Origin of the sequence: Escherichia marmotae, assembly GCF_002900365.1 — a bacterium.
Lineage (GTDB): Bacteria > Pseudomonadota > Gammaproteobacteria > Enterobacterales > Enterobacteriaceae > Escherichia > Escherichia marmotae.
In genome coordinates this window covers 2,410,759-2,468,429 of the sequence record NZ_CP025979.1, presented here as the reverse complement: position 1 = coordinate 2,468,429, position 57,671 = coordinate 2,410,759, and the positions used below count along the sequence as shown (strand labels likewise).

Sequence of the window (57,671 nt, the reverse complement as noted above, 5' to 3'; positions counted from 1 at the left end):
CTGATCGAGCTGCTCATCGGAGATTTTTACTCCCATTTTCTGCCCCATCTGCAGGAGGATTTGATCCATGATCAAACGCTCCATGATTTGGTGGCGCAGTGTCGCGTCATCAGGAAGTTGCTGCCTTGCCTGGGCGGCATTCATTTTTACCGACTGCATTAATCCATCAACGTCGCTTTCCAGCACGACGCCGTTATTGACGACGGCTGCGACTTTATCGACTACCTGGGGGGCAGCGAAACTGGTATTCGCGATCATCGCGATACCGAGAAGCAGCGTTTTCCAGTTCTTCATACTTTTTCCATTTCAATTAACCGCACTGCGGATTACGTGGTAAATCAACAAATCACAAAGAGTTTTGATACGGCAGAATGTTCGAACGTAGCATCTCTTGCGTACCCAGACCGTAGTTGGAACTCAGGCCGCGCAGTTCGATGTTAAAGCCGATTGCGTTGTCATATACCGCATGTTGTTTATCGTTATCCCAACCGTTCAGCTTCCGCTCGTAACCGACGCGAATCGCATAGCAGCAGGAGCTGTATTGCACACCTAACATTGAGTCGGCCTGCTTGTTCGCATTGGTATCGTAGTAGTAGGCTCCAACGATTGACCAACGATCGGCAATCGGCCAACTGGCGACGGCACCTACCTGCGAAATACCGTTCTTATACTGTTCGGCAGTGGAATAGTATTTAGGCAATGTAGCCTGAATATATTCCGGGCTGGCGTAACGGTAGTTGAACTGCACCAGACGGTCTTCATCCCGACGGTATTCAATGCTGGAGCTACTGGTTGCTACGTTATCCAGACGAGTATCGTACTGAATCCCGCCACGCAGCCCCCAACGCTCGGAGATGCGCCAGTAAGTATCGCCTGCCCATACCAGTGAGCCAGTTTTGTCGTCATTCTCCCATTTTATGTTGTCATCGCCGGTGCGAGACTCCGTGAAATAGTAGATTTGACCAACGGAAATATTAAAACGTTCAACGGCTGCGTCATCATATACGCGAGTTGTGACACCGGTCGTTACCTGGTTAGCAGAAGCAATACGGTCAAGACCACCGTAAGTCCGATCCCGGAACAGGCCCGAGTAGTCGGATTGCAACAAAGCAGAATCGTAGTTGTAGATATCGCTCTGATCGCGATACGGCACGTACAGGTATTGCGCACGCGGTTCCAGCGTTTGGGTGTAACCCGGTGCCAGCATTTCCATATCGCGCTCAAAGACCATTTTTCCGTCAACTTTAAATTGCGGCATTACACGGTTAACAGAGTCTGCCAACTTATTATTTTGTGGATTGCTGTTATACCAGTCGAGATTGGTCTGCTGATAATGCGTCGCCATCAGTTTGACTTCGGTATTCAGGCTTCCCCAGTTATTCGACAACGGGAGATTGATAGTCGGTTCCAGGTGCAGACGCGTAGCTTCTGGCATATTGCTATTGGTATTCACAAAATGCACTGCCTGGCCATAGATGCGGGTATCAAACGGACCGAGATCGTTATGGTAGTAGTTGACGTCTAACTGCGGTTCAGCGGCGTAGCTGTTACCACTGTTATTGTCAAAGACCTGGAACTGTTTGGTCGAAAGAGTGGCGTCAAAATTCTGCACTGCATAGCCAACGCTGAATTTTTGCGTTGCGTAACCATCAGTACTGGAACCGTACTTGTTATCGAAGTCATTGAAATAGGTAGGGTCGCTAACTTTGGTGTAGTCGATGTTAAAGCGCCACACCTGATCCATGACCCCGGAGTGTTGCCAGTAGAACAACCAACGACGTGAATTGCTATCTTCTGGATGTTCATCTTCATAGACTTTATCCGAAGGTAGATAGTCCAGCTCCATCAAGCCAGCACCCGCCTGGGTGAGATAACGGAATTCGTTTTCCCACATAATGTTGCCACGACGATGCATATAATGCGGCGTGATGGTGGCATCCATATTTGGCGCGATGTTCCAGTAATATGGCAGGTAGAACTCAAAGTAGTTGGTAGATGTGTACTTGGCGTTCGGGATCAAGAAACCTGAACGGCGTTTGTCACCCACCGGTAACTGCAGATACGGGCTATAAAAGATCGGAACCGGACCCACTTTAAAGCGGGCGTTCCAGATCTCTGCGACTTGTTCTTCGCGGTCATGAATAATTTCGCTACCTACCACGCTCCATGTATCAGAACCAGGCAGACAGGAGGTAAAGCTACCGTTATCCAGAATGGTGTAGCGGTTTTCGCCACGCTGTTTCATCAGGTCCGCTTTACCGCGCCCCTGGCGACCCACCATCTGGTAATCACCTTCCCAGACGTTGGTATCTTTGGTGTTCAGATTCGTCCAACCTTTCGGCCCCTTGAGGATCACCTGGTTATCGTCGTAATGGACGTTACTGAGCGCATCAACGGTACGTACAGGTTCCGGTTGTCCTGGTGCCTCTTTTTGATGGAGCTGCACTTCGTCGGCCTGCAGACGGCTGTTACCCTGCATGATATCCACGCTGCCAGTAAACACAGCGTCATCGGGGTAATTCCCCTTTGCATGGTCAGCATTAATCGTCACGGGTAAGTCGTTAGTATCGCCCTGTACCAGAGGACGGTCATAGCTTGGCACGCCCAACATACACTGTGAGGCGAGGTCGGCTGCCAGTCCCTGTTGACTATAAAGGGCGGTGGCAATCATGGTGGCCAGGAGAGTGGGGATACGTTTTTTCATACGTTGATTTTATTGTTCCATCATCGGTAACGTTGCGCGTGACAAACGGTCAGAGACTAACGTACTCGTCATCTCTACGCTAGTGTTAATCCTGTCCGAATAGCGTCAGTGGTGTTAGGCACGGCATTGAATGACAGGTATGATAATGCAAATTATAGGCGATGTCCCACAATTGACCGCAGCCGGAAAACGGTAAAAGCACCTTTATATTGTGGGAGATAGCCCTGATATCCGTCTGTCGATTTGGGGAATATATGCAGTATTGGGGAAAAATCATTGGCGTGGCCGTGGCCTTACTGATGGGCGGCGGCTTTTGGGGCGTTATATTAGGTCTGTTAATCGGCCATATGTTTGATAAAGCCCGTGGCCGCAAAATGGCGTGGTTCGCCAACCAGCGTGAGCGTCAGGCGCTGTTTTTTGCCACCACGTTTGAAGTGATGGGGCATTTAACCAAATCCAAAGGACGTGTTACTGAGGCTGATATTCATGTCGCCACATTGCTCATGGATCGGATGAATTTACACGGCGCTTCCCGTACAGCGGCGCAAAATGCGTTCCGGGTCGGAAAATCAGACAATTACCCACTGCGCGAAAAGATGCGACAGTTTCGCAGTGTCTGCTTTGGTCGTTTTGACTTAATTCGTATGTTTCTGGAGATCCAGATTCAGGCGGCGTTTGCCGATGGTTCGCTGCATCCAAATGAACGCGCAGTGCTGTATGTGATTGCCGAAGAGTTAGGGATCTCCCGCGCCCAGTTTGACCAGTTCTTGCGTATGATGCAGGGCGGTGCGCAGTTTGGTGGCGGTTATCAGCAACAGTCTGGCGGTGGCAACTGGCAGCAGGCGCAACGAGGCCCGACGCTGGAAGATGCCTGTAATGTGCTGGGTGTGAAGCCGACGGATGAGGCGACCACCATTAAACGTGCCTACCGTAAGCTAATGAGCGAACATCATCCGGATAAGCTGGTGGCGAAAGGTCTACCGCCGGAGATGATGGAGATGGCGAAACAGAAAGCACAGGAAATTCAGCAAGCGTATGAGCTGATTAAGCAGCAGAAAGGATTTAAATAAGTTTCAAATTGTAGGCCTGATAAGACGCGGCCCGCGTCGCATCAGGCAATCGGCGCAAAATTGCCGGATGCGGCGTGAACGCCTTCTCCGGCCTACCGAACTTCGCCAGCGTGACGATTAAAAATCCGCTGGCGCTTTAAACGTCATACTATTGCCATATGCCGGATGGGTAATCGTCAACATCTCTGCATGTAACAATAACCGCGGTGCCATCGCTCTCGCTTCTGGTGAAGCATAAAAACGATCGCCAAGAATCGGATGACCCAGCGCCAGCATATGCACACGTAGCTGATGAGAACGTCCGGTAATCGGCTTTAACACCACTCTTGCGGTGTTATCCGCCGCATACTCCACCACTTCATATTCCGTCTGCGCAGGCTTACCCGTTTCGTAACAGACTTTCTGTTTCGGGCGGTTTGGCCAGTCGCAAATCAGTGGCAGATCGACCAGACCTTCGGCGGGGGATGGATGCCCCCAGACGCGAGCCACATACTGCTTTTTCGGCTCGCGCTCGCGGAACTGACGTTTTAATTCTCGCTCCGCGGCTTTAGTCAGCGCCACTACAATCACGCCGCTGGTGGCCATATCCAGGCGATGTACCGATTCCGCCTGCGGATAATCACGCTGAATGCGCGTCATCACGCTGTCTTTGTGCTCCTCCAGACGCCCCGGCACAGACAACAACCCACTCGGCTTGTTGACCACCATAATGTGAGTATCCTGATACAGGACAACCAGCCAGGGTTCCTGCGGCGGATTGTAGTTTTCCATCCCCATCTTCGGCTCCGTTACTGATGCGTTACAACGATCAAACGCAGGGCATCCAGACGCCAGCCTGCCTGATCCAGACTTTCCATAACCTGCTGACGGTTGCTCTCAATGGCAGCCAGTTCGTCGTCACGAATGTTCGGGTTAACCGCGCGCAGTGCTTCCAGACGCGACAGTTCCGCAGACAGTTTTTCGTCGGCTTCGTTACGTGCCGCATCAATCAATGCACGGGCAGACTTCTCAATCTGCGCTTCGCCCAGTTGCAGAATGGCGTGAACCTCTTGCTGCACAGCGTTAACCAGCTTGCTACCGGTGTGGCGATTCACTGCGTTAAGCTGACGGTTGAAGGTTTCAAACTCTACCTGCGCCGCCAGGTTGTTGCCGTTTTTATCCAGCAGCATACGCACTGGTGTCGGCGGCAGGAAGCGGTTGAGTTGCAACTGCTTCGGTGCCTGTGCTTCAACCACGTAAATCAGCTCCAGCAACAGCGTGCCTACAGGCAGCGCTTTGTTTTTTAGCAGCGAAATCGTGCTACTGCCGGTATCGCCAGAAAGGATCAGATCCAGACCGTTGCGGATCAGCGGATGCTCCCAGGTAATAAACTGTGCATCTTCACGCGCCAGCGCTACTTCACGGTCGAAGGTGATGGTAATACCGTCTTCCGACAAACCCGGGAAGTCCGGCACCAGCATATGATCGGAAGGCGTCAGTACGATCAGGTTGTCGCCACGATCGTCCTGGTTGATACCAATAATATCGAACAGGTTCATGGCGAAGGCGATCAGGTTGGTATCGTCATCCTGTTCTTCAATGCTTTCAGCCAGCGCCTGGGCTTTTTCGCCGCCGTTGGAATGGATCTCCAGCAGACGGTCACGGCCCTGCTCCAGTTGCGCTTTCAGGGCTTCATGTTGCTCGCGGCAATTTTTGATCAACTCATCAAAGCCTTCGGTTTGATCCGGTGAAGCCAGGTAGTTAATCAGATCGTTGTACACACTATCGTAGATAGCGCGTCCGGTCGGGCAGGTGTGCTCGAATGCATCCAGACCTTCGTGATACCAGCGCACCAGTACCGACTGGGCTGTTTTCTCCAGATAAGGTACGTGGATCTGAATATCGTGCGCCTGACCGATACGATCCAGACGACCAATACGCTGTTCCAGCAGATCCGGGTTGAACGGCAGATCGAACATCACCATGTGGCTGGCGAACTGGAAGTTACGCCCTTCAGAACCGATTTCTGAGCACAGCAGTACCTGCGCGCCGGTGTCTTCTTCTGCAAACCAGGCGGCAGCGCGGTCACGTTCGATAATCGACATGCCTTCGTGGAACACGGCTGCGCGGATACCTTCACGCTCGCGCAGTACCTGCTCCAGTTGCAGCGCGGTGGCAGCTTTGGCGCAGATCACCAGCACTTTCTGCGAGCGGTGGCTGGTCAGGTAGCCCATCAACCACTCAACGCGCGGATCGAAGTTCCACCAGGTGGCGTTATCGCCTTCAAATTCCTGATAAATACGTTCCGGGTAGAGCATATCGCGAGCGCGATCTTCCGCACTCTTACGTGCGCCCATAATGCCGGACACTTTAATTGCCGTCTGATACTGCGTCGGCAGCGGCAGCTTAATGGTGTGCAGTTCGCGTTTCGGGAAGCCTTTTACGCCATTACGCGTGTTACGGAACAGCACGCGGCTGGTGCCGTGGCGATCCATCAGCATGGAAACCAGCTCCTGACGGGCGCTCTGGGCATCTTCACTATCGCTGTTTGCAGCCTGCAATAGCGGTTCGATGTCCTGCTCGCCAATCATTTCACCTAACATGTTCAGCTCGTCGTTGCTCAGTTTGTTACCAGCCAGCAGCATGGCAACGGCATCGGCCACCGGACGATAATTTTTTTGCTCTTCAACGAATTGCGCGAAATCGTGGAAACGGTTCGGGTCCAGCAGACGCAGGCGGGCAAAGTGGCTTTCCATCCCCAGTTGTTCCGGGGTTGCGGTCAGCAGCAGAACGCCAGGCACATGCTCTGCCAGTTGTTCAATGGCCTGATATTCACGGCTCGGCGCATCTTCGCTCCACACCAGGTGGTGCGCTTCATCGACAACCAGAAGATCCCATTCGGCTTCGCACAGATGTTCCAGACGCTGTTTGCTGCGGCGGGCAAAATCTAGCGAGCAAATCACCAGTTGTTCGGTATCGAACGGGTTGTAGGCGTCGTGCTGGGCTTCGGCGTAACGCTCGTCATCAAACAGCGCAAAACGCAGGTTGAAGCGGCGCAGCATTTCTACCAGCCACTGATGTTGCAAGGTTTTCGGCACGATAATCAGCACACGCTCGGCAGCGCCAGACAGTAGTTGCTGATGCAGGATCATCCCAGCTTCAATGGTTTTCCCTAAACCGACTTCGTCAGCCAGCAGGACACGCGGCGCATGGCGGCGGCCGACATCATGCGCGATGTTGAGCTGATGCGGGATCAGGCTGGTACGCTGACCGCGCAGGCCACTGTACGGCATACGGAACTGTTCGCTGGAATACTTACGCGCGCGATAACGCAACGCAAAGCGGTCCATACGGTCAATCTGCCCGGCAAACAGACGATCCTGCGGTTTGCTGAACACCAGCTTGCTATCAAGGAAAACTTCACGCAGAGCCACGCCGGACTCTTCGGTATCCAGGCGAGTACCGATATAGGTCAGCAAGCCATTTTCTTCTTTTACTTCTTCGACTTGCATCTGCCAGCCGTCATGGCTGGTAATGGTATCACCAGGGTTGAACATCACGCGGGTCACGGGAGAATCACTGCGTGCATACAGACGGTTTTCACCAGTAGATGGGAAAAGTAAAGTGACAGTTCGCGCATCCACCGCGACAACGGTTCCAAGTCCTAATTCGCTTTCTGTATCGCTGATCCAGCGTTGACCAAGTGTAAAAGGCATATGTGTTTGGCTCTATATCTTTAATTGCAGGCAATAACTACCCGCTACCAGGCTAATGCGGTAGTGGTGTTATTCAGGTCCAGGAATGGAAAGGGCGCTATGGTACTGGATGGCGGCGCTTTCGTCACGCATCAAAATGGCATCTGACGAACTCTTTTTTTGCTCAAAATAGCCCAAGTTGCCCAGTCATAAGTGTAGCAAAATTATCCTCAATAAAGGGGAGTATTCCTTCCGCCACAGGTTGAAGCTGGCGGGTCAGATAGTGTTCGTAATCCAGCGGCGAACGTTGATAGTCCAGCGGCTCCGGGCCGTTGGTGGTCCATACGTACTTAATGGTGCCGCGGTTCTGGTATTGCAAGGGGCGGCCGCGCTTTTGGTTTTCTTCATCGGCAAGGCGAGCAGCGCGTACGTGAGGCGGCACATTTCGTTGATATTCGCTTAGCGGGCGGCGGAGCCGTTTACGGTAAACCAGTCGGGCATCCAGTTCGCCCGCCATCAGTTTGTCGATAGTTTCGCGCACGTATTCCTGATACGGTTCATTGCGAAAGACACGCAAATACAGCTCCTGCTGAAACTGCTGAGCCAGCGGTGTCCAGTCGGTACGCACGGTTTCCAGTCCTTTAAACACCATCCGTTGCTTGTCGCCTTCCTGAATCAGCCCGGCATAACGCTTTTTACTGCCGGTATCAGCTCCGCGAATGGTAGGCATCAGAAAACGGCAGAAATGAGTTTCATACTCCAGTTCCAGTGCGCTGGTCAGCCGTTGTTTTTGCAGCGTTTCCGCCCACCAGGCGTTAACGTGCTGTACCAGTGCGCGACCGATTTTCGCCGCCTCTTCTTCGCAATGTGCGCCTTTCAGCCAGACAAATGTTGAGTCGGTGTCACCGTAGATCACGTCATAACCCTGTGCTTCAATTAACGCTTTGGTTTGTCGCATGATCTGATGGCCGCGCATGGTGATCGACGACGCCAGGCGCGGATCGAAGAATCGACAGGCGGTGGTGCCGAGCACGCCATAAAAGGCATTCATAATGATCTTCAGCGCCTGCGACAGCGGCTTATTGCCCTGGCGTTTGGCTTCATCACGCCCGTGCCAGATGTTAGTCACAATCTCCGGCAGGCAATGTTTCTCCCGCGAAAACCACGCATCGAGAAAACCTTCTGTGCTGTGCTCTGGATCAGGCTGCGCCATGCCTTCCACCAACCCGACGGGATCAATCAGAAAGGTGCGGATGATCGACGGGTACAGGCTTTTGTAGTCCAGCACCAACACCGAATCATAAAGTCCGGGTCGTGAATCCATCACATAGCCGCCAGGGCTGGCGTGAGGCGGCACTTCACCGAGATTGGGGGCGACATATCCGGCGCGATGCATACGCGGAAAATAGAGATGACCAAACGCAGCCACCGAACCGCCGTGCCTGTCAACCGGCAGGCCGTTCACCGTCGCTCGTTCGAGTAAAAATGGCATGATCTCGGTTTTATGGAAGATCTGTGTGACCAGTTCGCAATCTTTCAGGTTATAAGTCGCCAGTGCAGGCTTATCTTCGGTGAAACGGCGGTCAATTTCGTCCATGCGATCCCACGGGTTATCGATAGATTTGCCTTCGCCTAACAATTCCTGGGCAACGGTTTCCAGCGAAAACGAAGAGAAATTCCAGAACGCAGATTTCAGCGCTTCAATACCATCGATAATCAGCCGACCTTTGGCCTGGGCGAAAAAGACACCGTTTTTAAAGCCGTGCTCGCGCCACTCCAGCTCACTGTTATCGCGCCCCAGAGGCAGGGGAATGCGATAACGCTCGGCATGTTTTTGCAGCATCCGTAGATCGAACTGCACTACGTTCCAGCCGATGATCACATCCGGATCGTGAGTTGCAAACCAGGCGTTGAGTTTTTCCAGTAGTTGCGGACGGCTGGCAACATACTCCAGATCGAAATTGAGCGCGGAGGCGTCGCCATTCTCTGGCCCCAGCATATAAACGATGCGCTGCCCGCAACCTTCCAGGCCGATACAGTACAGCTCACCGTGGCGGGTGGTTTCAATATCAATAGAAACCCACTTGAGCGGCGGACGATAGTCGGGATTAGGTTTCAGACGGGCGTTGACGATAGCGCCATCACGGAAATCACCGTCGACCCACACCGGAGCGGTGATAAAACGCTCCATCAGATAACGTTCTGGCGGACGCACATCGGCCTCGTAAACGGTGACGCCAGCTTCACGCAGGCGCTTTTCGTAATTCATCAACTGGCGATGGGCGCGACAGTAAAGGCCATGCACTGGCTGGCGGTGAAAATCCTTTAACGCCAGCGGCGTCAGACGAAATCCTTGCTCACTTTGCAAAATGAGCTGGGCGCGGGGAACCTGATCGGTGGGAATAAACGCCACGGATTCTTGCGGCGCAAGCGTAACGTGCAACGGCCCGTTGTCCGTCGCTAACCAAAAGGAAACTTCGGTTCCTTGCGGGGTATCCCGCCAGTGTCGGGTTAAGATAAAACCTGCCTGCGCCACGCTGAAAATCCATCAAAAAACCAGGCTTGAGTATAGCCTGGTTTCGGTCGATTGGCTGTGGTTTTATACAGTCATCACTGCCCGTAATACGCCTTCGCACCATGTTTACGCAGGTAGTGCTTGTCCAGCAGCGTTTGCTGCATATCCGGTAACCGTGGCGCTAACTGGCGGCAGAAAATCCCCATATAAGCGACTTCTTCCAGCACGATGGCGTTGTGTACCGCATCTTCGGCGTTTTTACCCCACGCAAACGGGCCGTGAGAATGCACCAGCACGCCAGGCATTTGCGCCGCATCGATACCCTGTTTTTCGAAGGTTTCGACGATGACATTACCGGTTTCCCACTCATATTCGCCGTTGATTTCCGCATCGGTCATTTTGCGGGTGCAGGGAATGGTGCCGTAGAAATAGTCGGCGTGGGTAGTGCCAGTTGCCGGGATTGACTGGCCTGCCTGTGCCCAGATCGTGGCATGGCGGGAGTGGGTGTGCACAATGCCGCCGATGGACGGGAATGCCTGATAGAGCAGCCGGTGAGTTGGCGTGTCGGAGGAGGGCTTTTTCGTTCCTTCAACCACTTCACCGGTTTCGATGCTGACCACGACCATATCGTCGGCGGTCATGATGCTGTAATCGACGCCGGAAGGTTTGATCACAAAGACGCCGCGCTCGCGATCAACGGCGCTGACGTTGCCCCAGGTCAGTGTGACCAGGTTGTGTTTTGGGAGCGCCAGGTTGGCTTCTAATACCTGACGTTTGAGATCTTCTAACATGTTGACTCCTTCGTGCCGGATGCGCTTTGCTTATCCGGCCTACAAAATCAGCCTTCGGCTCGCAATCGCAGGCCTGATAAGACGCGCCAGCGTTGCATCAGGTGCTGAATGCCGGATGCGCTTTGCTTATCCGGCCTACAAAATCAGCCTTCGGCTCGCAATCGCAGGCCTGATAAGACGCGCCAGCGTTGCATCAGGTGCTGAATGCCGGATGCGCTTTGCTTATCCGGCCTACAAAATCAGCCTTCGGCTCGCAATCGCAGGCCTGATAAGACGCGCCAGCGTTGCATCAGGTGCTGAATGCCGGATGTGCTTTGCTTATCCGGGCCTACAAAATCAGCCTTCGGCTCGTAATTGTAGGCCTGATAAGACGCGCCAGCGTTGCATCAGGCGTTGCTTACCTGATGTCGCTAATTAGCGACGAAATCCGTAATACACTTCGTTCCAGCGCAGCGCGTCTTTAAACGCAGGCAGGCGGGTGTCGTTATCAATCACCGTGATTTCAATGTCGTGCATCTCGGCAAACTGGCGCATATCGTTCAGGTTCAGCGCATGACTGAAGACGGTATGGTGTGCGCCACCAGCGAGGATCCACGCTTCGGAAGCGGTTGGCAGATCCGGTTGCGCTTTCCACAGTGCATTCGCCACCGGCAGTTTCGGCAGGGAGTGCGGCGTTTTCACCGTATCGATGCAATTAACCAGCAGACGATAACGATCACCGAGATCAATCAGGCTGGCGACGATGGCCGGGCCAGTTTGAGTGTTGAAGATCAGGCGGGCAGGATCATCTTTACCGCCAATACCAAGGTGCTGAACGTCGAGGATCGGTTTCTCTTCCGCCGCGATCGACGGACAGACTTCCAGCATGTGGGAGCCGAGCACCAGGTCATTACCTTTCTCGAAATGATAGGTATAGTCCTCCATAAAGGAGGTGCCGCCCTGCAGACCGGTTGACATCACCTTCATGATGCGAAGCAGGGCGGCAGTTTTCCAGTCGCCTTCGCCCGCAAAGCCATAGCCCTGTTGCATCAGACGTTGTACGGCGAGACCAGGGAGTTGTTTCAGACCGTGCAGATCTTCAAAGGTGGTAGTGAACGCGTGGAAGCCACCTTGTTCCAGGAAACGCTTCATTCCCAGCTCAATCCGTGCCGCTTCCAGCACGTTCTGCCGTTTTTCACCGTGGATCTGTGTGGCAGGCGTCATGGTGTAGCTGCTTTCGTACTCATCAACCAGCGCGTTGACATCGCCATCGCTGATCGAGTTAACCACCTGCACCTGGTCGCCAACCGCCCAGGTATTAACGGAGAAACCGAACTTGATCTGCGCGGCAACTTTATCGCCGTCAGTGACCGCCACTTCACGCATATTGTCGCCAAAGCGGCAGACTTTCAGATGACGGGTATCCTGTTTAGACACTGCCTGGCGCATCCAGGAGCCGATACGTTCATGAGCTTGTTTATCCTGCCAGTGACCGGTGACCACGGCATGTTGCTGGCGCATACGAGCGCCGATGAAGCCGAACTCGCGGCCGCCGTGTGCGGTCTGGTTCAGGTTCATAAAGTCCATATCGATGCTGTCCCACGGTAATGCAGCGTTAAACTGGGTGTGGAATTGCAGCAGTGGTTTGTTGAGGATGGTCAATCCGTTGATCCACATTTTGGCCGGGGAGAAAGTGTGCAGCCACACCACCAGACCCGCGCAACGCTCGTCATAATTGGCGTCACGGCAAATCGCGGTGATTTCATCCGGCGTGGTGCCCAGTGGTTTCAGCACCAGTTTACAGGGCAGTTTCGCTTCCGTATTCAGCGCCTTAACGACGTGCTCGGCATGTTGGGTGACTTGACGCAGGGTTTCCGGGCCATACAGATGCTGGCTGCCAATGACAAACCACACTTCATAATTATCAAAAATCGTCATTATCGTGTCCTTATAGAGTCGGAACGGCCTGGGCAGCCTGTGCCGGGGCAGAAGTTGGAAGGTAGTGTTGTTCGGCGCTCATCGCCCACTGCTGATAGCGGCGATAAAGCTGTTCAAAGTGTTGTGCCTGTTCGCTGCGCGGTTGCAGCGTTTTCTCGACCGCGCTGGCCATTTTTTGTTGTGCTGATGGGATATCTGAGTGCACTTTTGCGGCAACGGCGGCGAAAATCGCTGCGCCGAGCGCGCAGCACTGGTCAGAAGCGACAATTTGTAGCGGGCGATTCAGCACGTCGCAGCAGGCCTGCATAATGACCTGGTTTTTGCGGGCGATGCCGCCCAGCGCCATCACGTTATTGACGGCGATCCCCTGCCCGGTGAAGCACTCCATAATTGCGCGCGCGCCAAAGGCGGTAGCGGCAATCAAACCGCCAAACAGCAGAGGAGCATCGGTAGCGAGATTCAGATCGGTAATCACCCCTTTCAGGCGTTGGTTAGCGTTTGGCGTGCGGCGACCGTTAAACCAGTCGAGTACCATCGGCAGGTGATCCAGAGACGGATTTTTGGCCCACGCCTCGGTCAGCGCAGGTAACAGTTGTTTCTGGCTGGCGTTGATTTGTTCTTTCAGTTCCGGATGCCGGGCGGCAAGTTGTTCCAGCGGCCAGCCGAGTACGCGACCAAACCAGGCGTAGATATCACCAAATGCTGACTGACCGGCCTCCAGGCCGATAAACCCAGGCACTACACTGCCATCAACCTGACCGCAAATACCTTTCACTGCGCGCTCGCCAACGCTGTGTTTGTCGGCAATGAGAATGTCGCAGGTAGAAGTACCGATCACTTTTACCAGTGCGTTAGGCTGTGCGCCCGCGCCGACCGCGCCCATATGGCAGTCAAACGCGCCACCAGAAATCACTACGCTTTCAGGCAGACCGAGACGCTGCGCCCATTCCGGGCATAAAGTGCCAACTGGAATATCGGCAGTCCAGGTGTCAGTAAACAGCGGGGAGGGCAAATGTCGATTGAGGAGCGGGTCCAACTCATCAAAGAAACTGGCTGGTGGAAGACCGCCCCAGCTTTCATGCCACAGTGATTTGTGTCCGGCGCTGCAACGCCCGCGACGGATATCTTGCGGGCGAGTGGTGCCAGAGAGCAGGGCTGGCACCCAGTCACATAGCTCAATCCACGACGCGGCTGATTGCGCCACGGCGCTGTCCTGGCGGGTAACGTGGAGTATTTTCGCCCAGAACCATTCGCTGGAATAAATACCGCCAATATAGCGAGAATAGTCAACTTTGCCGGGTGCGTGACACAAGCGGGTGATCTCTTCCGCTTCTTCAACCGCTGTGTGGTCTTTCCACAAGACGAACATCGCGTTCGGGTTTTCAGCAAACTCCGGGCGTAGCGCCAGCACGTTGCCGTCGGCGTCGATTGGTGCAGGCGTGGAGCCAGTGCTATCCACACCAATGCCGACCACATCCGCGCGTTGTTCGGCGTTAAGCTCTGCAAGCACAGTTTTTAGCGCCGCTTCCATTGACTCAATGTAGTCACGTGGATGATGACGGAACTGGTTATTTGGGGCATCACAAAATTGCCCTTCCTGCCAACGGGGATACCACTCTACGCTGGTGGCGATCTCTTCACCGGTGGCGCAGTCCACCGCCAAAGCTCGCACAGAATCACTGCCAAAATCGAGGCCAATTGCAATCGCCATCGTTTCACTCCATCCAAAAAAACGGGTATGGAGAAACAGTAGAGAGTTGCGATAAAAACAGTCAGGCAGTATTCGCTAATCTTATGGATAAAAATGCTATGGCATAGCAAAGTGTGACGCCGTGCAAATAATCAATGTGGACTTTTCTGCCGTCATTATAGACACTTTTGTTACGCGTTTTTGTCATGGCTTTCGGCCCCCTTTGTTACAAAATGCTTTTCACAAGCGGGGTTGCCGGTTGGATTAGCGAGAAGAGCCAGTAAAAGACGCAGTGACGGTCATGTCTGATGCAATATGGACAATTGGTTTCTTCTCTGAACGGCGGGAGTATGAAAAGTATGGCTGAAGCGCAAAATGATCCCTTGCTGCCGGGTTACTCGTTTAACGCCCATTTGGTGGCGGGTTTAACACCGATTGAGGCCAACGGTTATCTCGATTTTTTTATCGACCGACCGCTGGGAATGAAAGGCTATATTCTCAATCTCACCATTCGTGGACAGGGTGTGGTGAAAAATCAGGGACGAGAATTTGTTTGCCGACCGGGGGATATTTTGTTGTTCCCGCCGGGAGAAATTCATCACTACGGTCGTCATCCGGAGGCTCGTGAATGGTATCACCAGTGGGTTTACTTTCGTCCTCGCGCCTACTGGCACGAATGGCTTAACTGGCCGTCGATATTTGCCAATACCGGTTTCTTTCGCCCGGACGAAGCGCACCAGCCGCATTTCAGCGAGTTGTTTGGGCAAATTATTAACGCCGGACAAGGAGAAGGGCGCTATTCGGAACTGCTGGCGATAAATCTTCTTGAGCAATTGTTACTGCGGCGGATGGAAGCGATCAATGAGTCGATGCATCCGCCAATGGATAATCGGGTACGCGAGGCTTGTCAGTACATCAGCGACCACCTGGCAGACAGCAATTTTGATATCGCCAGCGTTGCACAGCATGTCTGCCTGTCGCCGTCGCGTTTGTCGCATTTGTTCCGTCAGCAGTTAGGGATTAGCGTCTTAAGCTGGCGTGAGGATCAACGCATTAGCCAGGCGAAGCTGCTATTGAGTACAACCCGGATGCCTATCGCGACGGTCGGGCGCAATGTTGGCTTTGATGATCAACTCTATTTCTCGCGGGTATTTAAAAAATGTACTGGGGCCAGCCCAAGCGAGTTCCGTGCTGGTTGTGAAGAAAAAGTGAATGATGTAGCTGTCAGGTTGTCATAACTGGTAACGAATCAGAGAATTGACGGCTTGACGGAGTAGCATTGGGTTTGCAGAATCCCTGCTTCGTCCATTTGACAGGTAAATTATGCAAGCATTGCTGGAACACTTTATTACCCAATCCACCGTTTATTCGCTGATGGCGGTGGTATTGGTGGCTTTTCTGGAGTCGCTGGCGCTGGTCGGTTTGATTTTGCCCGGTACGGTACTGATGGCGGGGCTGGGAGCGCTGATTGGCAGCGGCGAGTTAAGTTTCTGGCACGCCTGGCTGGCGGGGATTGTTGGCTGCCTGATGGGGGACTGGATCTCTTTCTGGCTGGGCTGGCGTTTTAAAAAGCCGCTCCATCGTTGGTCGTTTCTGAAGAAAAACAAAGCGTTGCTCGATAAAACCGAACATGCGTTGCATCAACACAGCATGTTTACCATTCTGGTCGGTCGTTTTGTCGGCCCGACGCGTCCGCTGGTGCCAATGGTGGCAGGGATGTTGGATCTGCCCGTAGCAAAATTTATTACGCCAAATATTATCGGCTGCCTGCTGTGGCCACCGTTTTACTTCCTACCGGGGATTCTGGCGGGGGCGGCGATTGATATTCCTGCCGGGATGCAGAGCGGTGAATTTAAGTGGTTATTGCTGGCAACGGCGGTGTTTTTGTGGGTTGGCGGCTGGTTGTGCTGGCGGTTATGGCGCAGTGGCAAAGTAACCGATCGCTTAAGCCATTATTTGTCGCGTGGTCATCTGCTGTGGCTGACGCCGCTAATTTCTGGCGTTGGGGTAGTGGCGCTGGTGGTGTTGATTCGCCATCCGTTGATGCCGGTGTATATCGATATTTTGCGTAAAGTGGTTGGGGTTTAGGGGCATAGTCTTGTACGGGGCGCCTGATGCGACGCTTGCCGCGTCTTATCAGGCTCACAATACGCCCCCCGTAGGTCGGATAAGGCGTTCACGCCGCATCCGACAGTGCATATTAGCCTTTAATTCCCAACAGCGCCGAAGCACTCGCCTTACCGCTCAATAACTCATTTGTCTTCCCCTGCCAGGCGATGCGCCCGTCGGCAACCACCACCGAGCGCGTGGCGATCCGCGCGGCATCTTCTACGCTATGTGACACCATCAATAGCGTCATTTTTTGCTGCTGGCAGCTCGTGCTCACCAGCGTCAACATCTCCTGACGCAGCGCCGGATCGAGTGCGGAGAACGGTTCATCAAGCAATAAAATGGGCTGTTCACGTACCAGACAGCGCGCTAACGCCACGCGCTGCCGCTGGCCGCCGGAAAGCTCACCCGGTAACCGCGCCATTAAATTATCAATCCCCATCTGACGGGCGATTGCGTGCATTTTCTCCTGCTGTATTGCGTTCAACTTCAATCCCGGATTCAATCCCAGCCCGATGTTCTGCGCTACCGTCAGGTGGCTGAACAGGTTGTTCTCCTGAAACAGCATTGATACCGGACGGCGTGACGGCGGTGTCGTCGTGTGATCAATACCGTCGATAGTCAGCGAACCGCTGGCTGGCGTCAGAAAACCGGCGATCAAATTCAGCAGGGTACTTTTACCTGCGCCGCTTGGCCCGAGGATCGCCACTTGCTCGCCGCGTTCCACCGTTAAGCTAAAACGCATTGGCAAATGGTGATAAAGCCAGGTGATATCAGTCAGTCTTAACATTTCGCCCCGGTAGTTTTTCAATCATGGTAAACAGCAGAAAACAGAGCAGCAGCAGAATTAATGCGGTGACCGCGCCGTCCTGGCTGCGGTAAGAGCCAATTTGCTGGTAGAGATAAAACGGCAGGGTGCGGAAATCATCGTTACCGAACAATGCCACCACACCAAAATCACCAATCGACAGCACGCAGGCAAAAGCCAGTGCCTGCGCCAGCGGACGTTTCAGGGCGCGCAGCTCGACCACTTTTAAACGCGACCAGCCTTCAATGCCCAACGACTGACACAACATGCTGTAGCGGGTGGTGATATCGCGCATCGGGTTTTCCAGCACTTTCAGCGCGTAAGGGATCGCCATTAGCGCATTGGTGAAAATCACAATGCCGTCAGCAGATTGTGGCAGGCCAGTAGTGTTGTTGAGCAATAAAAAGAAGCCCGTTGCCAGCACAATGCCGGGCATGGCGAGGATCAGCATTCCGCTCATCTCCAGTGTCTGACCAGCCAGCATTTTCTGCCGCGCCCGCAGTTCGCGACTGCTCCACAGCAGCATCATGGTCAGCACTACGCACAATACGCCTGCCGCCAGCGCGATGCGCAATGAGGTCCACAGTGCCTGCCACAGTACCGGTTGTGCCAGCACTTCTGGCAACTGGTAATTCACGCCATCAACGATCACCGCCAGTAACGGTGGCAGCAACAACAGCAGCGCCAGCACGATCAGCACCGTATCGCAAATGCGGCTGTGCAGACGATCATCCGGGTCGCGCCAACCGTGCAGCAGCGTAGTGCCGGGGGCGATGGCCTTACTTAATCGTTGGCTCAACAACACCAGTCCCAGACAGCACACCATCTGGATCAGCGCCAGCATTGCTGCGCGGGCGGGATCGTAGTCGTAACTCAGCGCCTGATAGATTGCCAGTTCGATAGTCGTCGCCTGTGGCCCGCCGCCCAGCGCCAGCACGGTGGCGAAGCTGGCGAAACAGAGCATAAAGATAAGCGCAGCAACCGGCGGGATTTGTCGCCGTAACCACGGCCATTCGACGAAGCGGAAAAAATGCCAGCCGCGCATCCCAAGCTGGGCGGCAAGTTGACGTTGTTCACCGGGGATGTTTTCCAGTGCCTGGAGTAATAAGCGGCTCGCCATCGGCAGATTAAAAAATACGTGCGCCAGCAAAATGCCTTGCAGGCCGTAGGGCGAAAAAGTCCACTCCAGCCCAAGCAATTGCCAGAGCGATGCCAGCCAGCCCTGGCGACCATAAACGCTAAGAATGCCGAAAACAGCGACCAGCACAGGCAGGATTAAGGTCATGGCGCACAGACGCAACAGCGCCTGCCGCCCCGGAAAGCGCCTGCGGTAGAGGGCGCGGGCGAGGAATATTGCGGGCACGACAGAGAGCAGCGCAGAGAGAAACGCCTGCCAGAAGGAGAAGCGCACCACATGCCACAAGTAGCTGTCCTGCCATATTGTTGCCCAGTCCCCCTGCGGCGCGTTCCACCACAGCGCGAGAAACGCCGCCAGTGCAACCGCCACCACCAGCGTGGCGGCGCTTACACCTGGAATTAACCAGCCAGGAATTAACGGCTGACGGCGCGTTGCCATTCGCTAATCCATGCCTGACGTTGTGCCGCCACTTCGGCTGGCGTGAATTCCAGCGTGGTGGCCGGTTTGGTCAGTTGTTCAAAACCGGCAGGTAGTGCGACGTTTGCTACCGGATACATCCAGTTGCCGGTTGGGATCGCATTCTGGAAAGCCGGAGAAACCATAAACTGGAGGAATTTTTGTGCCAGCTCCGGCTGCTTGCTGGCAGCGGTGCGGGCGGCGACTTCCACTTGCAGATAGTGACCTTCGCTAAAGTTGGCGGCGGCGTAGTTATCTTTCTTCTCTTCGAGAATGTGATAAGCCGGAGAAGTGGTGTAGCTCAATACCAGATCGCTTTCGCCTTTTAAAAACAGGCCATAGGCTTCGCTCCAGCCTTTGGTGACGGTGACGGTTTTCTTCGCCAGTTTCTGCCAGGCTTGCGGGGTGTCATCGCCATAGACTTTTTGCATCCACAGCAGCAGACCCAGACCTGGCGTACTGGTGCGTGGATCTTCATAAATCACCCGCCAGTTTTGATCGCTCTCAACCAGTTCTTTCAGGCTTTGCGGCGGATTTTTCAGTTTGTTCTTGTCATAGACGAAGGCGAAGTAGCCGTAATCAAATGGTACGAAAGTGTCATTATTCCAGCCGCCGGGTACATTGATCGCATCCGCTGACACGCCGCTTTTGGTAAACAGCCCGGTTTTGCTGGCGGCATCTAACAGATTGTTATCCAGACCCAGCACCACATCGGCTTTGCTGTTTTTACCTTCCATCCGCAGACGGTTGAGCAGCGAGACGCCATCTTCCAGCGCCACCAGTTTCAGTTCGCAATGACAGTCGGCTTCAAAGGCTTTTTTGACTACCGGACCTGGCCCCCAGTCGGCAGCGAAGGAGTCGTAGGTATAGACGGTCAGAACAGGTTTCGCAAAAACGGGCGCTGTGCACAGCAACAGCAAAGGAAGACATTTTTTTAACACTTTGCACCTCAAAGAAGAGTGGCAAAGGACTTGAGAAGGAGCCTCAAATCCCTTCGCCGGCGTTATCCGGATCAGGTTCGACGGGTATTTTCTCAGCGCACGCATTTGCGTGGCACCCCGTTGAGAACGGCGTTAGTGTAGTGAGTTTGTTATCAACCAGCAATCATGGATCCGGCGGTGCAAACCACGCTGATTTAAAATCGAACCATCCAAGGGTATTCATGCGCAGGCCGCGCATACTGCGTTGCCCCTGAATGATCAGCCAGTGATGGATCAATGGCACCATCGCTTTGCTGGTCACTAACTGCTGGCACCAGTTCGCCAGATTCATCTCGCCATTGCGCCAGCGCGCGGCATCGGCTTGCCAGTCGATCGGAATACAGTGTTGTAGCAGCGGCACTTCGCACAAATGCGCGAACAGCGAAAAATCCAGCGGCAGCGTAAAGTTGGCGCTGTTAAGCCAGATATCGCTTTCGATCTCTCCCGCATGCCACTGATCGTAGCTGATCTCGTTGATGTTAAGCGTTACCTGATGACTCGCCAGAATTTGCTGCATGATCCTGGCAATTACCCGATGTTCAATATGATCCTGATAAAAGGTCAGGGTAAGGCTTTCCAGCCCGGCGGGTTTTTCGCAATGCGTGGGGCGGGCATGGTGCCAACGGGGGAGCAGTCCGTAGGCCGGGAACCAGAGTTGCTGGTACTGTTCTTCCGCGAAGTAGACCAGATTGCTCGGAGAAAGAACGTAGCTTACCCAGTCTCTGACTTGCTGATTCGCCCCGCGATGGGTGCGGCTGTCGAACAGTAAATAGTAGCAACCTTCTTCCAGGCGGCTTTCAATCTCTTTTTCCTCACCCTGCGGCCCTTTCAGCATTAGCCCTCCGGCTGGCTCGTCGGCAATTTCCGGCAGAACCCAGACGTTAACTTCATCGATGAGTGCCCGATAACCGAAGAAGTCATCGAATGCCTGAATTTTCAACTGATTGGCGCTGTTACGCATTACCGCATACGGACCGGTGCCGATCGGATGACTGGCAAAGTTGCTGATGGTTTCCCATTCCCGCGGCAGGATCATCGCCGGAACTTGCCCCAGTAGTAACGGCAACCAACGATCGGGCTGCGTAAGATGGATATCCAGCGTCCAGGGCGTTGGCGAAACAATTTCAGCAATGTGGGAATAGAGCGGCTGCGTATTGAGCCGTTTCAAAGAGGCGATGACATCGTCCATTTCCAGCTCACGGCCATGATGAAATTGGATACCGGGACGTAAAAAGAAACGCCAGTGAAGTGGGGAAATTTGTTGCCAGTGGTGGGCAATGTCCGCCTCCAGTTCCCCATTTTCCTCATTTATGCGGGTTAACGCGCTGAAGATTTGCCGGGCGATATGCGTTTCGGAACGGCGTAATGCGCTGCCAGGTAGCAGATTACGCAACGGACGATAGTAGAGCACGCGCAGAATGTGCCGCCCCTGGCGGAAGCTACGCCCCAGATGGGAAACCAACATTTGCCGCACAGCGGTTTTATCACCGACGAGTTGCACCAGTTGATCGATACGATCCTGTTCCAGCAGATCCTCCGCCCGCTGTTGCTGAAGCGCAAGTCCGGTGTAGAGGAAGGTCAAACGCGAGCGTTTACCGCGGCCAACCTCCGCCTCCCACGTCAGCCAGCCACGATCCTGCATGGTGTTTAGCAGGGTGCGCATATGACGGCGGGAACAGCTCAATAACTCTGCCAGTTCGTTGAGCGTCGTGTTCTGCGATTTACCCTCGCAGCATTGCCACAGCCGGATGAACTGTTGTTGCAGACGACCTGAAGGCATAAAAGGGGAACTCCTGCGCAAAAGTCAGCAATTTTATTATCCCTATATTAAGTCAATAATTCTTAACGATGAAGCAAGGAGGTATCCCATTCGTCAGTTTTATCGGCACTATTTTGCAATGACAGCAATGATGTGCTGACTGAGTTGGTTAAGCGTTCCACAACGATTAGCCATGCTTGAATAACTGATGCAGTGGGAGGGGAGTCATTCTGACTACTGATCTGCAGACATCATGTGTGACTGAGTATTGGTGTTAATCGCCACGCCAGCAGTGAATACCTGCTGGCTTTTTTCTTTTTGGCGATTGAGTGCCGGATGCGGCGTGAATGCCTTATCCGACTCATAAAACTAGCGCATAAACGCCGGTTGCTTCTCTTCATAATCAGCAATGGCATCGCCGTGCTGCAACGTCAGACCGATGCTATCGAGACCGTTCATCATGCAGTGGCGGCGGAAGGCATCGATGGTAAAACGATAAGTTTTATTCCCCGCTTTCACCTCTTGCGCTTCCAGATCCACGTCGAAGTGAATTCCCGGATTAGCCTGCACCAGTGTAAACAGCTCGTCCACTTCGGCATCGCTTAATTTCACCGGCAGCAACTGGTTGTTAAAGCTGTTGCCGTAGAAGATGTCCGCGAAACTGGGCGCAATCACCACCTTAAATCCGTAATCGGTCAGCGCCCAGGGAGCGTGCTCACGCGAGGAGCCACAGCCGAAGTTTTCCCGCGCCAGTAAAATGGAAGCGCCCTGATATTGTGGGAAATTCAGCACGAAGTCCGGGTTTGGCTGTTGGCCTTTTTCATCCAGAAAACGCCAGTCGTTAAACAGATGCGCGCCAAAACCAGTGCGCGTCACTTTCTGCAAAAACTGTTTCGGGATAATGGCATCAGTGTCGACATTGGCGGCATCCAATGGAACAACCAGGCCTGTGTGTTTGATAAATTTCTCTGCCATGGTGTGCTCCTTATTTAATGTTGCGAATGTCAGCGAAATGACCGGTGACGGCAGCGGCGGCCGCCATTGCCGGGCTAACCAGATGCGTGCGCCCGCCGCGCCCCTGGCGGCCTTCAAAGTTACGGTTGCTGGTGGAGGCACAACGCTCGCCCGGATTCAGGCGATCGTTGTTCATCGCCAGACACATTGAGCAGCCAGGCAAGCGCCATTCAAAACCCGCTTCAATAAAAATTTTGTCCAGCCCTTCTGCTTCTGCCTGCGCTTTTACCGGGCCGGAGCCGGGAACGACCAGTGCCTGAACGCCTGGCGCAACTTTCCGCCCTTTGGCGATTTCCGCCGCTGCACGTAAATCTTCAATACGTGAGTTGGTGCAGGAACCGATAAATACTTTATCGATAGCGACTTCGGTCAGCGGAATACCCGGTTTCAGCCCCATATAGGCCAACGCTTTTTCTGCTGACGCGCGCTCAACCGGATCGGCAAACGAAGCGGGATCGGGAATATTGTCGTTCACGGAGATCACCTGGCCTGGGTTGGTGCCCCAGGTGACTTGCGGCGCAATCTCTTCTGCTTGCAGAGTAACAACGGTATCGAAAGTTGCACCTTCGTCGGTTTGCAGTGTTTTCCAGTAGGCGACGGCGTCGTCGAAATCTTTGCCTTTCGGCGCATGAAGACGGCCTTTGACATAGTTAAAGGTGGTTTCGTCCGGCGCAACCAGACCGGCTTTTGCGCCCATTTCGATTGCCATATTGCACAGGGTCATGCGACCTTCCATGCTTAAATCACGGATTGCTTCACCGCAAAACTCCACCACATGCCCGGTGCCGCCTGCACTGCCGGTTTTACCGATAATTGCCAGCACGATATCTTTCGCAGTAATTCCTGGTGCGGCTTTACCCTGGACTTCAATTTTCATGGTCTTCGCACGACCCTGCTTCAGGGTTTGCGTTGCCAGCACGTGTTCAACTTCGGAAGTACCGATGCCAAACGCCAGTGCGCCAAACGCGCCGTGGGTGGCGGTATGCGAGTCGCCGCAAACAATGGTCATTCCCGGTAAGGTGACGCCTTGTTCTGGCCCCATCACGTGGACAATTCCCTGATACGGGTGATTCAGGTCATACAGCTCGACGCCAAAATCTTTGCAGTTTTTGATCAGCTCCTGCATCTGGATGCGCGCCATTTCTCCGCAGGCATTAATGTCTTTGGTCTGGGTCGAGACGTTGTGGTCCATAGTGGCGAAAGTTTTACCTGGCTGACGTACCGGGCGTCCGTGGGTGCGCAGACCATCAAACGCCTGCGGTGACGTCACTTCATGCACCAGATGGCGGTCGATATATAACAGCGGGGTTTCGTTTTCAGCTTCGTAAACTACATGAGCGTCGAACAATTTTTCGTATAACGTCTTAGCCATAATTACACCCCTTCTGCCACATAGCGGGCAATGATATCGCCCATTTCATCGGTACTTACGGCGGCAGCGCCACGGGCCAAATCTCCGGTGCGAATGCCTTCTTCTAATGCGCGGTTAATGGCGCGTTCAATAGCGGAAGCCGCATCATCGGCATCCAGGCTGTAGCGCAACAGCAGCGCCAGCGACAGAATTTGCGCAATTGGGTTAGCGATGTTTTTGCCTGCGATATCCGGCGCAGAGCCGCCTGCCGGTTCATACAGACCAAAACCTTGTTCGTTCAGGCTGGCGGAAGGTAACATCCCCATCGAACCGGTAATCATCGCGCATTCGTCAGAAAGAATGTCACCAAACAGGTTGGAGCACAGCAGCACGTCAAATTGCGACGGATCTTTAATCAACTGCATGGTGGCGTTGTCGATGTACATATGTGCCAGTTCAACATCCGGATATTCAATGGCGATCTCGTTAACGATCTCCCGCCATAAAATAGAGGATTGCAGCACGTTGGCTTTGTCGATTGACGTGACTTTGCGGCGACGTTTGCGGGCAGATTCAAACGCGATGCGGGCAATGCGCTCGATCTCAAAACGGTGATATACCTCGGTATCAAACGCTTTTTCATACTGACAGCTACCTTCACGGCCTTTCGGTTGACCGAAATAGATGCCGCCGGTTAACTCACGCACGCACAGGATGTCGAAGCCGTTAGCAGCAATATCAGCACGCAGCGGACAGAATGCTTCCAGCCCCTGATACAGTTTTGCCGGGCGCAGATTGCTGAATAATTTGAAATGTTTACGCAGAGGTAACAGCGCGCCGCGTTCTGGTTGTTGGTCTGGCGGCAAATGCTCCCACTTCGGGCCACCTACCGAGCCAAACAGTACGGCATCGGCTTGTTCACAGCCTTCAACCGTCGCTGGCGGCAACGGCTGCCCGTGGTTATCAATGGCTGCGCCGCCGACATCATAATGGCTGGTGGTGATACGCATCGCAAAGCGGTTACGCACGGCATCCAGTACTTTCAGGGCCTGGGTCATGACTTCCGGTCCGATCCCATCCCCAGGTAAAACAGCAATATGGTAATTCTTCGACATCACACGGTTTCCTTGTTGTTTTCGTTGTGTTGAGCTTTGCGTTGTAACTCTTTTTCGACTTCTGCGGCGCGCCAGATATTGTTCAGCACGTGCACCATTGCTTTGGCGGAGGACTCGACAATATCGGTGGCCAGGCCGACGCCGTGGAAGCGGCGACCGTTGTAGTTAGCGACGATATCCACCTGACCCAGCGCATCTTTACCGTGGCCTTTGGCGGTCAGGCTGTATTTCACCAGTTCGACGTTGTAGTCAGTGATACGGTTAATCGCCTGGTAGACGGCATCGACCGGGCCATTACCGTTGGCGGCTTCCGCTTTGACTTCCCCGCCACAGGCCAGTTTGACGGCGGCAGTGGCGATATCGTTAGACCCCGACTGCACACTGAAGTAATCCAGACGGAAGTGTTCCGGTTCTTCTTGCTGTTTATCAATAAAGGCCAGAGCCTCCAGGTCGTAATCAAATACCTGGCCTTTTTTATCTGCCAGTTTCAGGAAAGCGTCGTACAGATTGTCTAAATTATATTCACTTTCTTTATATCCCATCTCATCCATGCGGTGTTTTACTGCCGCACGACCAGAACGAGAGGTCAGATTTAACTGGATTTGGTTCAGACCAATAGATTCTGGTGTCATGATTTCGTAGTTTTCGCGATTTTTCAGCACGCCATCCTGATGAATACCGGAGGAGTGTGCGAACGCGCCGCTGCCAACAATGGCTTTGTTTGCCGGGATCGGCATATTGCAAATCTGGCTAACTAACTGACTGGTGCGCCATATCTCCTGGTGATTAATGGCGGTGTGGACGTTGAGAATATCCTTACGCACTTTGATCGCCATGATCACTTCTTCCAGCGAACAGTTACCCGCACGTTCACCGATCCCGTTCATCGCACCTTCTACCTGCCGTGCTCCGGCATGTACCGCCGCCAGCGAGTTGCCGACCGCCAGGCCTAAATCATCGTGAGTGTGTACGGAAATAATGGCTTTATCGATGTTTGGTACGCGTTCATACAGACCTCTGATGATTCCGGCGAACTCAAATGGCATGGTATAGCCCACGGTGTCCGGGATGTTGATGGTAGTGGCACCGGCGTTAATTGCTGCTTCGACCACTCGCGCCAGATCGGCAATCGGTGTGCGTCCGGCGTCTTCGCAAGAAAATTCAACATCATCGGTGTAATTGCGTGCACGTTTCACCATATAGATGGCGCGTTCGATCACCTCATCCAGCGTGCTGCGCAGCTTGGTGGCAATGTGCATTGGGGAGGTGGCAATAAAGGTATGAATACGGAAGGCTTCGGCAACTTTCAGGGATTCTGCCGCCACGTCGATATCTTTTTCCACGCAACGGGCTAACGCACAAACGCGGCTATTTTTGACCTGGCGAGCAATGGTTTGCACCGATTCGAAATCGCCCGGCGAAGAGACGGGGAAACCGACTTCCATCACGTCAACCCCCATTCGCTCAAGGCCCAGCGCAATTTGCAGTTTTTCTTTCGCACTCAAGCTTGCCTGTAACGCCTGTTCACCGTCGCGCAATGTGGTATCGAAAATAATGACTTGCTGGCTCATAGTTTGGATCCTTGTCTCTTTTAGGGCGCTTCGCTTCGGGCATAAAAAAACCCGCGCAATGCGCGGGTTTTTTGTCTGACTGCGTGCTGGCTTAATGCTGGATGCCGCTCACTCGTCTACCGCGCAAAGAAGATGCGTTTAGTAGTAGTAGACCGTTAAAGCGAACGATGTGAGTCATTAAATCAGCTCCGGATGAATGCGATATGCTTTTAGAGTTACTGGATACAAAAACGGATGTCAACCCTGATGCAACAAAAACGGTTCACCAGCGAGAGTTCTGTATGCGTCAAATTAGCTAATTGTGCTGCAAGAGTAAAAACAGTCGATATTAATTTCTGTTTAACCGCTCATACTTTTCATTGGTAGACATACTTCAGAATAATTTATTGCATTTAATCAACGAGGTAAGAAAGAGTAAAACTTGCTTGCTACCGCAACTATCCTGATGATTTGTATTGAATTATATGCTGTACGAATGTTTTTATATTGATTTAGTGAATATTATTGAACGATTAATGTTAAGGATTAATATATTAAACGCATAAATTAAGCATTAAATTAGCACAATTAATCCATTTTTTAGATGATTGATTATTCGTGGTGGTTATGATTAGAATGTTTTCGCAACAAAAACATTATGGATTATTAAGCTGTGATGAATGACTCTTCGCACGGCAATGGATTCTGTTTTTATCAGAACCCTTATCTTTATGTTTTCCTAATTTTACTCATTTTCCTTCTTCTTATTTTATATGCATGGTAAATAATATTTTTCAGGATTATTTCTCTGCATTCCAATAAGGGAAAGGGAGTTAAGTGTGACAGTGGAGTTAAGTATGTCAGAGGTAAAAACAGATCATCCAGAGATTGCGGAGATTGTGGATTTAAGCAAGCCACAGTTGCGTATGGTCGATTTAAACTTATTAACCGTTTTCGATGCTGTGATGCAGGAGCAGAATATTACTCGTGCCGCGCATGTTCTGGGAATGTCGCAACCTGCGGTCAGTAATGCTGTTGCACGCCTGAAGGTGATGTTTAATGACGAGTTGTTTGTTCGTTATGGTCGTGGCATCCAACCGACTGCCCGCGCATTTCAGCTTTTTGGCTCTGTGCGTCAGGCGCTGCAATTAGTACAAAACGAGTTACCGGGTTCAGGGTTTGAGCCTTCCAGCAGCGAGCGCGTATTCCATCTCTGTGTTTGCAGCCCGTTAGATAGCATTCTGACCTCGCAGATTTATAATCACATTGAGCAAATTGCGCCAAATATTCATGTGATATTCAAGTCTTCATTAAATCAGAACACCGAACATCAACTCCGTTATCAGGAAACGGAGTTCGTTATTAGTTATGAAGACTTCCATCGTCCTGAATTTACCAGCGTTCCATTATTTAAAGATGAAATGGTACTGGTAGCTAGTAAGAAGCATCCGACGATTAACGGCCCATTACTGAAACATGATGTTTATAACGAACAACATGCGGCAGTTTCGCTCGACCGTTTCGCGTCGTTTAGTCAACCGTGGTACGACACAGTAGATAAACAAGCCAGTATCGCTTATCAGGGAATGGCAATGATGAGCGTCCTTAGCGTGGTGTCGCAAACGCATCTTGTCGCTATTGCGCCTCGTTGGCTGGCTGAGGAGTTTGCTGAATCCTTAGAATTGCAGATATTACCGCTGCCATTAAAACAAAATAGCAGAACCTGTTACCTCTCCTGGCATGAGGCAGCCGGGCGTGATAAAGGTCATCAATGGATGGAAGAGCAATTAGTCTCTATTTGTAAACGTTAAGCAGAGGCAGAGTAAATCAGGTGTGCATCTCTGGTTTATTCTGCATTTTTTATTCAATGTAGAATTTTATTCTGAATGCATGTTCACCCTGATATTAGAAATAATAAAAAAATAGAGAAATTGCTGTAACGAGGCAGATTTAGCCGATTTATTATCAATTCTGTCCGCCATTCTGGAGTATTTTATCGTTTATTTTCTCCTTTCCTCCTGTTTATTCTTATTTATTCACGCTTGTGACTCTGCCTGTCAATTGCTTAAGCCAGATCGGACGGTTAATGTGTTTTACACATTTTTTCCGCCAAACAGTGAGGCAAGCCATGGAGATGTTGTCTGGAGCCGAGATGGTCGTCCGATCGCTTATCGATCAGGGCGTTAAACAAGTATTCGGTTACCCCGGAGGCGCAGTCCTTGATATTTACGATGCATTGCATACCGTGGGCGGTATTGATCACGTATTAGTTCGTCATGAACAGGCGGCAGTGCATATGGCCGATGGTCTGGCGCGCGCGACCGGAGAAGTGGGCGTTGTGCTGGTGACATCGGGCCCTGGGGCCACCAACGCAATTACTGGTATCGCCACTGCCTATATGGACTCCATTCCGCTGGTTATCCTTTCCGGGCAGGTAGCAACCTCGCTGATAGGTTACGATGCCTTTCAGGAGTGTGACATGGTGGGAATTTCCCGGCCGGTGGTTAAACACAGTTTTCTGGTTAAGCAAACGGAAGATATACCGCAGGTGCTGAAAAAGGCATTCTGGCTGGCGGCAAGCGGTCGTCCTGGGCCTGTGGTGGTTGATTTACCGAAAGACATTCTTAATCCGGCGAACAAATTACCGTACGTCTGGCCGGAGTCGGTCAGTATGCGCTCTTATAACCCAACAACGCTGGGCCATAAGGGGCAGATTAAACGCGCGCTGCAAACGCTGGTGGCGGCGAAAAAACCGGTAATTTACGTTGGCGGTGGCGCAGTGACTGCGGGTTGCCATCAACAACTCAAACAGATTATTGAGCAACTTAATCTTCCTGTCGTCTCGTCATTAATGGGATTAGGTGTGTTTCCGGCAACGCATCGTCAGGCCTTGGGAATGCTGGGAATGCACGGCACTTACGAAGCTAATATGACGATGCATAATGCCGATGTCATTTTTGCGGTTGGTGTACGCTTTGATGATCGCACCACTAACAATCTGGCAAAGTACTGCCCAAATGCGACAGTGTTACATATTGATATCGATCCTACCTCGATCTCAAAAACCGTGACCGCCGACATCCCGATCGTTGGCGATGCGCGTCTGGTGTTGGAGCAAATGCTGGAATTGTTACCGCAAGAAACCTCTTCGCAACCTCTGGATGAGATCCGCGACTGGTGGCAGCAAATTGAACAGTGGCGCGCTCGCCAGTGCCTGAAATATGATACCCACAGTGAAAGCATTAAACCGCAGGCGGTGATCGAGACGCTCTGGCGACTGACGAAGGGGGACGCTTATGTGACGTCCGATGTCGGGCAACACCAGATGTTCGCCGCGCTTTATTATCCTTTCGATAAACCGCGTCGCTGGATCAACTCCGGCGGCCTCGGCACTATGGGCTTTGGTTTACCTGCGGCGCTGGGCGTCAAAATGGCACTGCCGGGAGAAACCGTGGTCTGCGTCACTGGCGATGGCAGTATTCAGATGAACATTCAGGAACTGTCTACAGCCTTGCAATATGAACTGCCGGTGCTGGTGGTGAATCTCAATAACCGCTACCTGGGGATGGTGAAGCAATGGCAGGACATGATCTATTCCGGCCGTCATTCACAATCTTATATGCAGTCGCTACCAGATTTCGTCCGTCTGGCAGAAGCCTATGGCCATGTGGGTATCCAAATTTCACGTCCGGATGAGCTGGAAAGCAAACTGAGCGAGGCACTTGAGCAGGTCGGTAATAACCGTCTGGTGTTTGTTGATGTCACCGTTGATGGCAGTGAGCATGTCTACCCGATGCATATTCGCGGGGGTGGAATGGATGAAATGTGGTTAAGCAAAACGGAGAGAACCTGATTATGCGCCGGATATTATCAGTATTACTCGAAAATGAATCAGGCGCGTTATCCCGTGTGATCGGCCTTTTTTCCCAGCGTGGCTATAACATTGAAAGTCTGACCGTTGCGCCAACCGACGATCCGACATTATCGCGCATGACTATCCAGACCGTGGGCGATGAAAAAGTGCTTGAGCAGATCGAAAAGCAATTACACAAGCTGGTCGATGTCTTGCGCGTGAGCGAACTGGGGCAGGGCGCGCACGTTGAGCGGGAAATTATGCTGGTGAAAATTCAGGCCAGCGGCTACGGACGTGACGAAGTGAAACGCAATACGGAAATATTCCGTGGGCAAATTATCGATGTCACACCGTCGCTTTATACCGTTCAACTGGCGGGAACCAGCGATAAACTCGATGCATTTTTAGCATCGATTCGCGATGTGGCGAAAATTGTTGAAGTTGCCCGCTCCGGCGTTGTCGGACTTTCACGCGGCGATAAAATAATGCGTTAAGAATGATCTCAATACGCAATTTACAGCCCAGTATGTCACGTTGGGCTTTTTTTGCGAATTCAGTAGGAACCTGGAATAAAAGCAGTTGCCGCAGTTAATTTTCTGCGCTTAGATGTTAATGAATTTAATCCATACCAGTACAATGGTTATGGTTTTTACATTTTACGCAAGGGGCAATTGTGAAACTGGATGAAATCGCTCGGCTGGCGGGAGTATCGCGGACCACTGCAAGCTATGTTATTAACGGCAAAGCGAAGCAATACCGTGTGAGCGACAAAACCGTTGAAAAAGTCATGGCTGTGGTGCGTGAGCACAATTACCACCCGAATGCCGTGGCGGCTGGGCTTCGTGCTGGACGCACACGTTCTATTGGTCTTGTGATCCCCGATCTGGAGAACACAAGTTACACCCGTATTGCTAACTATCTTGAACGCCAGGCGCGGCAACGTGGTTATCAGCTATTAATTGCCTGTTCTGAAGATCAGCCAGACAACGAAATGCGTTGTATTGAGCATCTTTTACAGCGTCAGGTCGATGCCATCATTGTTTCGACGTCGCTGCCGCCAGAGCATCCTTTCTATCAACGCTGGGCTAACGACCCGTTCCCGATTGTCGCGCTGGATCGTGCGCTTGATCGTGAACACTTTACCAGCGTCGTTGGCGCTGACCAGGATGATGCTGAAATGTTGGCGGAAGAGTTACGTAAGTTTCCGGCCGAGACAGTGCTTTATCTTGGTGCACTGCCGGAGCTTTCTGTCAGCTTCCTGCGTGAACAGGGTTTCCGCACGGCCTGGAAAGATGATCCGCGCGAAGTGCATTTTCTTTATGCCAACAGCTATGAGCGGGAAGCCGCTGCCCAGCTATTCGAAAAATGGCTGGAAACGCATCCGATGCCGCAGGCGCTGTTTACTACCTCTTTTGCATTGTTGCAGGGGGTTATGGATGTTACGTTGCGCCGCGATGGCAAACTTCCTTCCGATCTGGCGATTGCGACCTTTGGCGATAACGAATTGCTCGACTTCTTACAATGCCCAGTGCTGGCGGTGGCTCAGCGTCATCGTGATGTCGCAGAACGCGTGCTGGAGATTGTCCTGGCGAGCCTGGATGAGCCGCGTAAGCCAAAACCGGGCTTAACGCGCATCAAACGAAATCTCTATCGCCGTGGCATCCTCAGCCGTAGCTAAGCGTTAAACAGAAAATGATGCGTCAGCGGATTGTCGCTGGCGCATTGAGTACGTAATTGGACATCAATATCCTTTATGTAAATAAGACTATTCCTGACAATTATCCATAAGACCTTCGAAATATCTCCCCAATTAACTTCATTCTTTGTGCCTAATGATAATTAAGGCGTAACGCCAGGTTGCGATTGCATTATTTTGTTACATGCAAATCGTCAATTGCCGATTAAACAAACACTTTTCTAAACTTTTACACAAAGCCACTGGCGTCAGGCGCGGTGCACGCGCAACAGGGACTGTTATCCGGGGGCGATATGTCCTAAAATGCCGCTCGCGTCGCAAACTGACACTTTATATTTTCATTAAGGAAAATGGAGTCGTTTTTAAAACGGTAATGATGAGTGGGAATTTTTCTTACAACTATTCATGACGTTAATTTGCTTCGTTCGTTGGGCGATTTTTAAACAATGCAGATATTAGTCGTAAACATTGGGTTTTTTGCTTCGGTAAAGAATGTTCCTGGCTTGACAAGCTTTTCCTCCGCTCCGTAAACTCCTTTTAGTGGGAATTTGTGGGATAAAGTGGTAATTGGGGGAAGACTGGCATGTTCCGGGGAGCAACGTTAGTCAATCTCGACAGTAAAGGGCGCTTATCGGTGCCCACCCGTTATCGGGAAGAGCTGCTCGGGAACGCTGCCGGTCAAATGGTATGTACCATTGACATTCATCACCCATGCCTGCTGCTTTACCCCCTTCCTGAATGGGAAATTATCGAGCAAAAATTATCGCGTCTGTCGAGCATGAACCCGGTTGAGCGCCGTGTGCAGCGCCTTCTGTTAGGCCATGCCAGTGAATGTCAGATGGATGGCGCAGGTCGATTATTAATCGCGCCAGTACTGCGGCAACATGCCGGGCTGACAAAAGAAGTGATGTTGGTTGGACAGTTCAACAAGTTTGAACTGTGGGATGAAACAACCTGGCATCAACAGGTCAGGGAAGATATCGACGCTGAACAGTCTGTTACCGAAAGCTTGTCGGAACGACTGCAGGACTTGTCTCTATAAAATGATGGAAAACTATAAACACACCACGGTGCTGCTGGACGAAGCCGTAAACGGCCTCAATATCCGTCCTGATGGCATTTACATTGATGGGACTTTCGGTCGCGGTGGTCACTCACGTCTGATCCTTTCGCAACTTGGCGAAGAGGGGCGTTTGTTGGCAATCGATCGCGATCCGCAGGCTATCGCCGTCGCAAAGACTATTGATGATCCGCGCTTCTCCATCATACATGGACCTTTCTCCGCGCTGGGCGAATACGTCGCTGAGCGTGATCTTATCGGCAAGATTGACGGAATTCTTCTCGATCTTGGTGTCTCTTCACCGCAACTCGATGATGCAGAACGCGGTTTTTCCTTTATGCGCGACGGTCCGCTGGACATGCGTATGGATCCGACACGCGGCCAGTCTGCCGCCGAGTGGCTACAAAGCGCAGAAGAAGCTGATATTGCCTGGGTATTAAAAACTTATGGCGAAGAGCGTTTTGCCAAACGCATTGCGCGCGCCATTGTTGAGCGTAACCGCGAACAGCCGATGACCCGTACCAAAGAACTGGCGGAAGTCGTTGCTGCGGCAACCCCGGTGAAGGACAAATTCAAACATCCCGCGACCCGTACCTTCCAGGCGGTGCGCATTTGGGTGAACAGTGAACTGGAGGAGATAGAGCAGGCGCTAAAAAGCTCGCTCAGCGTGCTGGCCCCGGGTGGGCGGCTTTCGATCATCAGTTTTCATTCGCTGGAAGATCGTATAGTGAAACGCTTTATGCGTGAAAACAGTCGCGGTCCGCAGGTTCCGGCAGGGTTACCGATGACCGAAGAGCAGCTCAAAAAACTGGGTGGCCGTCAGTTGCGAGCACTAGGCAAGTTGATGCCGGGCGAAGAAGAGGTGGCTGAGAACCCTCGTGCCCGAAGTTCAGTTCTGCGTATTGCAGAGAGGACGAACGCATGATCAGCAGAGTGACAGAAGCTCTAAGCAAAGTTAAAGGATCGATGGGAAGCCACGAGCGCCATGCCTTGCCTGGCGTTATCGGTGACGATCTTTTGCGGTTCGGGAAGCTGCCACTCTGTCTGTTCATTTGCATTATCTTGACGGCGGTGACCGTGGTGACCACGGCGCACCATACCCGTTTGCTGACCGCTCAGCGCGAACAACTGGTGCTGGAGCGAGACGCTTTAGACATTGAATGGCGCAACCTGATTCTTGAAGAGAATGCGCTCGGTGACCATAGCCGGGTGGAAAGGATCGCCACAGAGAAGCTGCAGATGCAGCATGTTGATCCATCACAAGAAAATATTGTAGTGCAAAAATAAGGATAAACGCGACGCATGAAAGCAGCGGCGAAAACGCAGAAACCAAAACGTCAGGACGAACATGCCAACTTTATCAGTTGGCGTTTTGCGTTGTTATGCGGCTGTATTTTGCTGGCACTGGCTTTTCTGCTGGGACGCGTAGCGTGGTTACAGGTTATCTCCCCGGACATGTTGGTGAAAGAGGGCGATATGCGCTCTCTTCGCGTTCAGCAAGTCTCCACCTCCCGCGGCATGATTACCGACCGCTCTGGTCGTCCGTTAGCGGTGAGCGTACCGGTAAAAGCGATTTGGGCTGACCCGAAAGAAGTGCATGACGCTGGCGGCATCAGCGTCGGTGACCGCTGGAAGGCGCTCGCTAACGCACTTAACATTCCGCTGGATCAGCTCTCAGCCCGCATTAACGCCAATCCGAAAGGACGTTTTATCTATCTGGCGCGTCAGGTTAACCCTGACATGGCTGACTACATCAAAAAACTAAAACTACCGGGGATTCATCTGCGTGAGGAATCCCGCCGTTACTATCCGTCCGGCGAAGTGACCGCTCACCTCATTGGCTTTACCAACGTCGATAGCCAGGGGATTGAAGGTGTTGAGAAGAGTTTTGATAAATGGCTCACTGGGCAACCGGGCGAGCGTATTGTGCGTAAAGACCGCTACGGCCGCGTAATTGAAGATATTTCTTCCACCGACAGCCAGGCGGCGCACAACCTTGCGTTGAGTATTGATGAACGCCTGCAGGCGCTGGTTTATCGCGAACTGAACAACGCGGTGGCCTTTAACAAGGCAGAATCCGGTAGTGCCGTGCTGGTGGATGTCAATACCGGCGAAGTGCTGGCGATGGCTAACAGCCCGTCTTACAACCCAAACAATCTGAGTGGCACGCCGAAAGAGGCGATGCGTAACCGTACCATCACCGACGTGTTTGAACCTGGCTCAACGGTTAAACCGATGGTGGTGATGACCGCGTTGCAACGTGGTGTGGTGCGGGAAAACTCAGTATTGAATACCGTTCCTTATCGAATTAACGGCCACGAAATCAAAGACGTGGCGCGCTACAGCGAATTGACCCTGACCGGGGTTTTACAGAAGTCGAGTAACGTCGGTGTTTCCAAGCTGGCGTTAGCGATGCCGTCCTCAGCGTTAGTAGATACTTACTCACGTTTTGGACTGGGAAAAGCGACCAATTTGGGGTTGGTCGGAGAACGCAGTGGCTTATATCCTCAAAAACAACGGTGGTCTGACATAGAGAGGGCCACCTTCTCTTTCGGCTACGGGCTAATGGTAACACCGTTACAGTTAGCGCGAGTCTACGCAACCATCGGCAGCTACGGCATTTATCGCCCGCTGTCGATTACCAAGGTTGACCCCCCGGTTCCCGGTGAGCGCGTCTTCCCGGAATCCATTGTCCGCACCGTGGTACATATGATGGAAAGCGTGGCGCTACCAGGCGGTGGCGGTGTGAAGGCGGCGATTAAAGGCTATCGCATTGCTATTAAAACCGGTACTGCGAAAAAGGTCGGGCCGGATGGTCGCTACATCAATAAATATATTGCTTATACCGCAGGCGTTGCGCCTGCGAGTCAGCCGCGCTTCGCGCTGGTTGTTGTTATCAACGATCCGCAGGCGGGTAAATACTACGGCGGTGCCGTTTCCGCGCCGGTCTTTGGTGCCATCATGGGCGGCGTATTGCGCACCATGAACATCGAGCCGGATGCGCTGACAACGGGTGATAAAAATGAATTTGTGATTAATCAAGGCGAGGGGACAGGTGGCAGATCGTAATTTGCGCGACCTTCTTGCTCCGTGGGTGCCAGACGCACCTTCGCGAGCACTGCGAGAGATGACACTTGACAGCCGTGTGGCTGCGTCGGGCGATCTCTTTGTAGCTGTAGTAGGTCATCAGGCGGACGGGCGTCGATATATCCCGCAGGCGATAGCGCAAGGTGTGGCTGCCATTATTGCAGAGGCGAAAGATGAGGCGACCGACGGTGAAATCCGTGAAATGCACGGTGTACCAGTCATCTATCTCAGTCAGCTCAACGAGCGTTTATCAGCACTGGCGGGTCGCTTTTACCATGAACCCTCTGACAATCTACGTCTCGTGGGCGTAACGGGCACCAACGGCAAAACCACAACGACTCAGCTTCTGGCGCAATGGAGCCAACTGCTTGGTGAAACCAGCGCGGTAATGGGCACTGTTGGTAATGGCCTGCTGGGTAAAGTGATCCCGACGGAAAATACCACCGGTTCGGCAGTCGACGTTCAGCATGAGCTGGCGGGGCTGGTGGATCAGGGCGCGACTTTTTGCGCAATGGAAGTTTCCTCACACGGGCTGGTACAGCACCGTGTGGCGGCATTGAAATTTGCGGCGTCGGTCTTTACTAACTTAAGTCGCGATCACCTTGATTATCATGGTGATATGGAACACTACGAAGCGGCGAAATGGTTGCTTTACTCCGAACATCATTGCGGTCAGGCGATTGTCAACGCTGATGACGAAGTAGGCCGCCGCTGGCTGGCAAAATTGCCGGACGCGGTTGCCGTGTCGATGGAAGAAAATATCAATCCGAACTGTCATGGCCGCTGGTTGAAAGCGACTGGCGTGAACTATCACGACAGCGGTGCGACCATTCGCTTCACCTCAAGCTGGGGCGATGGGGAAATAGAAAGCCGCCTGATGGGCGCATTCAACGTTAGTAACCTGCTGCTGGCGCTGGCGACGCTGCTGGCGCTCGGTTACCCATTAGCTGACCTGCTGAAAACCGCCGCGCGTCTGCAACCGGTTTGCGGACGTATGGAAGTGTTCACTGCGCCAGGCAAACCGACGGTTGTTGTGGATTATGCTCACACTCCGGATGCGCTGGAAAAAGCCTTGCAGGCTGCGCGCCTGCACTGTGCGGGTAAGCTGTGGTGCGTCTTCGGCTGTGGCGGCGATCGCGATAAAGGCAAGCGCCCACTGATGGGGGCGATTGCTGAAGAGTTTGCCGACGTGGCGGTGGTAACGGATGACAACCCGCGTACTGAAGAGCCGCGTGCCATCATCAACGATATTCTGGCGGGGATGTTAGACGCCGGACATGCCAAAGTGATGGAAGGGCGCGCAGAAGCGGTAACGTGCGCCGTTATGCAGGCGAAAGAAAATGATGTCGTGTTGGTCGCGGGTAAAGGCCATGAAGATTACCAGATTGTCGGTAATCAGCGTCTGGACTACTCCGATCGCGTCACGGTGGCGCGTTTGCTGGGGGTAATCGCATGATTAGTGTAACCCTTAGCCAACTGGCGAATATTCTCAACGGCGAACTGAAAGGGGCTGATATCACCCTTGACGCCGTAACCACCGATACCCGTAAATTGACGCCTGGCTGTCTGTTCGTCGCCCTGAAAGGCGAACGTTTCGATGCCCATGATTTTGCCGACCAGGCGAAAGCTGGAGGGGCGGGCGCGCTGCTGGTTAGCCGTCCGCTGGATATCGACCTGCCACAGTTAATCGTTAACGATACGCGTCTGGCATTTGGTGAACTGGCAGCATGGGTTCGTCAGCAAGTTCCTGCTCGTGTGGTTGCCCTGACCGGTTCCTCCGGTAAAACCTCCGTGAAAGAGATGACCGCGGCGATTTTAAGTCAGTGTGGCAACACGCTTTATACGGCTGGCAATCTCAACAACGACATCGGCGTGCCAATGACGCTGCTGCGTTTAACGCCGGAATACGATTACGCGGTCATTGAGCTTGGCGCTAACCATCAGGGCGAAATTGCCTGGACTGTTAGCCTGACCCGTCCGGAAGCCGCACTGGTCAACAATCTGGCGGCTGCGCATCTGGAAGGTTTCGGCTCGCTTGCGGGTGTCGCGAAAGCGAAAGGCGAAATCTTTACCGGCCTGCCAGAAAACGGTATCGCTATCATGAATGCCGATAACAACGACTGGCTGAACTGGCAGAGTGTGATTGGCTCACGCAAAGTGTGGCGTTTTTCGCCAAATGCCGCCAACAGCGATTTTACCGCTACCAATATCCATGTGACTTCACATGGTACTGAATTTACGCTGCAAACCCCAACAGGTAGCGTCGATGTTCTGCTGCCGCTGCCGGGGCGTCACAATATCGCAAATGCGTTGGCTGCCGCGGCGCTCTCCATGTCCGTGGGTGCAACGCTTGATGCCATCAAAACGGGACTGGCAAATCTGCAAGCTGTTCCTGGTCGTCTTTTCCCCATTCAACTGGCGGAAAACCAGTTGCTGCTCGACGACTCCTATAACGCCAATGTTGGCTCAATGACCGCCGCAGTTCAGGTACTGGCTGAAATGCCGGGTTATCGCGTGCTGGTGGTTGGTGATATGGCCGAGCTGGGTGCTGAAAGTGATGCCTGTCATCTCCAAGTGGGGGAAGCGGCGAAGGCGGCTGGTATTGACCGCGTGTTAAGCGTGGGCAAGCAAAGCCATGCTATCAGCACCGCCAGCGGTGCTGGCGAACATTTTGCTGATAAATCCGCGTTGATTACGCGTCTTAAATCACTGATTGCAGAGCAACAGGTGATTACGATTTTAGTTAAGGGTTCACGTAGTGCTGCCATGGAAGAGGTAGTACGCGCTTTACAGGAGAATGGGACATGTTAGTTTGGCTGGCCGAACATTTGGTCAAATATTATTCCGGCTTTAACGTCTTTTCCTATCTGACGTTTCGCGCCATCGTCAGCCTGCTGACTGCGCTGTTCATCTCATTGTGGATGGGCCCGCGCATGATTGCTCATTTGCAAAAACTCTCCTTCGGGCAGGTTGTTCGTAACGATGGCCCTGAATCACACTTCAGTAAGCGCGGCACGCCGACCATGGGGGGGATCATGATCCTGACTGCGATTGTCGTCTCCGTGATCTTGTGGGCTTATCCCTCCAACCCGTATGTCTGGTGCGTACTGGTGGTGCTGGTCGGTTACGGCATTATTGGTTTTGTTGATGACTATCGCAAAGTCGTGCGCAAAGACACCAAAGGTTTGATCGCGCGCTGGAAGTATTTCTGGATGTCGGTGATTGCGTTGGGCGTTGCTTTCGCACTTTATCTTGCAGGAAAAGACACGCCAGCAACGCAACTGGTGGTGCCGTTCTTTAAAGATGTGATGCCGCAGTTAGGCTTGTTTTATATCCTGCTGGCGTATTTTGTGATTGTCGGTACGGGTAACGCGGTAAACCTGACCGATGGCCTCGACGGTCTGGCCATTATGCCGACCGTCTTTGTCGCAGGTGGTTTTGCACTGGTGGCCTGGGCTACCGGCAACATGAACTTTGCCAGCTACTTACATATACCGTATCTGCGACACGCCGGGGAGCTGGTTATCGTCTGCACCGCGATAGTCGGGGCAGGGCTGGGCTTCCTGTGGTTTAACACCTATCCCGCGCAGGTCTTTATGGGCGACGTTGGTTCGCTGGCGTTAGGTGGCGCGTTGGGCATTATCGCTGTGCTGCTGCGTCAGGAATTCCTGCTGGTGATTATGGGGGGCGTGTTTGTTGTCGAAACCCTGTCGGTTATTTTGCAGGTCGGCTCCTTTAAACTGCGCGGGCAACGTATTTTCCGCATGGCGCCGATCCATCACCACTATGAACTTAAAGGCTGGCCGGAACCGCGTGTCATCGTGCGTTTCTGGATTATTTCGCTGATGCTGGTCCTGATTGGTCTGGCAACGCTGAAGGTGCGTTAATCATGGCTGATTACCTGGGTAAAAATGTCGTCATTATCGGCCTGGGCCTCACCGGGCTTTCCTGCGTAGACTTTTTCCTTGCTCGCGGCGTGACGCCGCGCGTTATGGATACGCGTATGACACCGCTTGGCCTGGATAAATTACCCGAAACGGTAGAACGTCATACTGGCGGTCTTAATGATGAATGGCTGATGGCGGCAGATCTTATTGTCGCCAGCCCCGGCATTGCGCTGGCGCATCCATCCTTAAGCGCCGCTGCCGATGCCGGAATCGAAATCGTTGGTGATATCGAACTGTTCTGCCGCGAAGCGCAAGCGCCGATTGTGGCGATCACGGGTTCTAACGGCAAAAGTACGGTCACCACCTTAGTGGGCGAAATGGCGAAAGCAGCAGGTGTTAACGTTGGCGTCGGTGGCAACATTGGTCTGCCAGCGTTGATGTTACTCGATGATGAGTGCGAACTGTACGTGTTGGAACTGTCGAGCTTCCAACTGGAAACAACCTCCAGTTTACAGGCGGTGGCAGCGACCATTCTGAACGTAACTGAAGATCATATGGATCGTTATCCGTTTGGTTTGCAACAGTATCGTGCGGCAAAACTGCGCATTTACGAAAATGCGAAAGTTTGCGTGGTTAATGCCGATGATGCCTTAACGATGCCGATCCGCGGTGCGGATGAACGTTGCGTCAGCTTTGGCGTCAACATGGGTGACTATCACCTGAATCATCAGCAGGGCGAAACCTGGCTGCGGGTGAAAGGTGAGAAAGTGTTGAACGTGAAAGAGATGAAACTTTCAGGACAACATAACTACACCAATGCGCTGGCGGCACTGGCGCTGGCGGATGCCGCAGGGTTACCGCGAGCCAGCAGCCTGACAGCGCTAACGACTTTTACCGGTCTGCCGCATCGCTTTGAAGTGGTGCTTGAGCACAATGGCGTACGCTGGATTAACGACTCGAAAGCTACCAACGTCGGCAGTACGGAAGCCGCGCTAAACGGCTTGCATGTTGACGGTACGCTGCACTTGTTGTTAGGCGGCGATGGCAAATCGGCGGATTTTAGTCCGCTGGCGCGCTATCTGAATGGCGATAACGTTCGTCTGTATTGCTTCGGTCGCGACGGTGCGCAGTTAGCGGCTTTACGCCCGGAAGTGGCTGAACAAACCGAAACCATGGAGCAGGCGATGCGTCTATTGGCTCCGCGCGTGCGACCGGGAGATATGGTTCTGCTCTCTCCGGCCTGTGCCAGCCTCGATCAGTTCAAGAGCTTTGAACAACGGGGCAATGAATTTGCTCGTCTGGCGAAGGAGTTTGGTTGATGCGTTTATCTTTCCCTCGCCTGAAAATGCCGCGTCTGCCGGGATTCAGTATCCTGGTCTGGATCTCCACGGCGCTGAAGGGCTGGGTGATGGGCTCGCGGGAAAAAGATACCGACAGCCTGATCATGTACGATCGTACCTTGCTGTGGCTGACCTTCGGCCTCGCGGCGATTGGCTTTATCATGGTGACCTCGGCGTCAATGCCCATCGGGCAACGCTTAACCAACGATCCGTTCTTCTTCGCGAAGCGTGATGGTGTTTACCTGATCCTGGCGTTCATTCTGGCGATCATTACGCTGCGCCTGCCGATGGAGTTCTGGCAGCGCTACAGCGCCACAATGCTGCTCGGGTCAATCATCTTGCTGATGATCGTGCTGGTGGTGGGTAGCTCAGTTAAAGGGGCATCGCGTTGGATCGATCTCGGCCTGCTGCGTATTCAGCCTGCGGAACTGACTAAGCTGTCGCTGTTTTGCTATATCGCCAACTATCTGGTGCGCAAAGGTGACGAAGTGCGTAATAACTTGCGCGGCTTCCTGAAACCGATGGGGGTGATTCTGGTACTGGCAGTGTTGCTGCTGGCGCAGCCTGACCTCGGTACGGTGGTGGTGTTGTTTGTGACCACGCTGGCGATGCTGTTCCTGGCGGGGGCGAAATTATGGCAATTCATTGCCATTATCGGCATGGGGATTTCAGCAGTTGTGTTGCTGATCCTCGCTGAACCATACCGTATTCGCCGCGTTACCGCGTTCTGGAACCCGTGGGAAGACCCGTTCGGCAGCGGCTATCAGTTGACGCAATCATTGATGGCGTTTGGTCGTGGCGAATTGTGGGGGCAAGGTTTAGGTAACTCGGTACAAAAACTGGAGTATCTGCCGGAAGCGCATACTGACTTTATTTTCGCCATTATCGGAGAAGAACTGGGGTATATCGGTGTGGTGCTGGCGCTTTTAATGGTATTCTTCGTCGCTTTTCGTGCGATGTCGATTGGCCGTAAAGCGTTAGAAATTGACCACCGCTTTTCTGGTTTTCTCGCCTGTTCAATTGGCATCTGGTTTAGTTTCCAGGCGCTGGTTAACGTAGGCGCGGCGGCGGGGATGCTACCGACCAAAGGTTTGACATTGCCGCTGATCAGTTACGGTGGTTCGAGTTTACTGATTATGTCGACAGCCATCATGATGCTGTTGCGTATTGATTATGAAACGCGTCTGGAGAAAGCGCAGGCGTTTGCACGAGGTTCACGATGAGTGGTCAAGGGAAGCGATTAATGGTGATGGCTGGCGGTACTGGCGGACATGTGTTCCCCGGGCTGGCGGTTGCGCACCATTTAATGACCCAGGGGTGGCAAGTTCGCTGGCTGGGTACTGCCGATCGTATGGAAGCGGACTTAGTGCCGAAGCACGGTATTGAGATCGACTTTATTCGTATCTCCGGCCTGCGTGGTAAGGGGATCAAAGCATTACTCGTGGCTCCGCTGCGTATCTTTAACGCCTGGCGGCAGGCGCGGGCAATTATGAAAGCTTACAAGCCTGATGTGGTGCTCGGGATGGGCGGTTACGTTTCCGGGCCAGGTGGTCTGGCAGCATGGTCGTTAGGCATTCCGGTTGTACTTCACGAACAAAACGGCATTGCAGGCTTGACCAATAAATGGCTGGCGAAAATTGCCACCAAAGTGATGCAGGCGTTTCCAGGCGCTTTCCCCAATGCGGAAGTGGTTGGTAACCCGGTGCGTACCGATGTGCTGGCGCTGCCGTTACCGCAGCAACGTTTGGCCGGGCGTGAAGGCCCGATTCGTGTGTTGGTGGTGGGTGGTTCGCAGGGCGCGCGTATTCTTAACCAGACAATGCCTCAGGTCGCAGCAAAGCTGGGCGATACGGTAACTATCTGGCATCAGAGTGGCAAAGGTTCGCAACAATCTGTTGAACAGGCTTATGCCGAAGCGGGGCAACCGCAGCATAAAGTGACAGAATTTATTGATGATATGGCGGCGGCCTATGCATGGGCGGATGTCGTTGTTTGCCGCTCCGGCGCGTTGACGGTGAGTGAAATCGCCGCGGCGGGGCTACCGGCATTGTTTGTGCCGTTTCAGCATAAAGACCGCCAGCAATACTGGAATGCGCTGCCGCTGGAAAAAGCGGGCGCAGCCAAAATTATCGAGCAACCGCAACTTACTGTGGACGCTGTCGCCAACACCCTGGCCGGGTGGTCGCGAGAAACCTTATTAACCATGGCAGAACGCGCCCGTGCTGCATCCATTCCGGATGCCACCGAGCGAGTGGCAAATGAAGTGAGCCGGGCTGCCCGGGCGTAATTGTGGCGATGCCTTTTGCATCGCATGAATTTGAGAAGTTAATGGCGTAAAGAATGAATACACAACAATTGGCAAAACTGCGTTCCATCGTGCCCGAAATGCGTCGCGTTCGGCACATACACTTTGTCGGCATCGGTGGTGCCGGTATGGGCGGTATTGCCGAAGTTCTGGCCAATGAAGGGTATCAGATCAGTGGTTCCGATTTAGCGCCAAATCCGGTCACGCAGCAGTTAATGAATCTGGGGGCGACGATTTACTTCAACCATCGCCCGGAAAACGTGCGTGACGCCAGCGTGGTCGTTGTTTCCAGCGCGATTTCTGCTGACAACCCAGAGATTGTTGCTGCCCATGAAGCGCGTATTCCGGTTATTCGTCGTGCGGAAATGCTGGCCGAGTTAATGCGTTTTCGTCATGGCATCGCCATTGCCGGGACACACGGTAAAACCACCACCACCGCGATGGTTTCCAGCATCTACGCAGAAGCGGGCCTCGACCCGACCTTCGTTAACGGTGGGCTGGTAAAAGCGGCGGGTGTTCATGCACGTTTAGGTCACGGGCGTTACCTGATTGCCGAAGCGGATGAGAGCGACGCATCGTTCCTGCATCTGCAACCGATGGTGGCGATTGTCACCAATATCGAAGCCGATCACATGGATACCTACCAGGGTGACTTCGAGAATTTAAAACAGACTTTTATTAATTTTCTGCACAACCTGCCGTTTTACGGACGTGCGGTGATGTGTGTTGACGACCCGGTGATCCGTGAGTTGTTACCGCGCGTTGGCCGTCAGATTACCACTTATGGTTTCAGTGAAGATGCTGACGTTCGTGTGGAAGATTATCAGCAGATTGGCCCGCAGGGGCACTTTACGTTGCTGCGCCAGGACAAAGAGCCGATGCGCGTTACTCTGAATGCGCCAGGCCGTCATAATGCGCTGAACGCTGCCGCTGCGGTTGCGGTCGCCACGGAAGAGGGGATTGACGACGACGCTATTCTGCGTGCGCTGGAGAGCTTCCAGGGAACCGGTCGTCGCTTTGATTTCCTCGGTGAGTTTCCGCTGGAGCCGGTCAACGGTAAAAGCGGTACAGCAATGCTGGTCGATGACTACGGCCACCATCCGACAGAAGTGGATGCCACGATTAAAGCGGCGCGTGCTGGCTGGCCGGATAAAAACCTGGTGATGCTGTTTCAGCCGCACCGTTTCACCCGCACTCGTGATCTGTATGACGATTTTGCCAATGTCCTGACCCAGGTCGATACCTTATTGATGCTGGACGTTTATCCGGCTGGCGAAGCACCGATTCCGGGAGCGGACAGCCGTTCGTTGTGTCGTACAATTCGTGGACGTGGGAAAATTGATCCCATTCTGGTGCCTGATCCGGCGCAGGTAGCCGAGATGTTAGCACCGGTATTAACTGGTAACGACCTGATTCTTGTGCAGGGGGCGGGTAATATCGGAAAAATTGCTCGTTCTTTAGCTGAAATCAAACTGAAGCCGCAAACTCCGGAGGAAGAGCAACATGACTGATAAAATCGCGGTCCTGTTGGGCGGGAACTCCGCAGAGAGAGAAGTTTCTTTGAATTCTGGTGCTGCAGTGTTAGCCGGGCTGCGTGAAGGCAGTATCAACGCGCATCCTGTCGATCCGAAAGAAGTCGACGTGATGCAACTGAAGGCGATGGGCTTTCAGAAAGTATTTATCGCTCTGCACGGGCGCGGCGGTGAAGACGGCACATTGCAGGGCATGCTCGAGCTGATGGGGCTACCTTATACCGGCAGCGGGGTGATGGCATCTGCGCTTTCAATGGATAAACTACGCAGCAAATTGCTGTGGCAGGGAGCAGGTTTACCGGTAGCGCCGTGGGTGGCATTAACCCGCGCAGAATTTGAAAAAGGCCTTAGTGATAAGCAGTTAGCAGAAATTTCTGCCTTAGGTTTGCCGCTTATTGTCAAGCCGAGTCGCGAAGGTTCCAGCGTTGGAATGTCAAAAGTAGTAGCAGAAAATGCTCTACAAGATGCATTAAGATTGGCATTTCAGCACGATGAAGAAGTATTGATTGAAAAATGGCTAAGTGGGCCGGAGTTCACGGTTGCGATACTCGGTGAAGAAATTTTACCGTCAATACGTATTCAACCCGCCGGAACCTTCTATGATTATGAGGCAAAGTATCTCTCTGATGAGACACAGTATTTCTGCCCCGCAGGTCTGGAAGCGTCACAAGAGGCCAATTTGCAGGCATTAGTGCTGAAAGCATGGACGACTTTAGGCTGCAAAGGATGGGGGCGTATTGACGTCATGCTGGACAGTGATGGACAGTTTTATCTGCTGGAAGCCAATACCTCACCGGGTATGACCAGCCATAGTCTGGTGCCGATGGCGGCGCGTCAGGCGGGGTTAAGCTTCTCGCAGTTGGTAGTACGAATTCTGGAACTGGCGGACTAATATGTCGCAGGCTGCTCTGAACACGCGAAACAGCGAGGAAGAGATTTCTTCTCGCCGCAATAATGGAACACGTCTGGCGGGGATCCTTTTCCTGCTGACGGTTTTAACGACAGTGTTGGTGAGCGGCTGGGTCGTGTTGGGCTGGATGGAAGATGCGCAACGCCTGCCGCTCTCAAAGCTGGTGTTGACCGGTGAACGGCATTACACGCGTAATGACGATATCCGGCAGTCGATCCTGGCGTTGGGTGAGCCGGGTACTTTTATGACCCAGGATGTCAACATCATCCAGACGCAAATAGAACAACGCCTGCCGTGGATTAAGCAGGTGAGCGTCAGAAAGCAGTGGCCTGATGAATTGAAGATTCATCTGGTTGAATATGTGCCGATTGCGCGGTGGAATGATCAACATATGGTAGACGCCGAAGGAAATACCTTCAGCGTGCCACCAGATCGCACCAGCAAGCAGGTGCTCCCGATGTTGTATGGCCCGGAAGGCAGCGCAAATGAAGTGTTGCAGGGCTATCGCGAAATGGGGCAGATGCTGGCAAAGGACAGATTTACTCTGAAGGAAGCGGCGATGACCGCGCGGCGTTCCTGGCAGTTGACGCTGAATAACGATATTAAGCTCAACCTTGGCCGGGGCGATACGATGAAACGTTTGGCTCGCTTTGTAGAACTTTATCCGGTTTTACAGCAGCAGGCGCAAACCGATGGCAAACGGATTAGCTACGTTGATTTGCGTTATGACTCTGGTGCGGCAGTAGGCTGGGCGCCCTTGCCGCCAGAGGAATCTACTCAGCAACAAAATCAGGCACAGGCAGAACAACAATGATCAAGGCGACGGACAGAAAACTGGTAGTAGGACTGGAGATTGGTACCGCGAAGGTTGCCGCTTTAGTAGGGGAAGTTCTGCCCGACGGTATGGTCAATATCATTGGTGTGGGCAGTTGCCCATCACGTGGTATGGATAAAGGCGGGGTTAACGACCTCGAATCCGTGGTCAAATGCGTACAACGCGCTATTGACCAGGCAGAATTGATGGCAGATTGTCAGATCTCTTCAGTATATCTGGCGCTTTCTGGTAAGCACATCAGTTGTCAGAATGAAATAGGTATGGTGCCCATTTCTGAAGAAGAAGTGACGCAAGAAGATGTGGAAAACGTCGTCCATACCGCGAAATCGGTGCGCGTGCGTGATGAACATCGTGTGTTGCACGTGATCCCGCAAGAGTACGCGATTGACTATCAGGAAGGGATCAAGAACCCGGTGGGGCTTTCCGGCGTGCGAATGCAGGCAAAAGTGCACCTGATCACATGTCACAATGATATGGCGAAAAACATTGTTAAAGCGGTTGAACGTTGTGGCCTGAAAGTTGACCAACTGATATTTGCCGGACTGGCATCAAGTTATTCGGTATTGACGGAAGACGAACGTGAATTGGGAGTCTGCGTCGTCGATATCGGTGGTGGTACAATGGATATCGCCGTTTATACCGGTGGGGCATTGCGCCACACCAAGGTAATTCCTTATGCTGGCAATGTGGTGACCAGTGATATCGCCTATGCCTTTGGCACGCCGCCAAGCGACGCCGAAGCGATTAAAGTTCGCCATGGCTGCGCGTTAGGCTCCATCGTTGGTAAAGATGAGAGTGTGGAAGTGCCGAGCGTAGGTGGGCGACCACCGCGTAGTCTGCAACGTCAGACGCTGGCGGAGGTGATTGAGCCACGGTATACCGAGCTGCTCAATCTGGTCAACGAAGAGATATTGCAGTTGCAGGAAAAGCTTCGCCAACAAGGTGTGAAACATCACCTGGCGGCGGGCATTGTATTAACCGGTGGCGCGGCGCAGATCGAAGGTCTTGCCGCCTGCGCTCAGCGAGTGTTTCATACGCAGGTGCGTATTGGCGCGCCGCTGAATATCACTGGTTTAACTGATTATGCTCAGGAGCCGTATTACTCGACGGCTGTGGGATTGCTTCACTACGGGAAAGAGTCACATCTTAACGGTGAAGCGGAAGTAGAAAAACGTGTTACAGCATCAGTTGGCTCGTGGATCAAGCGACTCAATAGTTGGCTGCGAAAAGAGTTTTAATTTTTATGAGGTCGACGGTGATTACGGCCTCAGGCGACAGGCACATATCGGAGAGAAACTATGTTTGAACCAATGGAACTTACCAACGACGCGGTGATTAAAGTCATCGGCGTCGGCGGCGGCGGCGGTAATGCTGTTGAGCACATGGTGCGTGAGCGCATTGAAGGTGTTGAATTCTTCGCGGTAAATACCGATGCACAGGCGCTGCGTAAAACAGCGGTTGGGCAGACGATTCAGATCGGTAGTGGTATAACCAAAGGACTGGGAGCTGGCGCTAATCCAGAAGTTGGCCGTAATGCGGCTGATGAGGATCGCGATGCATTGCGTGCGGCGCTGGAAGGTGCAGACATGGTATTTATTGCAGCAGGTATGGGGGGCGGTACTGGTACAGGTGCTGCGCCGGTCGTTGCTGAAGTTGCAAAAGATTTGGGGATCCTGACCGTTGCTGTCGTGACTAAGCCTTTCAACTTTGAAGGCAAGAAGCGTATGGCCTTCGCGGAGCAGGGGATCACTGAATTGTCCAAGCATGTGGACTCACTGATTACCATCCCGAACGATAAACTGCTGAAGGTGCTCGGTCGCGGTATTTCCCTGCTTGATGCGTTTGGCGCAGCGAATGATGTGCTGAAAGGTGCTGTTCAGGGTATCGCTGAACTGATTACTCGTCCGGGTCTGATGAACGTCGACTTTGCAGACGTTCGTACCGTGATGTCTGAAATGGGCTACGCGATGATGGGTTCTGGTGTGGCAAGCGGCGAAGACCGTGCGGAAGAAGCGGCTGAAATGGCTATCTCTTCTCCGCTGCTGGAAGACATCGACCTGTCTGGCGCGCGCGGCGTGCTGGTTAACATCACGGCGGGCTTCGACCTGCGTCTGGATGAATTCGAAACCGTAGGTAACACCATCCGTGCATTTGCTTCGGATAACGCGACTGTGGTTATCGGTACATCTCTTGACCCGGATATGAACGATGAACTGCGTGTAACCGTGGTTGCAACAGGCATCGGCATGGACAAACGTCCTGAAATCACTCTCGTGACCAATAAACAAGTTCAGCAGCCGGTGATGGATCGTTACCAACAGCACGGTATGGCACCGCTGACTCAGGAACAGAAACCGGTCGCTAAAGTGGTGAACGACAATACGCCGCAAACCGCGAAAGAACCTGATTATCTGGATATCCCTGCATTCTTGCGTAAGCAAGCTGACTAAGAATAAGCTGGAATTTGGGTTACGAGGCTCTTTGTGCTAAACTGGCCTGCCGAATGTATAGTACACTTCGGTTGGATAGATAATTTGGCGAGATAATACGATGATCAAACAAAGGACACTTAAACGTATCGTTCAGGCGACGGGTGTCGGTTTACATACCGGCAAGAAAGTCACCCTGACGTTACGCCCTGCGCCGGCCAACACCGGGGTCATCTATCGTCGCACCGACTTGAATCCACCGGTAGATTTCCCGGCCGATGCCAAATCTGTGCGTGATACCATGCTCTGTACGTGTCTGGTCAACGAGCATGATGTACGGATTTCAACCGTTGAGCACTTGAACGCTGCGCTCGCGGGCTTAGGCATCGATAACATCGTTATCGAAGTTAACGCACCGGAAATCCCGATTATGGACGGCAGCGCTGCTCCGTTTGTTTACCTGCTGCTTGATGCTGGTATCGACGAACTCAACTGCGCCAAGAAATTTGTTCGCATCAAAGAGACTGTTCGTGTCGAAGATGGCGATAAGTGGGCTGAATTTAAGCCATATAATGGTTTTTCGCTGGATTTCACCATCGATTTCAACCATCCGGCTATCGATTCCAGCAATCAACGCTATGCGATGAACTTCTCTGCTGATGCATTTATGCGTCAGATCAGCCGTGCGCGTACATTCGGTTTCATGCGCGATATTGAATATCTGCAGTCTCGTGGTTTGTGCCTGGGCGGCAGCTTCGATTGTGCCATCGTTGTTGACGATTATCGCGTACTGAACGAAGACGGTTTGCGTTTTGAAGACGAATTTGTGCGTCACAAAATGCTTGACGCGATCGGTGACTTGTTCATGTGTGGTCACAATATTATTGGTGCATTTACCGCCTATAAATCCGGTCATGCACTGAATAACAAACTGTTGCAGGCTGTCCTGGCAAAACAGGAAGCCTGGGAATATGTGACCTTCCAGGACGACGCAGAACTGCCGTTGGCCTTCAAAGCGCCTTCGACGGTACTGGCATAACGACATTTATACTGTCGTATAAAATTCGACTGGCAAATCTGGCACTCTCTCCGGCCAGGTGAACCAGTCGTTTTTTTTGAGTTGTTATCAGGGCCGTAAGAAACGGTGCGAACGCTGTTTTCTTAAGCACTTTTACGCACAACTTATCTTCATTCCTGCTGTGGACTTCGGCCTTTAATGATAAGATTTGTGCGCTAAAAACGTTTGAATACGATTGGGATGGCAATAACGTGAGTGGAATACTGACGCGCTGGCGACAGTTTGGTAAACGCTACTTCTGGCCGCATCTCTTATTAGGGATGGTCGCGGCGAGTTTAGGTTTGCCTGCGCTCAGCAACGCCGCCGAACCAAATGCGCCCGCAAAAGCGACAACCCGCAACCACGAGCCTTCCGCCAAAGTTAACTTTAGTCAGTTGGCCTTGTTGGAAGCGAATACGCGCCGCCCAAACTCGAACTATTCCGTTGATTACTGGCATCAACACGCAATTCGCACGGTAATCCGTCATCTTTCCTTCGCAATGGCACCGCAAACGCTGCCCGTTGCTGAAGAGTCTTTACCGTTTCAGGCGCAACATCTTGCTTTACTGGATACGCTCAGCGCGCTGCTGACCCAGGAAGGCACGCCGCCTGAAAATGGTTATCGCATTGATTATGCGCATTTTACTCCGCAAGCAGCATTCAGCACGCCCGTCTGGATCAGCCAGGCGCAAGGTATCCGTGCTGGCCCTCAACGCCTTAGCTAATAACGACAAAACCTTTATTTCATTTTATTAACTCCGCACTGCGGGGCGTTTGAGATTTTATTATGCTAATCAAATTATTAACAAAAGTTTTCGGTAGCCGTAACGACCGCACCCTGCGCCGGATGCGCAAAGTCGTCAACCTCATCAATGCCATGGAACCGGAGATGGAAAAACTCTCCGACGAAGAACTGAAGGGAAAAACTGCAGAGTTTCGCGCACGTCTGGAAAAAGGCGAAGTGCTGGAAAACCTGATCCCGGAAGCCTTTGCCGTTGTGCGTGAAGCAAGTAAGCGTGTCTTTGGGATGCGTCACTTCGACGTTCAGTTGCTCGGCGGCATGGTTCTTAATGAACGCTGTATCGCGGAAATGCGTACTGGTGAAGGTAAAACACTGACCGCAACGCTGCCTGCTTACCTGAACGCATTAACCGGTAAGGGCGTGCACGTTGTTACCGTCAACGATTACCTGGCGCAGCGTGACGCCGAAAACAACCGTCCGCTGTTTGAATTCCTCGGTATGACCGTCGGCATCAACCTACCGGGCATGCCTGCGCCAGCGAAACGTGAAGCCTATGCGGCCGACATTACTTACGGTACTAACAACGAGTACGGTTTCGACTACCTGCGCGACAACATGGCGTTCAGCCCAGAAGAGCGTGTACAGCGTAAACTGCACTATGCGCTGGTGGACGAAGTGGACTCCATCCTGATCGATGAAGCGCGTACACCGCTGATCATTTCTGGTCCGGCAGAAGACAGTTCGGAAATGTATAAGCGCGTCAACAAAATCATTCCACACCTGATCCGCCAGGAAAAAGAAGACTCTGAAACCTTCCAGGGCGAAGGTCACTTCTCGGTTGATGAAAAATCTCGTCAGGTGAACCTGACCGAACGTGGTTTGGTGCTGATTGAAGAGCTGTTGGTGAAAGAAGGGATCATGGCCGAAGGCGAGTCGTTGTATTCTCCGGCTAATATCATGCTGATGCACCACGTAACGGCGGCGCTGCGTGCCCACGCGCTATTTACCCGCGACGTCGATTACATCGTTAAAGATGGTGAAGTTATCATCGTTGACGAACATACCGGTCGTACCATGCAAGGGCGTCGCTGGTCCGATGGCCTGCACCAGGCTGTGGAAGCGAAAGAAGGTGTGCAGATCCAGAACGAAAACCAGACGCTGGCTTCTATCACCTTCCAGAACTACTTCCGTTTGTATGAAAAACTGGCGGGGATGACCGGTACGGCTGATACCGAAGCATTCGAATTTAGCTCAATCTACAAGCTGGATACCGTCGTCGTTCCGACTAACCGTCCGATGATTCGTAAAGATCTGCCGGATCTGGTCTACATGACCGAAGCGGAAAAAATCCAGGCGATCATTGAAGATATCAAAGAGCGTACCGCGAAAGGCCAGCCGGTGCTGGTTGGTACTATCTCCATCGAAAAATCAGAACTGGTATCAAACGAGCTGACCAAAGCGGGTATCAAGCATAACGTTCTGAACGCCAAATTCCACGCCAACGAAGCTGCGATTGTTGCCCAGGCGGGTTATCCGGCGGCTGTGACTATCGCGACCAACATGGCGGGTCGTGGTACTGACATTGTGCTCGGCGGTAGCTGGCAGGCAGAAGTTGCCGCGCTGGAAAACCCGACCGCAGAGCAAATTGAAAAAATTAAAGCTGACTGGCAGGTACGCCACGACGCGGTTCTGGCAGCAGGTGGTTTGCATATCATCGGTACAGAACGTCACGAATCTCGTCGTATCGATAACCAGTTGCGTGGCCGTTCGGGTCGCCAGGGAGATGCCGGTTCTTCCCGTTTCTACCTGTCGATGGAAGATGCGCTGATGCGTATTTTTGCCTCCGACCGTGTTTCCGGCATGATGCGTAAACTGGGTATGAAACCTGGTGAAGCGATTGAACACCCTTGGGTAACCAAAGCAATTGCCAACGCCCAGCGTAAAGTTGAAAGCCGTAACTTCGACATTCGTAAACAGTTGCTGGAATACGATGACGTAGCTAACGATCAGCGTCGCGCCATTTACTCCCAGCGTAACGAACTGCTGGATGTCAGCGATGTGAGCGAAACCATCAACAGCATTCGTGAAGATGTGTTCAAAGCGACCATCGATGCCTACATTCCGCCACAATCACTGGAAGAAATGTGGGACATTCCTGGGCTGCAAGAGCGTCTGAAAAACGATTTCGATCTCGATATGCCGATTGCCGAGTGGCTGGACAAAGAGCCAGAGCTGCATGAAGAGACGCTGCGTGAGCGTATTCTGGCGCAGTCCATCGAAGTGTATCAGCGTAAAGAAGAAGTGGTTGGCGCCGAGATGATGCGTCACTTCGAGAAAGGTGTGATGTTGCAAACGCTGGACTCCCTGTGGAAAGAGCACCTGGCGGCGATGGATTACCTGCGTCAGGGGATCCACCTGCGTGGTTACGCGCAGAAAGATCCGAAGCAGGAATACAAACGTGAATCCTTCGCAATGTTTGCGGCGATGCTGGAATCATTGAAATATGAAGTGGTTAGCACGCTGAGCAAAGTTCAGGTTCGTATGCCGGAAGAAGTTGAAGAGCTGGAGCAACAGCGTCGTATGGAAGCCGAGCGTTTAGCGCAAATGCAGCAGCTTAGCCATCAGGATGACGACTCTGCAGCCGCAGCGGCGCTGGCTGCACAAACCGGCGAGCGTAAAGTTGGGCGTAACGATCCTTGCCCGTGCGGTTCCGGTAAAAAATACAAGCAGTGCCATGGTCGCCTGCAATAAAAGCTAATCAATAAGACAAAAGGCGCAGAAATCTGCGCCTTTTTTATAGGTTTAAGACAATGAAAAAACTGCAAATTGCGGTAGGTATTATTCGCAACGAGAACCACGAAATCTTTATAACCCGCCGTGCCGCAGATGCGCACATGGCGAATAAGTTGGAGTTTCCTGGCGGTAAAATTGAAGCGGGCGAAACGCCAGAACAGGCGGTGGTGCGGGAGCTTCAGGAAGAAGTCGGGATTACGCCACAACGTTTTTCGCTGTTTGAAAAGCTGGAATATCAGTTCCCTGACAGGCATATCACACTGTGGTTCTGGCTGGTCGAAGGCTGGGAAGGGGAACCGTGGGGGAAAGAAGGGCAACCTGGTGAGTGGATGGCGCTGGCCAGCCTCAATGCAGAAGATTTTCCGCCAGCCAATGAACCGGTAATTGCGAAGCTTAAGCGCCTGTAGGTCAAATAAGGCGTTCACGCCGCATCCGACATTTGCCCTGATGCCTGATGCGACGCAGGCGCGTCTTATCAGGCCTGCGGGATTTTGTAATCCGTTGATATGCAAGATCTTGCAGGTCGGATAAGGCGTTTACACCGCATCCGACAATGCCTCACCTCTTACACCCAATTACTTCAGCTCTTCGCTCCAGTCATCGCTTTCGGACAGATCGCCGCTGCTGGGGATGCGTTTTTCTTCAGCAGCCCATTCTCCGAGGTCGATCAACTGACAACGTTTGCAACAAAATGGCCGAAACGGGCTGATTTCACCCCATACCACCGTTTTCCCGCAAGTTGGGCAGTTCACCGTAATAGTTTCTGACATCGTAACTCCTTAGCAGCACGCCAGTTCAAAATCCAGGCGCTCTGGCACCAGACCATTTTCACTGTCCAGCGGCATAAAACGAATCGCAAAACGACTCTTATGACCAGAAATTTGCGGATAAAGCTGTGAATCAAGGGCCAGATTCAGCCGTAGAAGATCAGCGTCTTCGCCATTATCCTGATAGAAACCGTTCAGACTGGTTTGTTTGCGAAACGGTGCCGACTGGCGAATTAAATCTAACACCATGGTAAGTGCCTGGGTGAGCGGATTCAGGCTGGCAATCCAGGTTTCTACCTGGCTGTCGCGCTGTGCCTGGGGTAAATGCAGCCAGATATGCAAAGTTGGCAAATCAAAGCTACAACAACCGCCGGGTATGCTCAGACGCTGGCGCACTAAAGCAATCAGACGATCTTCACGCAGAAATTGCCCGATACGCGGTGCGGAAATCAGCACGCTGCCCGCCGCTTTTAACTGCTGAATTAATGCTTCAATACGACTCTGGTCCACGCCTGGCACGTCAATCCAGGTCTGGAGTTTACGCTGCTGGCGGTCAAGCTCTTTCAACAATTCGGTGCGTACTTCCCCACGCTCGAAAACATCCAGCAAGTCACTGACATTACGGAAGAAATGCAGAGCGCCAGCGTAGTCAACGATGGGTAAATTTACGGTGAGTTGCTGAATCAAAAACTCAATGCGTAGCCATGTACGCATTTTTTCATTTAGTGGATGTTCAAAAAGGACCTGGGTCTGCATTAAGGTTTTTCCTGTGAGACAAACTGCGACGCAAGCTGCAAGTAATTTGCGTGCAGGCGGGCAACATCCGATGCAATAGCATCCGGTGCGCCGTTATTATCAATGACGTCATCCGCCACGGCAAGGCGGGCTTCGCGCGTTGCCTGGGCAGCAAGAATTTGTTCGACATGTTCGCGAGTAACATCATCGCGCTGCATGGTGCGCTTAAGTTGCGTTTCTGGGCTGACATCCACCACCAGCACACGATTCGCTTTTTTATACAGCGAGTTTTCTACCAGCAATGGCACAACCCAAAGTACATAGGGGGAAGTTGCTTGCTGGAGCTGACGTTGCGTCTCCTGCTGAATCAACGGATGTAGCAGGGCATTAAGCCAGTTTTTCTCTTCCGGGTTGGCGAAGATCCGCTCGCGTAAGGCCCGGCGCTGCAATGTTCCATCAGCAGCAATCATATCAGCGCCGAAATGTTCAGCAATGGCACGCAGTGCAGGTCTACCCGGTTCAACTACCTGACGCGCAATAATATCGGCATCAATGACGTTAATTCCGAGGTCAGCAAACGCATTTGCAACGGTACTCTTGCCACTGCCAATGCCACCCGTTAAGGCAACCGTATACCTCATATTTTATATTCCCGGGAATTCATCATGATTATCAAAACATTAAAAATGAGCACGCGAAAGCGGGATTAATGAAACGTTCGCCCATTATTTACCAGGTAAATTTGTGGGATTGTAGCGTAAAAAAAGACAATTTCGCAGTCTTGCGCCACATAGATTAGTGCGTATGATAGCGTCACTGGAGTTGCGCTCTTACCCTTATAGCCATTAACCCCAGGAATCCGCACATGCGTATTGAAGAAGATCTGAAGTTAGGTTTTAAAGACGTTCTCATCCGTCCTAAACGCTCCACTCTTAAAAGCCGTTCCGATGTTGAACTGGAACGTCAATTCACCTTCAAACATTCAGGTCAGAGCTGGTCCGGCGTGCCGATTATCGCCGCAAATATGGATACCGTAGGCACTTTTACCATGGCTACGGCATTGGCTTCTTTCGATATTCTGACTGCTGTACATAAACATTACTCTGTTGAAGAGTGGCAAGCGTTTATCAACAATTCTTCCGCTGATGTGCTGAAACATGTGATGGTTTCTACCGGCACGTCAGATGCGGATTTCGAAAAAACTAAACAGATTCTCGACCTGAACCCGGCATTAAACTTCGTTTGTATTGACGTGGCGAATGGTTATTCCGAGCACTTCGTACAGTTCGTTGCGAAAGCGCGTGAAGCGTGGCCGACCAAAACCATTTGTGCTGGCAACGTAGTGACAGGTGAAATGTGTGAGGAGCTTATCCTCTCCGGTGCCGATATCGTTAAAGTTGGCATTGGCCCAGGTTCTGTTTGTACGACTCGCGTCAAGACGGGCGTCGGTTACCCGCAGCTTTCTGCAGTAATCGAATGCGCTGATGCCGCGCACGGTCTGGGCGGGATGATCGTCAGCGATGGCGGTTGCACCACGCCGGGCGATGTAGCTAAAGCCTTTGGTGGCGGTGCTGATTTCGTGATGCTCGGCGGTATGCTGGCGGGTCACGAAGAGAGCGGCGGTCGTATCGTCGAAGAGAACGGCGAAAAATTTATGTTGTTCTACGGTATGAGCTCCGAGTCTGCGATGAAACGTCACGTTGGCGGCGTTGCAGAATATCGTGCAGCGGAAGGTAAAACCGTTAAGCTGCCGCTGCGTGGCCCAGTTGAAAACACGGCGCGTGATATTTTGGGTGGCCTGCGTTCAGCTTGTACATATGTTGGGGCTTCTCGCCTGAAAGAACTGACCAAGCGCACCACGTTTATCCGCGTACTGGAACAAGAAAACCGCATCTTCAATAACCTGTAATCTCCCAATGCTGGCGTGGATCACTGCGCCAGCGTTATCCCATCCCACTCATCGCGTCGCCCAGATGGAAAATTGGCAAATACATTGCCACCA

The 57,671-nt window shown here is 52.6% G+C and carries 50 protein-coding genes and 1 riboswitch (2 of these 51 only partly in view); of the genes, 29 read left to right on the top strand and 21 right to left on the bottom strand.

The window, feature by feature from the left end:
• Together surA and lptD are read right to left on the bottom strand one after the other, a co-directional pair.
• On the bottom strand, positions 1–294 hold the 5' end (the start) of the coding sequence (gene surA / locus C1192_RS12705; RefSeq protein ID WP_000800488.1) for a peptidylprolyl isomerase SurA. Its footprint begins 993 nt before the window's first position; the window shows 294 of its 1,287 coding nt (coding positions 1–294); the start codon lies at positions 292–294; the stop codon falls past the left edge of the window.
• A 52-nt stretch (positions 295–346) separates the two neighbouring features.
• On the bottom strand, positions 347–2,704 hold the full coding sequence (gene lptD, locus C1192_RS12700; protein WP_038354942.1) for an LPS assembly protein LptD: 2,358 nt from the start codon (positions 2,702–2,704) through the stop codon (positions 347–349).
• 254 nt (positions 2,705–2,958) lie between these two features.
• Between lptD and djlA the strand changes: the two genes are divergently transcribed.
• Positions 2,959–3,774 carry a co-chaperone DjlA gene (gene djlA / locus C1192_RS12695; RefSeq protein WP_001200563.1) on the top strand — a complete coding sequence of 272 codons (816 nt, stop codon included), beginning with the start codon at positions 2,959–2,961 and terminating at the stop codon, positions 3,772–3,774.
• Between the two features lie 117 nt (positions 3,775–3,891).
• On the opposite strand, the gene rluA is transcribed toward djlA, so the two are convergent.
• From rluA to araB, 6 genes are all read right to left on the bottom strand, one after another.
• Positions 3,892–4,551 (bottom strand): bifunctional tRNA pseudouridine(32) synthase/23S rRNA pseudouridine(746) synthase RluA, encoded by a 660-nt coding sequence (gene rluA / locus C1192_RS12690; protein WP_103194803.1) that lies wholly within the window; start codon positions 4,549–4,551, stop codon positions 3,892–3,894.
• 11 nt (positions 4,552–4,562) lie between these two features.
• Positions 4,563–7,469, bottom strand: a complete 2,907-nt coding sequence (gene rapA, locus C1192_RS12685; RefSeq protein ID WP_038354943.1) for an RNA polymerase-associated protein RapA — start codon at positions 7,467–7,469, stop codon at positions 4,563–4,565.
• 163 nt (positions 7,470–7,632) lie between these two features.
• Positions 7,633–9,984 (bottom strand): DNA polymerase II, encoded by a 2,352-nt coding sequence (polB, locus tag C1192_RS12680; protein WP_038354944.1) that lies wholly within the window; start codon positions 9,982–9,984, stop codon positions 7,633–7,635.
• Between the two features lie 74 nt (positions 9,985–10,058).
• Positions 10,059–10,754, bottom strand: coding sequence for an L-ribulose-5-phosphate 4-epimerase (gene araD, locus C1192_RS12675; protein ID WP_000888659.1), 696 nt, complete (start codon positions 10,752–10,754; stop codon positions 10,059–10,061).
• Positions 10,755–11,168: 414 nt separating this feature from the next.
• The gene (gene araA, locus C1192_RS12665; protein ID WP_038354945.1) at positions 11,169–12,671 is read right to left on the bottom strand and encodes an L-arabinose isomerase; all 1,503 of its coding nucleotides are present in this window, start codon (positions 12,669–12,671) and stop codon (positions 11,169–11,171) included.
• A 10-nt stretch (positions 12,672–12,681) separates the two neighbouring features.
• Positions 12,682–14,382 (bottom strand): ribulokinase, encoded by a 1,701-nt coding sequence (gene araB, locus C1192_RS12660; protein ID WP_038354946.1) that lies wholly within the window; start codon positions 14,380–14,382, stop codon positions 12,682–12,684.
• 338 nt (positions 14,383–14,720) lie between these two features.
• Between araB and araC the strand changes: the two genes are divergently transcribed.
• Positions 14,721–15,599: an arabinose operon transcriptional regulator AraC gene (gene araC / locus C1192_RS12650; RefSeq protein WP_001517733.1), complete on the top strand. Its 879-nt coding sequence runs from the start codon at positions 14,721–14,723 to the stop codon at positions 15,597–15,599.
• Positions 15,600–15,684: 85 nt separating this feature from the next.
• Positions 15,685–16,449 carry a DedA family protein gene (locus C1192_RS12645; protein ID WP_016249604.1) on the top strand — a complete coding sequence of 255 codons (765 nt, stop codon included), beginning with the start codon at positions 15,685–15,687 and terminating at the stop codon, positions 16,447–16,449.
• A gap of 112 nt (positions 16,450–16,561) precedes the next feature.
• Here C1192_RS12645 and thiQ read toward each other — a convergent pair whose 3' ends face one another.
• The 9 genes from thiQ to leuL form a co-directional block, all read right to left on the bottom strand.
• A complete protein-coding gene (gene thiQ / locus C1192_RS12640; RefSeq protein ID WP_000945249.1) occupies positions 16,562–17,260 on the bottom strand; it encodes a thiamine ABC transporter ATP-binding protein ThiQ in 699 nt (232 codons plus the stop codon).
• Positions 17,244–18,854 carry a thiamine/thiamine pyrophosphate ABC transporter permease ThiP gene (gene thiP, locus C1192_RS12635; protein WP_038354947.1) on the bottom strand — a complete coding sequence of 537 codons (1,611 nt, stop codon included), beginning with the start codon at positions 18,852–18,854 and terminating at the stop codon, positions 17,244–17,246. The genes thiQ and thiP overlap by 17 nt, the downstream gene beginning before the upstream one ends.
• Complete coding sequence (gene thiB, locus C1192_RS12630; protein ID WP_038354948.1) at positions 18,830–19,813, bottom strand: thiamine ABC transporter substrate binding subunit; 984 nt, start codon at positions 19,811–19,813, stop codon at positions 18,830–18,832. Before thiB ends, thiP begins: the two co-directional genes overlap by 25 nt.
• A 30-nt stretch (positions 19,814–19,843) precedes the next feature.
• A riboswitch (TPP riboswitch) is annotated at positions 19,844–19,943 on the bottom strand.
• A gap of 33 nt (positions 19,944–19,976) precedes the next feature.
• Positions 19,977–21,632 (bottom strand): DNA-binding transcriptional regulator SgrR, encoded by a 1,656-nt coding sequence (gene sgrR / locus C1192_RS12625; protein ID WP_001517736.1) that lies wholly within the window; start codon positions 21,630–21,632, stop codon positions 19,977–19,979.
• Between the two features lie 348 nt (positions 21,633–21,980).
• Complete coding sequence (gene leuD, locus C1192_RS12615) at positions 21,981–22,586, bottom strand: 3-isopropylmalate dehydratase small subunit (RefSeq protein ID WP_001517737.1); 606 nt, start codon at positions 22,584–22,586, stop codon at positions 21,981–21,983.
• A gap of 10 nt (positions 22,587–22,596) precedes the next feature.
• Positions 22,597–23,997 (bottom strand): 3-isopropylmalate dehydratase large subunit, encoded by a 1,401-nt coding sequence (gene leuC / locus C1192_RS12610; RefSeq protein WP_001140679.1) that lies wholly within the window; start codon positions 23,995–23,997, stop codon positions 22,597–22,599.
• Between the two features lie 2 nt (positions 23,998–23,999).
• On the bottom strand, positions 24,000–25,091 hold the full coding sequence (gene leuB / locus C1192_RS12605) for a 3-isopropylmalate dehydrogenase (protein ID WP_038354949.1): 1,092 nt from the start codon (positions 25,089–25,091) through the stop codon (positions 24,000–24,002).
• The gene (gene leuA / locus C1192_RS12600; protein ID WP_038354950.1) at positions 25,091–26,662 is read right to left on the bottom strand and encodes a 2-isopropylmalate synthase; all 1,572 of its coding nucleotides are present in this window, start codon (positions 26,660–26,662) and stop codon (positions 25,091–25,093) included. The genes leuB and leuA overlap by 1 nt, the downstream gene beginning before the upstream one ends.
• A 91-nt stretch (positions 26,663–26,753) precedes the next feature.
• Positions 26,754–26,840 (bottom strand): leu operon leader peptide, encoded by an 87-nt coding sequence (gene leuL / locus C1192_RS12595; protein WP_010378126.1) that lies wholly within the window; start codon positions 26,838–26,840, stop codon positions 26,754–26,756.
• A 658-nt stretch (positions 26,841–27,498) separates the two neighbouring features.
• Here leuL and leuO point away from each other — a divergent pair.
• The 24 genes from leuO (at position 27,499) to mutT (ending at position 54,574) form a co-directional block, all read left to right on the top strand.
• The gene (leuO, locus tag C1192_RS12590; RefSeq protein ID WP_038354951.1) at positions 27,499–28,452 is read left to right on the top strand and encodes a transcriptional regulator LeuO; all 954 of its coding nucleotides are present in this window, start codon (positions 27,499–27,501) and stop codon (positions 28,450–28,452) included.
• 317 nt (positions 28,453–28,769) lie between these two features.
• Entirely contained in the window at positions 28,770–30,494 is a 1,725-nt protein-coding gene (ilvI, locus tag C1192_RS12585; protein ID WP_000425629.1) for an acetolactate synthase 3 large subunit, read from the top strand.
• A 2-nt stretch (positions 30,495–30,496) separates the two neighbouring features.
• Entirely contained in the window at positions 30,497–30,988 is a 492-nt protein-coding gene (gene ilvN, locus C1192_RS12580) for an acetolactate synthase small subunit (protein WP_001252744.1), read from the top strand.
• 11 nt (positions 30,989–30,999) lie between these two features.
• Positions 31,000–31,086, top strand: coding sequence for a hypothetical protein (locus C1192_RS25160; RefSeq protein WP_032141500.1), 87 nt, complete (start codon positions 31,000–31,002; stop codon positions 31,084–31,086).
• 81 nt (positions 31,087–31,167) lie between these two features.
• Positions 31,168–32,172, top strand: a complete 1,005-nt coding sequence (gene cra, locus C1192_RS12575; protein ID WP_001517741.1) for a catabolite repressor/activator — start codon at positions 31,168–31,170, stop codon at positions 32,170–32,172.
• A 601-nt stretch (positions 32,173–32,773) separates the two neighbouring features.
• The gene (gene mraZ / locus C1192_RS12570) at positions 32,774–33,232 is read left to right on the top strand and encodes a division/cell wall cluster transcriptional repressor MraZ (protein WP_000488289.1); all 459 of its coding nucleotides are present in this window, start codon (positions 32,774–32,776) and stop codon (positions 33,230–33,232) included.
• A gap of 1 nt (position 33,233) precedes the next feature.
• Positions 33,234–34,175 carry a 16S rRNA (cytosine(1402)-N(4))-methyltransferase RsmH gene (gene rsmH, locus C1192_RS12565; RefSeq protein ID WP_000970467.1) on the top strand — a complete coding sequence of 314 codons (942 nt, stop codon included), beginning with the start codon at positions 33,234–33,236 and terminating at the stop codon, positions 34,173–34,175.
• Entirely contained in the window at positions 34,172–34,537 is a 366-nt protein-coding gene (gene ftsL, locus C1192_RS12560) for a cell division protein FtsL (RefSeq protein WP_000625658.1), read from the top strand. The genes rsmH and ftsL overlap by 4 nt, the downstream gene beginning before the upstream one ends.
• Positions 34,538–34,552: 15 nt before the next feature.
• A complete protein-coding gene (ftsI, locus tag C1192_RS12555) occupies positions 34,553–36,319 on the top strand; it encodes a peptidoglycan glycosyltransferase FtsI (RefSeq protein ID WP_038354952.1) in 1,767 nt (588 codons plus the stop codon).
• Complete coding sequence (gene murE / locus C1192_RS12550) at positions 36,306–37,793, top strand: UDP-N-acetylmuramoyl-L-alanyl-D-glutamate--2,6-diaminopimelate ligase (RefSeq protein WP_000785156.1); 1,488 nt, start codon at positions 36,306–36,308, stop codon at positions 37,791–37,793. Before ftsI ends, murE begins: the two co-directional genes overlap by 14 nt.
• Positions 37,790–39,148, top strand: coding sequence for a UDP-N-acetylmuramoyl-tripeptide--D-alanyl-D-alanine ligase (murF, locus tag C1192_RS12545; protein ID WP_038354953.1), 1,359 nt, complete (start codon positions 37,790–37,792; stop codon positions 39,146–39,148). The genes murE and murF overlap by 4 nt, the downstream gene beginning before the upstream one ends.
• Positions 39,142–40,224 (top strand): phospho-N-acetylmuramoyl-pentapeptide-transferase, encoded by a 1,083-nt coding sequence (gene mraY / locus C1192_RS12540; protein ID WP_000964135.1) that lies wholly within the window; start codon positions 39,142–39,144, stop codon positions 40,222–40,224. Before murF ends, mraY begins: the two co-directional genes overlap by 7 nt.
• A gap of 2 nt (positions 40,225–40,226) precedes the next feature.
• Positions 40,227–41,543, top strand: a complete 1,317-nt coding sequence (gene murD / locus C1192_RS12535) for a UDP-N-acetylmuramoyl-L-alanine--D-glutamate ligase (RefSeq protein WP_038354954.1) — start codon at positions 40,227–40,229, stop codon at positions 41,541–41,543.
• Positions 41,543–42,787 (top strand): cell division protein FtsW, encoded by a 1,245-nt coding sequence (ftsW, locus tag C1192_RS12530; RefSeq protein WP_001517743.1) that lies wholly within the window; start codon positions 41,543–41,545, stop codon positions 42,785–42,787. The genes murD and ftsW overlap by 1 nt, the downstream gene beginning before the upstream one ends.
• Positions 42,784–43,851, top strand: coding sequence for an undecaprenyldiphospho-muramoylpentapeptide beta-N-acetylglucosaminyltransferase (gene murG / locus C1192_RS12525; protein ID WP_000016580.1), 1,068 nt, complete (start codon positions 42,784–42,786; stop codon positions 43,849–43,851). The genes ftsW and murG overlap by 4 nt, the downstream gene beginning before the upstream one ends.
• 53 nt (positions 43,852–43,904) lie before the next feature.
• Complete coding sequence (gene murC / locus C1192_RS12520; RefSeq protein ID WP_001096039.1) at positions 43,905–45,380, top strand: UDP-N-acetylmuramate--L-alanine ligase; 1,476 nt, start codon at positions 43,905–43,907, stop codon at positions 45,378–45,380.
• Positions 45,373–46,293, top strand: coding sequence for a D-alanine--D-alanine ligase (ddlB, locus tag C1192_RS12515; RefSeq protein ID WP_038354955.1), 921 nt, complete (start codon positions 45,373–45,375; stop codon positions 46,291–46,293). Before murC ends, ddlB begins: the two co-directional genes overlap by 8 nt.
• A gap of 1 nt (position 46,294) precedes the next feature.
• A complete protein-coding gene (ftsQ, locus tag C1192_RS12510) occupies positions 46,295–47,125 on the top strand; it encodes a cell division protein FtsQ (RefSeq protein ID WP_000075732.1) in 831 nt (276 codons plus the stop codon).
• Positions 47,122–48,384, top strand: a complete 1,263-nt coding sequence (ftsA, locus tag C1192_RS12505; RefSeq protein WP_000588474.1) for a cell division protein FtsA — start codon at positions 47,122–47,124, stop codon at positions 48,382–48,384. The genes ftsQ and ftsA overlap by 4 nt, the downstream gene beginning before the upstream one ends.
• A gap of 60 nt (positions 48,385–48,444) precedes the next feature.
• A complete protein-coding gene (ftsZ, locus tag C1192_RS12500; RefSeq protein WP_000462777.1) occupies positions 48,445–49,596 on the top strand; it encodes a cell division protein FtsZ in 1,152 nt (383 codons plus the stop codon).
• Between the two features lie 100 nt (positions 49,597–49,696).
• Complete coding sequence (lpxC, locus tag C1192_RS12495) at positions 49,697–50,614, top strand: UDP-3-O-acyl-N-acetylglucosamine deacetylase (protein WP_000595484.1); 918 nt, start codon at positions 49,697–49,699, stop codon at positions 50,612–50,614.
• 230 nt (positions 50,615–50,844) lie between these two features.
• On the top strand, positions 50,845–51,357 hold the full coding sequence (gene secM / locus C1192_RS12490; RefSeq protein WP_000014327.1) for a secA translation cis-regulator SecM: 513 nt from the start codon (positions 50,845–50,847) through the stop codon (positions 51,355–51,357).
• A gap of 62 nt (positions 51,358–51,419) precedes the next feature.
• Entirely contained in the window at positions 51,420–54,125 is a 2,706-nt protein-coding gene (gene secA, locus C1192_RS12485; RefSeq protein WP_000905806.1) for a preprotein translocase subunit SecA, read from the top strand.
• Positions 54,126–54,184: 59 nt separating this feature from the next.
• The gene (mutT, locus tag C1192_RS12480) at positions 54,185–54,574 is read left to right on the top strand and encodes an 8-oxo-dGTP diphosphatase MutT (protein WP_001517744.1); all 390 of its coding nucleotides are present in this window, start codon (positions 54,185–54,187) and stop codon (positions 54,572–54,574) included.
• A gap of 168 nt (positions 54,575–54,742) precedes the next feature.
• Here the strand turns inward: mutT and yacG are convergent, their stop codons facing one another.
• From yacG to coaE, 3 genes are read right to left on the bottom strand one after another with little or no spacing between them, the layout of a single operon-like run.
• Positions 54,743–54,937, bottom strand: a complete 195-nt coding sequence (yacG, locus tag C1192_RS12475; protein ID WP_000005032.1) for a DNA gyrase inhibitor YacG — start codon at positions 54,935–54,937, stop codon at positions 54,743–54,745.
• Between the two features lie 9 nt (positions 54,938–54,946).
• Positions 54,947–55,690, bottom strand: coding sequence for a cell division protein ZapD (zapD, locus tag C1192_RS12470; protein ID WP_001194740.1), 744 nt, complete (start codon positions 55,688–55,690; stop codon positions 54,947–54,949).
• On the bottom strand, positions 55,690–56,310 hold the full coding sequence (gene coaE, locus C1192_RS12465) for a dephospho-CoA kinase (protein WP_038354956.1): 621 nt from the start codon (positions 56,308–56,310) through the stop codon (positions 55,690–55,692). The genes zapD and coaE overlap by 1 nt, the downstream gene beginning before the upstream one ends.
• A 24-nt stretch (positions 56,311–56,334) precedes the next feature.
• Between coaE and C1192_RS25415 the strand changes: the two genes are divergently transcribed.
• Complete coding sequence (locus C1192_RS25415; RefSeq protein WP_175419238.1) at positions 56,335–56,379, top strand: hypothetical protein; 45 nt, start codon at positions 56,335–56,337, stop codon at positions 56,377–56,379.
• A 155-nt stretch (positions 56,380–56,534) separates the two neighbouring features.
• The gene (gene guaC / locus C1192_RS12460; RefSeq protein WP_001217354.1) at positions 56,535–57,578 is read left to right on the top strand and encodes a GMP reductase; all 1,044 of its coding nucleotides are present in this window, start codon (positions 56,535–56,537) and stop codon (positions 57,576–57,578) included.
• Between the two features lie 34 nt (positions 57,579–57,612).
• Here the strand turns inward: guaC and hofC are convergent, their stop codons facing one another.
• Positions 57,613–57,671 carry the final stretch of a protein transport protein HofC gene (hofC, locus tag C1192_RS12455; RefSeq protein ID WP_000157279.1) on the bottom strand. It continues 1,144 nt past the right edge of the window, so the window shows 59 of its 1,203 coding nt (coding positions 1,145–1,203); its start codon lies beyond the right edge, outside the window; its stop codon occupies positions 57,613–57,615.

Coding starts and splice junctions, on each gene's coding strand:
- lptD (WP_038354942.1), bottom strand. CDS start 2,704: ATGAAAAAACGTATCCCCACTCTCCTGGCCACCATGATTGCCACCGCC.
- djlA (WP_001200563.1), top strand. CDS start 2,959: ATGCAGTATTGGGGAAAAATCATTGGCGTGGCCGTGGCCTTACTGATG.
- rluA (WP_103194803.1), bottom strand. CDS start 4,551: ATGGGGATGGAAAACTACAATCCGCCGCAGGAACCCTGGCTGGTTGTC.
- rapA (WP_038354943.1), bottom strand. CDS start 7,469: ATGCCTTTTACACTTGGTCAACGCTGGATCAGCGATACAGAAAGCGAA.
- araD (WP_000888659.1), bottom strand. CDS start 10,754: ATGTTAGAAGATCTCAAACGTCAGGTATTAGAAGCCAACCTGGCGCTC.
- araA (WP_038354945.1), bottom strand. CDS start 12,671: ATGACGATTTTTGATAATTATGAAGTGTGGTTTGTCATTGGCAGCCAG.
- araB (WP_038354946.1), bottom strand. CDS start 14,382: ATGGCGATTGCAATTGGCCTCGATTTTGGCAGTGATTCTGTGCGAGCT.
- araC (WP_001517733.1), top strand. CDS start 14,721: ATGGCTGAAGCGCAAAATGATCCCTTGCTGCCGGGTTACTCGTTTAAC.
- C1192_RS12645 (WP_016249604.1), top strand. CDS start 15,685: ATGCAAGCATTGCTGGAACACTTTATTACCCAATCCACCGTTTATTCG.
- thiQ (WP_000945249.1), bottom strand. CDS start 17,260: ATGTTAAGACTGACTGATATCACCTGGCTTTATCACCATTTGCCAATG.
- thiP (WP_038354947.1), bottom strand. CDS start 18,854: ATGGCAACGCGCCGTCAGCCGTTAATTCCTGGCTGGTTAATTCCAGGT.
- sgrR (WP_001517736.1), bottom strand. CDS start 21,632: ATGCCTTCAGGTCGTCTGCAACAACAGTTCATCCGGCTGTGGCAATGC.
- leuD (WP_001517737.1), bottom strand. CDS start 22,586: ATGGCAGAGAAATTTATCAAACACACAGGCCTGGTTGTTCCATTGGAT.
- leuC (WP_001140679.1), bottom strand. CDS start 23,997: ATGGCTAAGACGTTATACGAAAAATTGTTCGACGCTCATGTAGTTTAC.
- leuB (WP_038354949.1), bottom strand. CDS start 25,091: ATGTCGAAGAATTACCATATTGCTGTTTTACCTGGGGATGGGATCGGA.
- leuA (WP_038354950.1), bottom strand. CDS start 26,662: ATGAGCCAGCAAGTCATTATTTTCGATACCACATTGCGCGACGGTGAA.
- leuL (WP_010378126.1), bottom strand. CDS start 26,840: ATGACTCACATCGTTCGCTTTAACGGTCTACTACTACTAAACGCATCT.
- leuO (WP_038354951.1), top strand. CDS start 27,499: ATGTCAGAGGTAAAAACAGATCATCCAGAGATTGCGGAGATTGTGGAT.
- ilvI (WP_000425629.1), top strand. CDS start 28,770: ATGGAGATGTTGTCTGGAGCCGAGATGGTCGTCCGATCGCTTATCGAT.
- ilvN (WP_001252744.1), top strand. CDS start 30,497: ATGCGCCGGATATTATCAGTATTACTCGAAAATGAATCAGGCGCGTTA.
- mraZ (WP_000488289.1), top strand. CDS start 32,774: ATGTTCCGGGGAGCAACGTTAGTCAATCTCGACAGTAAAGGGCGCTTA.
- rsmH (WP_000970467.1), top strand. CDS start 33,234: ATGATGGAAAACTATAAACACACCACGGTGCTGCTGGACGAAGCCGTA.
- ftsL (WP_000625658.1), top strand. CDS start 34,172: ATGATCAGCAGAGTGACAGAAGCTCTAAGCAAAGTTAAAGGATCGATG.
- ftsI (WP_038354952.1), top strand. CDS start 34,553: ATGAAAGCAGCGGCGAAAACGCAGAAACCAAAACGTCAGGACGAACAT.
- murF (WP_038354953.1), top strand. CDS start 37,790: ATGATTAGTGTAACCCTTAGCCAACTGGCGAATATTCTCAACGGCGAA.
- mraY (WP_000964135.1), top strand. CDS start 39,142: ATGTTAGTTTGGCTGGCCGAACATTTGGTCAAATATTATTCCGGCTTT.
- murD (WP_038354954.1), top strand. CDS start 40,227: ATGGCTGATTACCTGGGTAAAAATGTCGTCATTATCGGCCTGGGCCTC.
- ftsW (WP_001517743.1), top strand. CDS start 41,543: ATGCGTTTATCTTTCCCTCGCCTGAAAATGCCGCGTCTGCCGGGATTC.
- murG (WP_000016580.1), top strand. CDS start 42,784: ATGAGTGGTCAAGGGAAGCGATTAATGGTGATGGCTGGCGGTACTGGC.
- murC (WP_001096039.1), top strand. CDS start 43,905: ATGAATACACAACAATTGGCAAAACTGCGTTCCATCGTGCCCGAAATG.
- ddlB (WP_038354955.1), top strand. CDS start 45,373: ATGACTGATAAAATCGCGGTCCTGTTGGGCGGGAACTCCGCAGAGAGA.
- ftsQ (WP_000075732.1), top strand. CDS start 46,295: ATGTCGCAGGCTGCTCTGAACACGCGAAACAGCGAGGAAGAGATTTCT.
- ftsA (WP_000588474.1), top strand. CDS start 47,122: ATGATCAAGGCGACGGACAGAAAACTGGTAGTAGGACTGGAGATTGGT.
- ftsZ (WP_000462777.1), top strand. CDS start 48,445: ATGTTTGAACCAATGGAACTTACCAACGACGCGGTGATTAAAGTCATC.
- lpxC (WP_000595484.1), top strand. CDS start 49,697: ATGATCAAACAAAGGACACTTAAACGTATCGTTCAGGCGACGGGTGTC.
- secA (WP_000905806.1), top strand. CDS start 51,420: ATGCTAATCAAATTATTAACAAAAGTTTTCGGTAGCCGTAACGACCGC.
- mutT (WP_001517744.1), top strand. CDS start 54,185: ATGAAAAAACTGCAAATTGCGGTAGGTATTATTCGCAACGAGAACCAC.
- yacG (WP_000005032.1), bottom strand. CDS start 54,937: ATGTCAGAAACTATTACGGTGAACTGCCCAACTTGCGGGAAAACGGTG.
- zapD (WP_001194740.1), bottom strand. CDS start 55,690: ATGCAGACCCAGGTCCTTTTTGAACATCCACTAAATGAAAAAATGCGT.
- coaE (WP_038354956.1), bottom strand. CDS start 56,310: ATGAGGTATACGGTTGCCTTAACGGGTGGCATTGGCAGTGGCAAGAGT.
- guaC (WP_001217354.1), top strand. CDS start 56,535: ATGCGTATTGAAGAAGATCTGAAGTTAGGTTTTAAAGACGTTCTCATC.